Origin of the sequence: Nocardioides sp. zg-1228 (assembly GCF_017086465.1) — a bacterium.
GTDB lineage: Bacteria > Actinomycetota > Actinomycetes > Propionibacteriales > Nocardioidaceae > Nocardioides.
The window spans coordinates 2,490,533-2,546,691 of sequence record NZ_CP070961.1 but is presented as its reverse complement, the minus strand read 5'-3'; the positions used below and the strand labels follow the sequence as shown (position 1 = coordinate 2,546,691).

Here is a 56,159-nt window from a genome sequence, read left to right as displayed (position 1 = left end):
TTGGTACCGACGCGGAGACCAAGAAGAAGATCATCGCCGAGTACGCCCTGACCGAGGGCGACACCGGTTCCCCCGAGGTGCAGATCGCGCTGCTCAGCCACCGCATCTCCCACCTCACCGAGCACCTCAAGCAGCACAAGCACGACCACCACAGCCGTCGTGGCCTGCTGCTCCTGGTCGGCCAGCGTCGCCGGCTGCTCAACTACCTGCAGAAGACCGAGATCGAGCGCTACCGCTCGATCGTGGAGCGCCTCGGCCTCCGTCGCTGAGCGAAGGAGCGGCTCCCCTCACGGGGGGCCGCTCCTCTCACATCCGGGCCTCGCCGCGCTAGTGTCGACCCGGCACAACTGAAACACACCCAACAGGAGCGACCCGCCTCGTCGCCCGGTCCTCGGTAGTGGCCTTCAGATCCCCGCCCCAGGCTGGGCCGATCTGCGGGCCTCGATCGAAGACCGGCCCCCGCGGGACCTTCGATGGTCCACCACATGAGGGGTGGACGCCGCGGATCGCTCCGCGAAGAGAAAGCAGGATCCTGCTTCCATGAGTGAACCCATCATCTCCGCTGTCGAGACCGTCCTCGACAACGGCTCGTTCGGCAAGCGCACCATCAAGTTCGAGACGGGCCTCCTCGCCCGCCAGGCCGCCGGCTCCGTCACGGCCTACCTCGACGACGAGACCATGCTGCTCTCGGCGACCACGGCGTCGAAGCACCCCAAGGACCACTTCGACTTCTTCCCCCTGACGATCGACGTCGAGGAGCGGATGTACGCCGTGGGCCAGATCCCCGGCTCGTTCTTCCGGTCCGAGGGCCGCCCGGGCGAGGACGCGATCCTCACCTGCCGCCTGATCGACCGCCCGCTGCGCCCGACCTTCAAGAAGGGCCTGCGCAACGAGGTCCAGGTGGTCATCACCGTCCTCGCGCTCGACCCCAACGTGCCCTACGACGTGCTGGCCATCAACGCCGCGTCGATGTCGACCCAGCTCTCCGGCCTGCCGTTCTCCGGCCCCGTCGGCGGCGTGCGCGTCGCGCTCATCGACGGCCAGTGGGTCGCGTTCCCGACCCACCAGCAGCTCGAGTCGGCCGTCTTCGACATGGTCGTCGCCGGCCGCGTCACCGAGACCGGCGACGTCGCGATCATGATGGTCGAGGCCGAGGCCACCGAGGACACCATCGCGCTCGTCCAGGGCGGCGCCCAGGCGCCGACGGAGGAGGTCGTGGCCGGTGGCCTCGACGCCGCCAAGCCCTTCATCAAGCAGCTGTGCGAGGCGCAGTCGCAGCTCGCCGCGGAGGCCGCCAAGCCCGTGCAGGACTTCCCGGTCTTCCTCGACTACGAGGACGACGTCTACGCCGCCGTCGAGGCCGCGGTCAAGGACGACCTGAGCGCCGCCATGCAGATCGGCGACAAGCAGGAGCGCGAGGCCCGCAGCGACGAGCTCAAGGCCGGGCTGCTCGAGAAGCTCGCCGGCCAGTTCGAGGGCCGCGAGAAGGAGATCGGCGCGGCGTTCCGCGGCGTCAGCAAGTCGGTCGTGCGCGAGCGCGTCCTGCGCGACAAGGTCCGCATCGACGGTCGCGGCCTCGCCGACATCCGCCCGCTGCACGCCGAGGTCGACGTGATCCCGCGCGTCCACGGCTCCGCGCTGTTCGAGCGCGGCGAGACCCAGATCCTGGGTGTCACCACCCTCGACATGCTCAAGATGGAGCAGCAGCTCGACACGCTGTCGCCGGAGAAGCACCGCCGCTACATGCACAAGTACGTCTTCCCGCCGTTCTCGACCGGCGAGACCGGCCGCGTGGGCTCGCCCAAGCGGCGCGAGGTCGGCCACGGCGCCCTGGCGCGCCGCGCGCTCCTCCCGGTGCTGCCCTCGCGCGAGGAGTTCCCCTACGCGATCCGCCAGCTCTCCGAGGCCATGGGCTCCAACGGCTCGACCTCGATGGGCTCGGTCTGCGCCTCGACCCTGTCGCTGCTGCAGGCCGGTGTGCCGCTGAAGGCCTCCGTCGCCGGCATCGCGATGGGCCTGATCTCCGGCGAGGTCGACGGCGAGACGCAGTACGTCGCGCTGACCGACATCCTCGGCGCCGAGGACGCGTTCGGCGACATGGACTTCAAGGTCGCCGGCACCCGCGAGTTCGTCACCGCGCTGCAGCTCGACACCAAGCTCGACGGCATCCCCGCCGAGGTGCTCGCCGCCGCGCTGACCCAGGCCCGCGACGCGCGCCTGGCGATCCTCGACGTGATGAGCGAGGCCATCGACGCCCCCGAGGAGATGTCGATCCACGCGCCGCGCATCATCACCGTCCGCGTGCCGGTCGACAAGATCGGCGAGGTGATCGGGCCCAAGGGCAAGGTCATCAACCAGATCCAGGACGACACGGGCGCGACGCTCTCGATCGAGGACGACGGCACGGTCTACATCGGCGCGACCAACGGCGAGGCCGCCGAGGCCGCGAAGGCGGCGGTCAACGCCATCGCCAACCCGACGATGCCCGAGATCGGCGAGCGCTACCTCGGCACCGTGGTCAAGACGACCAACTTCGGTGCGTTCGTCTCGCTGATGCCCGGCAAGGACGGCCTGCTGCACATCAGCAAGCTGCGCTCCCTCGCCGGCGGCAAGCGCGTCGAGGCCGTCGAGGACGTCCTCTCGGTCGGCCAGAAGGTCCAGGTCTCGATCGCCGAGATCGACGACCGCGGCAAGCTGTCGCTGGTCCCCGTCGTCGAGGACGAGGGCGGCTCGGAGGAGGCGGCCGAGGCCGGCTCCAACACCGCCCCCGAGTCCGACGACGAGTGACCCTCGCCTGACGCTCCACCCCACGACCGGTCGGCCGCCTGGCCGGCCGGTCGTGGCGCTTCACCCCGATCCACCCCTCGAGACGCCCCGCTCCGGGTGCGTCCCGGCCCCGGAAGGACCCCAGTGCAGAAGAACGGCACCACCCGCACCCTCCACACGGTCAAGGACGCCGACGGCGCGGTCACCTCGCGCGTACGGCGCACGGTCCTGCCGAGCGGCATGCGCGTCGTCACCGAGCAGATGGCCGGCACCCGCTCGGCGAGCATCGGCGTCTGGGTCGGGGTCGGCTCGCGCGACGAGACGCCGGCGCTGCACGGCTGCTCGCACTTCCTGGAGCACCTGCTCTTCAAGGGCACCCCCGAGCGCACGGCGATGGACATCTCGGTCGCCCTGGACGCCGTCGGCGGCGAGTTCAACGCCTTCACCACCAAGGAGTACACCGTCTTCCACGCGCGGGTCCTCGACGAGGACCTCGCCACCGCGGTCGACGTGCTCGGCGACATGGTGACGGCCTCGACCCTCACCGAGGCCGACGTGGAGGCCGAGCGCGACGTCATCCTCGACGAGATCGCCATGCACGACGACGACCCCGACGACGTGGTGCACAACCTGTTCGCCCACCAGGCGTGGGGCGACACCCCGCTCGGGCGCCCCATCGCGGGCACCGAGGCCTCCATCACCGCGATGACCCGCGCCCAGATCCAGCGCTTCTACCGGCGCCACTACCGGCCCGACAACATGGTCGTGTCCGTCGCCGGCAACGTCGACCACGCCACCGTCGTGCGCCAGGTCCGGCAGGCCTTCGGGCGCGGCGGCTTCCTCGACGTCGAGGCCGAGCCGACGATCTCGGCCCAGTCCGAGCAGGCCCGCAAGGTGCACCCCGGCGAGTCGCGCACCGTCCGGCCGCAGGAGCAGGTCAACCTCGTCGTCGGTGTCAAGGGTCTGACCCGCACCGACCCGCGCCGCTACGCCCTCGGCGTGCTCAACACCGCCCTGGGCGGGGGCACCTCCTCGCGGATGTTCCAAGAGGTGCGTGAGGTGCGCGGCCTGGCCTACTCCGTCTACTCCTTCGCCACCCACCACGCCGACGCCGGCATCGTCGGCGTGTCGGTCGGCTGCCTGCCCGGCAAGTACGACGCCGTGCTCGAGACCGTACGCGCCGAGCTCGCCAAGGTCGCGGCCCACGGCCTGACCGAGGAGGAGGTCGAGCGCGGCAAGGGCCAGCTCAAGGGCGGCCTCGTGCTCGGCCTCGAGGACTCCGGGTCGCGCATGTCGCGCCTGGGCAAGGCCGAGCTCGTCCACGACGAGCTGCTCACGATCGACGAGGTCGTCGAGCGCATCGAGGCGGTCACCACCGACGACGTCGCGGCCCTGGCCGCGGAGCTCTTCGGCCAGCCGGAGCTGCTCGCCGTCGTGGGGCCCCAGGCCTGAGCGCGGCGCCGCGGCGGCGACGGTTCATCAAGGTATGCAGGCGAACCGTCACTTCCCATGGTCAGCTCGCCATGGGAAGTGCGGGTCCAGCGACATACCTTGATGAACCGTCAGCGCGAGGGATGAGCGAGGGACGGCCGCCCGGAGGTCAGCGGCGCGCGATGATTCCGATGACCGGGGGAGCCTTCTGCTCGACCACGCTCACCCGGAAGCCGCCGCGCAACAGGTTCTCCGAGGCCTTCTTCACGATGTTGGGCACCAGCTCGGGGCGCGCCGCCTCGTAGAAGAGGTAGACCGCGCCACCGGGCACGACCCGCTCGTGGAGCAGGGCGATCTCGTCGTCGCAGGCGCGCACCCAGAACAGGTTGACGTTGAAGGCGAAGACCTTGTTGAGCCGCTTGACCGGCACCCGCAGCGTCGCGAGGTCGATCTGGCGCACGACGAGCCGGCCGGCGTCGACGTACTTCTGGTTGCGGCGCTTGGTGCGGTCGACACCCGACTCGGAGCGGTCGATCGCGAACAGCTTGCCGGTCTCGAGCCGCGCGCAGATCGCCTCGGCGCCCGCGCCGGGGCCGCACCCGATCTCGAGGACCTGGTCAGCCGGCTGGACGTCCATGAGGTCGACCGCCCACTTGATGCGCGGCGGGATGGTCGCTGGTGGCATGGTCCACAGCCTGCCAGACGCAGGTACCCGAGTCAGCCACCGCCACTCGGCGGACGCCTCCTGCCGATACGGTGGGGCGTGTGAGCGCCTCTGCAGACGGACCAGCCGGTGACCGCACGAGGGTCGGCGTGCTCGGCGCGCGCGGCAAGGTCGGCACCGAGGTCTGCCGCGCCGTCGAGGCTGCTCCCGACACCGAGCTGGTGGCCTCCGTCGACGCCGGCGACGACATCGAGGAGCTGGTCCGCTCCGGCGCCGAGGTGGTCGTCGACTTCACCAACCCGGACGTGGTGATGGACAGCCTCCGATTCTGCATCGAGCACGGCATCCACGCGGTCGTCGGTACGACGGGCTTCGACCGCGCGCGCCTCGACCAGCTCGAGGAGTGGCTCGCCGCGGCGCCGGGGGTGGGGGTGCTGATCGCGCCCAACTTCTCCATCGGGGCGATCCTGATGATGCGCTTCGCCGCCCTGGCCGCGCCGTTCTTCGAGTCCGTCGAGGTGGTCGAGCTGCACCACCCCGACAAGGCGGACGCGCCGTCGGGCACCGCCCGGCGCACGGCCGAGCTCATCGCTGCGGCCCGTCGCGAGGCCGGCTGCGCCCCCATGCCCGACGCCACCTCGACCGGGCTCGAGGGCGCCCGCGGCGCCGACGTCGACGGCGTTCGCGTGCACGGCCTGCGGGTGCGCGGCCTCGTCGCGCACCAGGAGGTCGTCCTGGGCGCGGCGGGGGAGACCCTCACCATCCGCCACGACTCGCTCGACCGCGTCTCGTTCACCCCGGGGGTGCTCACGGGCGTGCGGGCCATCGCCGAGCACCCTGGCCTCACGGTCGGGCTGGAGGGCTTCCTGGACCTCGGGTGAGCCCAGCCGGGCGCGTGCTGCCGGGTGGGCGGGGCCGTCACAGGAGGCGGGCCAGTGCCGCCACGACCGACGCCCCCACCACGACGACGAGGAACGGCGCCCGCAGCAGCAGCGCGACCACCGCGAAGGCGAGGCCGAGGGCCCGGGCGTCCAGCGCGAGTGACGTGCCCGAGGAGAACGCCTGCACGGCGACCAGCGCGGCGAGCAGGGCGACGGGGATGAGGTCGGCGACCCGCTCCACCGTGGGATGGGCCAGGACGCGCTCGGGCAGCGACAGCCCCGCGAGCTTGAGGAGGTAGCAGCCGACTCCGGCCACCAGGACGGCGGTCCACATCAGGGGCGACCTCCCCCCGCGTCGTCGGACGGCCCGGCGGCGGCCCGGTCGGGGCGCCGGCCGATCACCCCGCCGAGCAGCGCGACGCCACCCGCGGCCAGCACGGGCACGCCTGCCGCGGAGACCGGCACGACGCTCAGCGCCACGGCCGCGGCGAGGACGGCGACCAGGACGTTGCGCCGCTCGCGCAGCCGCGGCCAGAGCAGGGCGAGGAAGGCGGCGCCGACGGCCGCGTCGAGCCCGAACGTGCGGGGGTCGCCGACGGCCTCCCCGGCGAGCGCCCCGGCGAGGGTGGCGAGGTTCCACAGGGCGAAGACCGCGGTCCCCGTGGTGAGGAAGCCGAGCCGGGCGCCCTCGGTGGTGCCCCGGTTGACCGCCATGGCCGTCGACTCGTCGATCAGCACGTGCGCCGCCGCGGCACGTCGCCACCCCCGCCACCGCAGGAGCGGGGCCATCCGCAGGCCGTAGAGGGTGTTGCGGGTGCCGAGCAGCAGGGCGGTGGCGGCACCCGACATCGGGGCGCCTCCTGCTGCGACGACGCCGACGAGGGCGAACTGGCTGGCGCCGGTGAACATCAACAGGGACAGCACGCACGTCTGGGCGATGCTGAGCCCGGAGGCGACGGACACGGCCCCGAACCCGACGCCGTACGCCCCGGTGGCGACGCCCACGGCGAGGCCGTCGCGGACGATGCCCGACCGCTCACCGGGGGTGAGGGCAGCGTCTGGCACGACCCGAGGCTAGGTCATCCGCAGGGTCGACGAGGGTGCCGTCTCAGTGGCGACGCGGCGCCCGCGCGGGACGCCGGCGCCGGTGGAAGTCGTGGACGAGGGCGAAGGCGGCGACCACCCCCGCGACGCCCCCCGCGACCAGGCTGACGCGGAGGTTGAGCGGGACGGCCGGCATGGTGCCGATCCACAGCCCGATGCCGACGCAGACGACGAGGGCCGAGACGACGATCAGCAACCGGTGGAGGGCGGGAAGGGGACCTAGCATCTGGACTCCCGGGGTGGACCGGCGAGGTGGCCGGACCTCCATCGTGACGTGCGTCACGAAAAAATCAAGGTCCGGTCAAGCCGAAATCGACGTGTCAGGCGATCGCGGTGTGGAGCCGGACCTGCTTGACCGTGGTCGTCCCGGTGCCGTCGAGGTCGAGCTCGCGGTGGGCGGTGTCGGGTGCCCAGCCGGCGTCGACCAGGAAGGTCCGCAGCGCGTCGTCGCCGGCGTTGACCCAGGCCACCGCGCGGGTGAAGCGGTCGGCGGCGAGGGTGTCGACGGCCGCCTGGAGCAGCCGCGAGCCGTGGCCCTTGGCCCGCTCGCCGGGGTCGAGGGTGACCTCGGCCAGCTCGCCGTCGGAGACGGGGTCGCAGTCGGGATCGGCGGCCGGCGAGGTGAGCGCGAAACCCACCACCCGGTTGCGCTCGAGCGCCACGAGCACCCGGTTGCGCGCGTCGGCGGGGCGCACGAGGGCCTGGCGCCACTGGGCGGCGACGGCGGCGACGTCGGTCGGCAGGACCTCGGCCGGCAGCAGTCCGGCGTAGAGGTCGGGCCAGGCCCGCACCTGCACGGACGCGATCGCCGCGGCGTCGTCGGCCCAGGCCACGCGGACGGACACGTCGGCACTGGGCCCGCCGCCGGCGGGCGGGTGGGTGTGGCTCATCGGCACCGGCTCATCGATAGGTCTCGGGGAGCTTCTGGCCGATCTTGACCTGCGCCTTGGGCAGTCGGAGGAACTTCATCTGGAGCGAGCGCATGGCGGCGTAGAGAGTGGCGCCCTTCGTCGGCTCGCCGGGGAAGCGGCGCGCGAGCTCGCGGCGCAGCCGGAAGCGGAGCATGACGATGTCGAAGATGATCACCAGCAAGGTGGTGAACAGCACGGTGTTGCCGAGCTGCACCATGCTGGGGTTGCCGGAGTAGCCGAGCACCATCGACGCGATCAGCAGCGGGATCATCAGCTCGATGAACGAGAACCTGGAGTCGACGAAGTCGCGGATGAAGCGGCGCACGGGGCCGCGGTCGCGGGCGGGCAGGTAGCGCTCGTCGCCGGTCTTCATCGCCTCGCGCATCTTGCGGGAGGTGTCGCCGCGCGCGGCGCGCTGTGCCGCGGCCTGCTCCTTGCGGGTGCGGGGCACCTTCGCGCGGGCACGGGCGGCGGCCTCGGCCTCCTTGCGCTTCGGCGTGGGCCGACCCTTGCCACCCGCCTTGTCGACGGTGGTGGGGGTCTCCGGCTCGGGCTCGGTACGTCGGAACACGCGTGCTGCCTTCAGATGGATCGGATGCTGGGACCAGCCTATCGTCGCGCCCTGCGGGGCCCGCGTCGCGGGATGCCCTACCTCGCACTTGGGTTTGGTTCTAGGGTGAGAGCAATCAGCCCGTCGCGATCCAGCCACCACCTCCGCATGACCAAGAGAGGGTCTCCACCCCGATGAGTCTCATGAAGCGCATCAGCCTGATCTTCCGCTCCAAGGCGAACACCGCCCTGGACAGGGCGGAGGACCCCCGCGAGACCCTCGACTACAGCTACCAGCGCCAGCTCGAGCTGCTCTCCAAGGTGCGGCGCGGCGTGGCCGACGTGGCCACCAGCCGCAAGCGCGTCGAGCTCCAGGTCAACCAGATCGAGCAGCAGGCCGCCAAGCTCCAGGGCCAGGCCGAGAAGGCAATCGCCGCCGGGCGCGAGGACCTCGCCCGCGAGGCGCTGACCCGCAAGTCGGGGCTCGCCTCCCAGATCACCGCGCTCAAGGAGCAGCAGGCCACGCTCCAGGGCGAGGAGGAGAAGCTGGTCCTGGCCCAGCAGCGGCTGCAGGCGAAGGTCGAGGCCTTCCGCACCCGCAAGGAGACCATCAAGGCCACCTACACCGCGGCCGAGGCGCAGACGCGCATCGGCGAGGCGATGTCGGGCATCGGCGAGGAGATGGGCGACGTCGGCCTCGCCATCCAGCGCGCCGAGGACAAGACCGCCCAGATGCAGGCCCGCGGCCAGGCCATCGACGAGCTGATCGCCTCCGGCGCGCTCGACGACGCCTCCCAGGTCAACGCCGGCGACGACATCGCGCGCGAGCTCGACGCGCTCAGCTCCGGCTCCGACGTGGAGGCCGAGCTGGCCCGTCTCAAGGCCGCCAGCAACCCCCAGGCCATCGAGGCCGGTGACGGGGGCGACATCCTCGCGGAGTCGCCCGAGTCGGTGCGCGCCGACAACGAGGGCAACGAGGGCGGACGCGCATGATCGTCCGCATCCTCGGCGAGGGGCAGTACGACCTCGACGACCACGCTCTCGATGCCCTCAACGGCCTCGACACCCAGCTCGAGCAGGCGATCGAGTCGGGCGACGAGCAGATGTTCCGCACGGCGCTGCACGGACTGCTGTCCGCGGTGCGCTCGAGCGGCACCCACCACTCCCTCGACGCCCTCGACGGGTCCGACCTGATCCTGCCGCCGTCCGATGCGACGATCGACGAGGTCCGTGAGCTCCTCGGCGACGACGGCCTGATCCCCGGCTGAGTTGCCCCGACCGGTGGCCACCTCCCGCTTCATCAAGGACTCCGGGCTGACCGCCCGGATGACCCTCACCATGTTCCTGCTCGGGGCGTTGTTCGTCGCACTCGTCGTGGCGGTCATCCAGTTCGTGGGCACGAGCTTCGCGCCGGTCGTCGCACTGATCGCGATCGGCGTGGCGTTCTGGCAGTGGTGGACCTCCGACAAGGTCGCGATGCGGGCCATGCGCGCCCGCGAGGTCACGCCCGAGGAGGCGCCCGAGCTGCACGGCATGATCGACCGGCTCTGCGCACTGGCCGACATGCCCAAGCCGCGGGTCGGCGTGTCCGATCTCGCCGTGCCCAACGCGTTCGCCACCGGGCGCTCGCCGGAGCGCTCCGTCGTGTGCGTGACGACCGGGATCCTGCGCACGCTCGACGCCGAGGAGCTCGAGGCGGTGCTCGCCCACGAGCTGAGCCACGTCGCCCACCGCGACGTGCTCGTGATGACGGTCGCCTCGTCGGCCGGCATCGCGGCGGGCCTGCTGATGCGCTTTGCACAGTTCGGCGGGATGAGCCGCTCGCGCAACAACAACAGCGCCCTGCCCGCGGTGCTCGTCGCCGTCCTCGTGAGCCTCGTGGTCTACGCCGTGAGCTTCCTGCTGCTGCGCCTGCTCTCGCGCTACCGCGAGCTCAGCGCCGACCGCGCGGGCGCCTACCTGACCCTCAAGCCGGGCTCGCTGGCCAGCGCCCTGCAGAAGATCAGCGGCGAGGCCGCGGCCATCCCGCAGCGTGACCTGCGGGCCGGGAGCGCCGTCGGGGCGGCGAGCGCGCTGTGCATCGTCCCGGCGCTCCACAGCGGCCTCGGCGGCCTGATGGCGACCCACCCCCCGCTCCAGCAGCGCCTCGAGCAGCTCGCCCGCATCCAGGCCGAGCTCGGCCGGCCCACCGGCTGAGGTGGCGTGATGGGACTCTGGGACGTCCTGCGCGCGCGGACGCAGCCCAAGCGCAACAACCTCGACGCGCTCTTCCACGTGCCGAGCGCGGCGATCACGCTGCAGACGGCGCTGGGGTTCGAGCCGACCGGCATCGGGTCGGTCTGCTACCGCTCGGCGGCAGGGGCGGCGTTCGCCCAGACGCAGGCCGACGTGCTGGGCCTCATCCGCGACGACGACGACGCGCCCGACGTGGAGGTCACCCAGGACGACTTCGGCTTCACCTGGCTCGTCGTCAGCGGCGACAAGGACGACATGGCGGGGCTGTGCACCGACCTGCACGCGGTCAACACCACCTTGGAGCTCAACGGCTTCGAGTCGGGACTGCTGTGCTCGATGGTGCCGTTCGCCAACGCGTCGGGCCAGCGGTTCGGGCTCACCTACCTCTACAAGCAGGGCACGTTCTACCCGTTCGCGCCGACGGGGGAGCAGACCCGCGACACGCTGCTCGAGCTGTCCGTGCGCGACCTGCTGCAGTCCGAGCTGCCGATGGAGGCCGACCTCCAGCGGTGGCTGGCGGTGTGGAAGGCGCCCGGGCTGTGAACGACGGCCGGGAGCGAGATCGCGCCATCGCTGTCTACGGCGTCCTCCACGACCCGCCGCGGCGCGAGCTCGACTCGCTCGTGCAGCTCGCCGCCCAGGTGGCCGGCGTCCCGTTCGCGGCGGTCAACCTGCTGGGCTCGGAGGTCCAGCACCAGGTCGCGACGACCGGGTTCGCGGGCGCCGACTCCCCGGTGGAGGACTCGATGTGCCGGCTGGTGGTGGAGGGCGGCACGCCGATCATGGTGGAGGACGCCGGCCGCGACGTGCGGTTCGCGCGGAACCCGTGGACGACCGGCGAGGTCGCCCACGTGAGGTACTACGGCTCCCACCCGCTGACCACGCCGTCCGGCGTCACCATCGGCACGCTCTGCGTCTTCGACGACCGCCCCCACGAGGTCAGCGAGGAGGCGGCCCACGGCCTGGCCCAGCTCGCCTACCGCGTGGTCGACGTCCTCGAGCTCGAGCTCGCCTCGCGGCGTCTCGCCGAGGCCGACGCCCGGCTCAGCACGTCCAACGAGCGCCTGGCCAACTTCGCCGGCCAGGTCAGCCACGACCTCAAGAACCCGCTGACCTCGATCTCCCTGTCGCTCGAGACGCTCGAGCTCGACGTCGAGGCGCCCGACCAGCTCGACACCCTGGCCCGGGCGCGCCGCGGCGTCGACCGGATGACCGCCCTGATCGCCAACCTGCTGGAGTTCGCCCAGCAGGGCCGGGCGCCGGGTGACGACGTCGTCGACCTGGCGGCCGAGCTGTCGTCGGCGCTCGACGACCTGACCGGGCGGTTGCCGCGCGAGTGCGTCTCGGCGGGCGTGCTGCCGCTCGTGCGCGGTGACGCGGCCCAGCTGCGTGCGGTGCTGATGAACCTGCTCGACAACGCCGTGAAGTTCACCGAGCCCGGCGCGGTGCCGGAGGTCGAGGTGGATTCGGTCCCGGTCGACGGGCACCACCGGGTCGAGGTGCGCGACCGCGGCCGCGGCGTCCCCGAGGACATGCGGGAGCGGGTCTTCGCGCCGCTCGCGCGGCTCGACAAGAGAGTCGAGGGCTCGGGCATCGGGTTGGCGACGTGCCGTCGGATCATCGAGGCCCACGGCGGCCGGTTGGGCGTCGAGGCCCGCGACGGCGGTGGCTCGGTGTTCTGGTTCGAGCTGCCCCGCGCCGGCGCCTGAGCGCAGGCGCGCGGCGTCAGGGGAGCCTGGCGTGCTTCATCTGTCGCGACGCGTAGACGTTGCCGATCACGACGCCGTCGAGCCACGTGGTGAGCCGCTGCGCCTCGTGCTCGAGCGCCGCGCGCCCGTCGGTCGCGACGTCCTCGACCAGCGAGAGCCGGACGACCCCCATCTCGTCCTGCACCCAGCAGCCGACGACGCGGCCGTCCCACCAGGCCGTGGTGCCGGCGTTGCCGTTGGTGTCGACGAGGAACGGCACGTGGGCGGGGTCGAGGTAGAAGTCGCGGCCCCGCCACCCCATCACGGTGGGGTCGAGGGTCGGCAGCAGCGCGGCCCAGGGCTCCACCGGACCGGTGTCCTCGACGTCGTCGGGGTGCACCCATCCGGTCGAGCCGTCGTCGAGGTCGACCTCGACGGCGCCGACGTCGGCCAACGCCCGCGTGACGGCGGTCTTGGTCGAGCCGAGCCACCACTGGATGTCGGCCGCGGTGCCGGGCCCGAAGGTGGTCAGCCACTGGCCGACCAGCGCGGCGTAGCCCGCCGCCTCGTCGAGCGGCGGCTCCACGACGCCCAGCCAGTCCTCCGCGGTCGTCCAGGTGGGCTTGTTGAGCCGCCAGTGGCCGGCGTTGCGCCCGCGGAACGCCCGGGCCTCCAGGCCGAGGACGGTGAGCACCCACGGGGCGACCGGCACCGGTCGGTCCCACGGCTTGTCCGTGCCGCCGCCGACCGTCCCCGCCAGCTCCGGCACCTCGGCGCGCAGCTGGGCGGTGCTCGCCGGACCGGCGGCGAGCCGGTCGAGGACGGCGGCACAGGCCAGGTCGAGCCAGCGCGCTCCGTCGTCGGCGATCCCGCCCGCGGCGATCGCCTTGGCGATGCGCCGACGCTCCGACGCCGCGACGCGGGCGGACGCGCTGCCCCACGCGGCGGGCAGCAGCTCGCGGGGGAAGACGAAGAGCGTGCGGCGCATCGCGAGCTGCTTGACCACCGAGCGGTGGTCGTAGAGCGCCGCGTCGACGTCGGCCGGGGTGACCCCCTCGGAGCGGGCGGCGACGGCGAGGTGGACGGTGGCCGCCTCCGTCGCGTGCAGGGCGGTCATCGTCCGGGTGACCGTCTCGACGTGGTCGAGCCGGCGGGCCGGCGCCAGCGCGTGGCGTACGGCGATCCGGCTGCGGCGCTCGGCATCGCTGATCCGCCGTCGTGTCGTCGTCATCGCTGGCCGGCCCCTCAGTCGCGGTGCGACGTGCCGGGCAGGTCGAGCATCCGCTGGAGCGCCACGAGCGCGTCGGCCTGGGTCTCGGGGTCGACGGCGACGCGGTTGACCGCCGTGCCCGCGACCAGGCTCTCCAGGGCCCACACCAGGTGGGGCAGGTCGATGCGGTTCATCGTCGAGCAGTAGCAGACGTTGCGGTCGAGGAAGACGATCGTCTTGTCCGGGTGGGCGTCGGCCAGCCGCTTGACGAGGTTGAGCTCGGTGCCGATCGCCCACACCGTGCCGGGCTCGGCGGCCTCGATGGTCTTGATGATGAACTCGGTCGAGCCCACCAGGTCGGCCTTGAGCACGACCTCGTGCCGGCACTCGGGGTGGACCAGCACGTTGATGCCGGGGTGCTGGGCCCGGAGCTCGTCGACGACGTCCTCGGAGAACCGGCCGTGCACCGAGCAGTGGCCCTTCCAGAGGATCATCCGGGCCCGTCGGAGCTCCTCGGGGGTGAGCCCGCCGCCGGGCTGGAGCGGGTCCCACACGACGCACTCGTCGAGGCCGATGCCCATCTGGAGCACCGCGGTGTTGCGCCCGAGGTGCTGGTCGGGGAGGAACAGCACCGTGGCCCCACCGGGGGCCGCGGCCTTCTGGGCGAACGCCCACTCGAGGGCGACGTCGGCGTTGGAGGAGGTGCACACGACGCCGCCGTTGCGCCCGCAGAACGCCTTGATGTCGGCGCTGGAGTTCATGTAGGTCACCGGGACGACGGCGTCCTGGACGCCCGCGGCGGCCAGGGCGTCCCACGCGTCCTCGACCTGGCGCAGGCGGGCCATGTCGGCCATCGAGCACCCGGCGGCCAGGTCGGGCAGGACCACCTGCTGGCTCGGCGAGGTGAGGATGTCGGCCGACTCGGCCATGAAGTGGACGCCGCAGAAGACGATGAACTCGGCGGCCGGGCGGGCCGCCGCGTCGCGTGCGAGCTTGAACGAGTCGCCCGTGACGTCGGCGAACTGGATGACCTCGTCGCGCTGGTAGTGGTGCCCGAGCACGAACACCCGCTCGCCCAGCGCCTCCTTGGCCGCCCGGGCCCGCGCCACCAGGTCGGGGTCGGACGCCGCCGGCAGGTCGCCGGGGCACTCCACGCCGCGCTCGGCATCGAGGTCGCGGCCCTTGCCGAGGGGCAGGAGCGGCAGGTCGACGAGGCTCATGCGGCGTCCCCGCAGCGAGACCCGCCGACGCAGGACGGACGGGACGAACGTCGTGCGGCGCGGGGCATGGCCTCATCCTAGGAGGGGAAGCAGGCGGGTCGCCCGGGATGCCATGCTTCGAGCATGACGCGACGAGGTGAGGTCCTGGCCCTGGTCCAGGCGGGTGGCCAGGGCTCCCGGATGGACGTGCTGACCCGGGAGCGAGCCAAGCCCGCGCTGCCCTTCGGCGGCGTGCACCGGCTGATCGACTTCGCCCTCTCCAGCCTCGTGCACGCCGACCTGACCGACGTGTGGGTGTCCCTGGAGTACCAGGTCACCTCCATCGACGACTATCTCTCCGGCGGTCGTCCCTGGAGCCTGGACCGCAACCGCGGGGGCTTTCGCCGCATCGTCCCGCAGACCGGCACCGGGCCGGCGACCGAGAGCGGCTTCGCGCACGGCAACGGCGACCTGCTGCTGCGGATGTCGGCCGACATCGAGGCCTTCGGCGCGCCGACCCTGGTGGTGTGCAGCGCCGACCACGTCTTCAACATGGACCTCGGCCCCGTCGTCGAGGACCACGTCGCCTCGGGGCGCGTGGCGACCGTGCTGACGAGCGAGGTCACCAAGAAGGACGCCTCCGACAACGTCGTGGTGCTCTCGCGCGGCGACGGCACGATCACCGGGATCGAGAGCAAGCCGTCGCGGCCGTCGGCGGGCACGGTGGCCACCGAGATCTTCCTCTACGACACCGAGGCCCTGCTGGGGACGCTGCGCGACCTGCGGCGCGAGCTGTCCGGCGAGCAGGACGACGGCGACAGCGGCATCGGCGACTTCGGCGAGCACCTGCTCCCGCGCCTGGTCGAGACCGGACGCGCCGCCGCGGTCCCGCTGACCGGCTACTGGCGCGACGTCGGCCAGCCCAGCCTCTACCTGCAGTCGCACCGCGACCTGCTCGCCGGCCGGGTCGACGTGTTCGACCACCCCGGCCGGCCGGTCATCTCGCACTGGCCCGACCGCCCCGCGGCGCGCGTGCGCGCGGCGGGGGAGTGCCACGACTCCCTGTTGTCGCCGGGCGCCGACGTGGCCGGCCTCGTCGTCGGCAGCGTGCTCGGCCCCGGCGTCGTGGTGGAGAAGGGCGCCGAGGTCCACGACAGCGTCGTGATGGAGGACTGCGTCATCCGCGCCGGCTCGGTCGTCCGCACGGCCGTCCTCGACGAGCGGTGCGAGGTGCGCGCCGGGGCCCGCGTCGGCGCCGAGCCGTCGCGCCGGGTCGCCCATGACGACGACCTCGTGCTCGCCGGGCGCGACTCGGAGGTCTCGGGCACGGTCGCGGCCGGCGCCCGCCTCGAGCCGGGCTCCGCCGGCTGACGTCAGCCCCTCGCGGCCTGCGCGGCCTGCGCGGCTCGCGGCTAGAGCAGCGAGCCGTGGTGCAGGTAGGGCGCCGGGGGCTTCATCCCCCGCAGGCAGAGGTATCCGTTGGTGTAGATCGCCAGCCGGGCCGCCAGGCCGACGTCGAGCGCCCAGGCGTTGGCCGCGGTGACGTGGTGCACCGACACCTGGGCGCCCGGGGTCGAGGACGCCAGTGCCTCCCACATGAGCCCTGACGCCGTACGCCGGTTGGTCGCCGCGACCAGCACCGGCACGCCCTCGTCGTCGACGTAGGCGTAGCCGGAGCCCGTCGAGTGGTCGGTCACGACGAGGCGGAACTGCTCGAGCAGCAGGTCGTGGTCACCGAGGTGCGCGGCGCCGCGCGTGCGCCGGTCGAGCGAGTCCATCAGGTCGCGGTCGCCGGCCGTGCCCTCGCGCACCCGGCCGACCACCGGGATGGCGCTGCGGTCGACGACCCCGGTGAGGATCATCTGCGGGTGGAGGTCGAAGCCCGCGAGCCGGTAGCGGCGCACGGCGCCGGGGTCGGCGCTCGCGGCGAACATGCCGCGCAGGCACCCCCGGCCGTGGTGCAGCGCGGCCGCCATCAGCTGGGTGCCGATGCCGCGGCCCTGGTGCTCGGGGCGCACCGCGAACGAGGCGAGGATCCACATCAGCTCACGCACCCGCGACACCGCACCGCCGACGAGCTCGCCATCGACCTCCGCGACCCAGCAGCCGCCCGGGTCGGTGGCCAGCGCCTGCCGGGTCCGCCGGACCCAGTGGCCGTTGCGTGCGGCCGGGCGGCGTACGGGATCGGGCCATGCGCGCTGGTGGGTGCGGGTGTCGACCTCGTGGTAGGACGTCGCGGTGATCTCGGCGAAGGCCGCGACATCGTCCTCGCGCATCGGCCGGACGACCGTCGCGGTCACGACACGTGGACGGCGTAGCGCCGGAGGAGGTCGTCCCAGTGGGTGTACTTCGCGCGCACGTCCTCGCTGCCGTCGGCCCAGCCGCCGTGCTCGAGGTGCACCACGGTGCCACCCTCGGCCTCGGTGAACAGCACGTCGAGGGTGGTCGGCTGCTCCTCGGCGTGGCCGAGCCAGAACTGCTGGGTGTAGCGACCGATCGGGTCCCACATGTCGACCCTGCCCCAGACGTACTGCTCGTCGCCGTGCACGGAGGCCACCGGTCCGTCGGGGTCGATGGCGATGCCGGTGAAGGTGGCCGGGTCGGGGCTCAGCATCGGGTCCCACCACTCGCCCATCTGGGCCGTGAAGCCGACGAAGGCCTCGGTCGGGGTCACCGGCACGGTGATCTCGGCGACGATCGGGTCCAGGCTCATGCGCCAAGCATGCCGGATGGCCCCACTGACAGGATGCAGCCATGCGCGTGCTGATCGCCCCCGACAAGTTCGCCGGCACCCTCACCGCGGTCCAGGCCGCCGAGGCCGTCGCCGCCGGGTGGCGCCGGCAGGCGCCGGGCGACGACCTCGACCTCGCCCCGATGGCGGACGGCGGCCCCGGCTTCGTCGACGTGCTGCATGCCGCGATGGGCGGCGAGCTCGCGGCGGTGACGGTCTCGGGCCCGCACGGCGCGCCCGTCCCCGCGGCGGTGCTGCGGGTCGGCACGACGGCCTACGTCGAGGCTGCGCAGGCGGCGGGCCTGCACCTGGTCTCCGGCCCGGTCGAGACCGCCTCCAGCGTCGGGGTGGGCGAGCTGGTGCTGGCCGCGGTGGAGGGTGGGGCGCGCACGGTGGTGGTCGGTCTGGGCGGCACCGGCACCAACGACGGCGGCGCGGGCGTCCTGGCGACGCTCGGCGCCGTGTCCGACGGCCCGCTCGACGGGGGTGCCGCTCCGCTGGGGTCGGTGACCACGGTCGACCTCGCACCGGCGCGGCGGCGGCTGGACGGCGTGACCCTGGTGGCGGCGAGCGACGTCGACAACCCCCTCACCGGCCTGTTCGGGGCCACCAAGACCTTCGGGCCGCAGAAGGGGGTCGCCGAGGACCGGATCGCCGAGGTGGACGGGTGGCTGGAGGCGTTCGCCGTCGCCACCGACCGGCGTACGTCGCTCGACAAGGGCGCCGGGGCCGCCGGCGGCATCGGCTACGCCCTGCTCGCCCTCGGTGCCACCCGGCAGCCCGGCATCGGCCTGGTCGCCGAGGCGGTCTCGCTCGCCGACCGGGCGCGCGCGGCCGACCTCGTCGTGACCGGCGAGGGCGCGTTCGACTTCTCCAGCCGCGCGGGCAAGGTGCCCTACGGCGTGGCCGAGATCGCCTCCGAGGCGCTGCGTCCCTGCATCGCGCTGGCCGGGCAGGTGCTGGTCGGCTCGCGCGAGATGCGCGCCCTCGGCATCGAGTCCGCCTACTCGCTCGTGGACCTGGTGGGGGAGGAGCGCGCCTTCAGCGCCCCGGCCGAGGCCCTCGCCGACCTCGCCGCCCGGGTCGCGCGCACCTGGTCGCGCTGAGCCAGGTGGACGGACGGACGCGCGGCTGCGCCGGCCGGCCGGGAATATCCGCCGGTGTGCGACCATTGAGCCGAGCAGTACCCGAGACTTCTGGAGTGATGAGATGACCGAGCAGAGCGCGACCACCGAGCGCAGGACCGACCAGATCAACCTCTCCGCTGTCGCCGCAGGCAAGGTGAAGAGTCTCCTGGAGCAGGAGGGCCGCGACGACCTGGCCCTGCGGATCTCCGTGCAGCCCGGTGGCTGCTCGGGCCTGCGCTACCAGCTCTTCTTCGACGAGCGCACGCTCGACGGCGACGTCACCACCGACTTCGACGGCGTGACCGTGGTCGTCGACCGGATGAGCGTGCCCTACCTCAACGGTGCGGAGATCGACTTCGTCGACACCATCGAGAAGCAGGGCTTCACGATCGACAACCCCAACGCCACCGGCTCGTGCGCCTGCGGCGACTCGTTCCACTGAGTCCGGCTCGCTGAGCCGGCACGCGAAAGGCCCCCGCCTCTGGCGGGGGCCTTCGTCGTGCCCGGGTCAGTCCCGGGTCAGTCCCGGGTCAGTCCCGGGTCAGTCCCGGGTCAGTCCAAGGTCAGTCCAGGTGGAGGTGGAGGGCGCCGGCGAGGCGCGCGGCGGCCTCGGACACGCGGATCTCGCGCTTGCCGACCTCGGCGGGGTAGTCGTCGAAGTGGAGGCTCGGCGCGGGCCTGCCGGCGGCGCGCGCGGCTCGTTCGAGGCGACTCTGCAGCCCGAGGTTGCGGCTGGCCGCACGGCCGTCGGCGGCCATCTCTGCGGGGGTGCCCAGCTCGTCGCTGAAGGGGGTCGCGGGGCGTCGTGACGTCATCATGGCCACGACGCTATTGGCTACTGATGCGTATCCCGAGCCGTACCGGGAGGTAGTGTCTCGCGGCGTGTCCCTCCTCGTTGCCGGATCCATCGCAACCGACCACCTGATGTCCTTCCCGGGCAAGTTCGCCGACAGCCTGGTCGTCGACCAGCTCGACAAGCTCTCGGTGTCCTTCCTCGTCGAGGACCTCGACGTGCGCCGCGGCGGGTGTGCCGCCAACATCTGCTTCGGTCTCGGCAACCTGGGCCTGCGCCCGGTGCTGGTCGGCGCCGTGGGCGAGGACTTCGCCGACTACCGCGCCTGGCTCGAGCGGCACAACGTCGACTGCGACTCGGTGCACGTCTCCGAGACACGCCACACGGCCCGCTTCGTGTGCACCAACGACTCCTCGATGGCGCAGATCGCGAGCTTCTACGCCGGCGCGATGAGCGAGTCGCGCGAGATCGAGCTCAAGCCGATCGTCGACCGCGTCGGCGACCCCGACTACGTCATCATCGGCCCGGACGACCCGCAGGGGATGCTGCGCCACACCGAGGAGTGCCGCCAGCGCGGCTACCGGTTCCTGGCCGACCCCTCCCAGCAGCTCGCCTTCGGCGACGGTGCGCTGATCCGCCAGCTCATCGACGGCGCCGACATCCTCTTCTCCAACGAGTACGAGGCCAGCCTGATCACCCAGAAGACCGGGTGGAGCCGCGACGACGTCCTCTCACGCGTGGGCACGTGGGTGGTCACCCTCGGCCCGGCGGGCGTGCGCATCGACCGCAAGGGCGAGGAGTCGGTGGTCGTGGGCGCGGTCCCCGAGATCGAGAAGGTCGAGCCGACCGGGGTCGGCGACGCCTTCCGGGCCGGCTTCCTGGCGGCCCTGACGTGGGGCCTGGGCCACGAGCGCGCCGCCCAGCTGGGCTGCCTGCTCGCCGTGCACGTGGTGGAGCAGGTCGGCACCCAGGAGTACGAGATCTCCCGCCACGCGTTCCTCGAGCGGTGCGCGGCGACCTACGGCGACGAGGCCGTCGCCGACTTCGAGCCGCACCTGCGCACGATCCGCCCCTGACCGGCAGGCCCCGTCCCGCTCAGCCCAGGCGCCGTACGACGTAGCGGGCCGTCCCGTCGTCGGCGGAGTCGACGCCGACGTAGGCCTGGCCCTTCATCCGGCACCACGCCGGCACGTCGACGGCCGCGGCCGGGTCGCGTGCGACCACCGCGAGCAGCTCGCCGACCGCCACGTCGCCGAGGTGGCGGGCGAGCTCGATGACCGGCATCGGGCAGGGCAGGTCGCGGCAGTCCAGCTCCAGGGCGACGTCGGACCTGCTCACATGCCCACCCGCGACCGGATCTCGGCGACCACGCCGGGCAGGGCGTCGCAGAAGGCGTCCACCTCGGCGCGAGAGGTGTCGCGCTGGAGGGACAGGCGGACGTTGCCGTGCGTGAGCACCCCCATCGCCTCCAGCACGTGGCTGGGGGTCAGGGTGGAGGCCGTGCAGGCCGACCCGCTGGCGATGCCGAAGCCGCGCCGGTCGAGCTCGCCCACCAGGGCCTCGCCGTCGACGTAGAGGCACGAGAACGTGACCAGGTGGGGCAGGCGCCGCTCGGGGTCGCCGACCACCTCCACGTCGGGCACCTCGGCGGCCACCCGGCGGCGTACGACGTCCACGAGCGCGTGCTGGCGGGCGCCGACCTCCTCGCGCTCGGCCACGACCGCCTGCAGGGCGGCGGCGGCCGCGAGCACGGCAGGGACGTTCTCGAAGCCGGTGGACCGCTCGTCGACGCGGTCGTCGCCGGGGAACGGGGGGCGCCACCGCGCCCGCTTGCGGACCAGCAGCACGCCGACGCCGGCCGGTCCGCCCCACTTGTGCGCGGAGCCGGCGGCCGCCGCCCAACCCTCGGGGAGGGCGCAGCGCCCCATCGACGCGCACGCGTCGGTGAAGAGGGCGACGTCGTCGGGCAGGGCGAGCTCGTCGATGGGCTGCACGGTGCCCACCTCGTGGTTGGCGGTCTGCAGGGCGACGGTGCCGACGCCGGGGGAGCGGGCCGCCTCGAGGAGGTGGTCGGGGCGGACCCGGCCGTGCATGTCGGTGCCCACCTCGACCGCGCGGGCACCCCAGGCCACCGCGTGGCGGACCGCGGAGTGCTCGACCGCCGAGTGCGCGACCCCGTCGCCGCGACGTGAGCCGCGCACGAGGCCGAGCAGGCCCAGGTGGACCGCGTGGGTGCCGCTGGGGGTGAACGTCACCTCGTCGGCCCGCACGCCGAGCGCGTCGGCCGTCGCCTCGCGGGCGTTGTCGAGCAGCAGCCGCGCCTCCCGTCCCGGCCGGTGCAGCCGGCGCGGGTCGGCGTAGCCGCGCTCCAGCGCGGCGAGGAGGACCTCGCGGGCCGCCGGGTGCAGCGGCGCCGAGGACGCGCTGTCCAGGTCGCCGGGCCCGGCGGGAGGGGCAGTCACTGGGGCAACTTATGCCACGACCACCCGGCGGGGGCCGCGGAGCGACTCTGACCTGCGCAGATGGACCGACACCCGACCCTGCCCCGCACGGCGCGGCGAGTTGGGGATACGCTCTATGGGTCGAGAAGCACCGAGAGAGAGGCTCGTCAGTGGGTCTGCAAGTCCCCAACCTTTCGGGCGCGCCCGTGAGGCGCACCCTGAAGGTCGCGCTGCTGGGCGTGACGATGATGGCGCTGGCCGCGTGCTCCGAGGCCGACCAGCACCAGATCCGCAACCTCGCCATGCCCGACAGGGCCAGCGAGCAGGGCCCCTACACCTACGAGCTGTGGAAGTGGGCGTGGGTCGCCGCACTGGTGACCGGTGTCATCGTGTGGGGCCTGATCGTCTACGCGGTGGTGAAGTTCCGCCGCCGCAGCCCCGACGAGGTCCCGCGGCAGACGCGCTACAACCTGCCGCTCGAGGTGTTCTACACGATCGCCCCCGTGCTGATGTGCGTGGTGTTCTTCTTCCACACGGTGCGGGTCCAGGACGTGATGACCGAGGTCGAGCCCGACCCCGACGTGACCGTCGAGGTCATGGGCCAGCAGTGGAGCTGGACCTTCAACTACGGCCTGGGCGAGCAGAACGTCGACGCCACCGGCTACGACGGCGACTACGCCTACGACGAGTACGTCTACACCATCGGTGACGGCAACGAGATCCCCGTGCTGGTCCTGCCGGTCAACCAGCGGATCCAGTTCAACCTCCACTCGCCCGACGTGATCCACAACTTCGGTGTGCCCTCGTTCCTGACCCGGATGGACGTCATCCCGGGCCGGATCAACCACCTCCAGGTCACCCCGACCGTGGAGGGCACCTACCCCGGCAAGTGCTACGAGCTGTGCGGCGTCTACCACTCGCGGATGCTCTTCGAGGTCGAGGTGGTCAGCCAGGAGGAGTACGAGGCCTACCTCGCCGACCTGGCCGAGACCGGCCAGACCCTCGCGGAGCCGCTCCTGGGCGGATCTGAAGCCACCACGCAGACCGGACTGGGCGAGAGCCAGTCCCAGGAAGGAAGCCAGGAGTGACTGCCACCACCGCTCCCGCACCCCAGGCCGCGACTCCGCCGCCTGAGCGCAAGCCGCTGGGCCAGCAGGTCGTGCGGATCCTGACGACGACCGACCACAAGCTGATCGGCAAGCTCTACCTGGGCACCTCGTTCGCGTGGTTCCTGATCGCCGGCCTGATGGCCATGCTGATCCGCGCCGAGCTCGCCTACCCGGGCGGCCAGGTCGTCAGCGAGCAGCTCTACAACCAGCTGTTCACCATGCACGGCACGATCATGCTGCTGCTGTTCGCGACGCCGCTGTTCTTCGGCTTCGCCAACGTGATCATGCCGCTGCAGATCGGCGCCCCCGACGTCGCGTTCCCGCGACTCAACATGTTCAGCTACTGGCTGTTCCTCTTCGGCGGCCTCATCGCCGCCTCCGGCTTCCTGACCCCGTCCGGTGCCGCCGACTTCGGCTGGTTCGCCTACACGCCGCTCTCCGACGCCGTGCGCAGTCCAGGCGTGGGTGGCGACCTGTGGATCATGGGCCTCTGGATGGCCGGCCTGGGCTCGATCCTGGGTGCGGTCAACTTCATCACCACGATCATCTGCATGCGCGCGCCCGGTATGACGATGTTCCGGATGCCGATCTTCGTGTGGAACACGCTGATCACCAGCATGCTCGTGATCATGGTGTTCCCGATCCTCGCGGGTGCGCTGCTCTCGCTCGAGGCCGACCGCATCCTCGGTGCCCACGTGTTCGACCCCTCCCACGGCGGTCCGATCCTGTGGCAGCACCTGTTCTGGTTCTTCGGGCACCCAGAGGTCTACATCATCGCGCTGCCGTTCTTCGGCATCGTCTCCGAGATCCTGCCGGTCTTCAGCCGCAAGCCGATCTTCGGCTACGTCGGCCTGGTGGCCGCCACCCTCGGCATCGCGATGCTCTCGGTCGCGGTGTGGGCCCACCACATGTTCGTCACCGGCGCCGTCGACCTGCCGTTCTTCTCCGGCATGACCTTCCTCATCGCCGTGCCGACAGGCGTGAAGTTCTTCAACTGGATCGGCACGATGTGGGGCGGATCCTTGTCGTTCGACACGCCCATGCTGTGGTCGATCGGCTTCCTCGTCACCTTCCTCTTCGGTGGCCTCACCGGAGTCATCCTGGCCAGCCCGCCGCTCGACTTCACCGTCTCCGACTCCTACTTCGTGGTGGCGCACTTCCACTACGTGGTGTTCGGCACGGTGGTGTTCGCGATGTTCGCCGGCTTCTACTTCTGGTGGCCCAAGTTCACCGGGCGGATGCTTGACGAGCGTCTCGGCAAGCTCCACTTCTGGGTGCTGTTCGTCGGCTTCCACACCACCTTCCTGGTCCAGCACTGGCTGGGTGTCGAGGGCATGCCGCGCCGCTACGCCGACTACCTGCCCGAGGACGGCTTCACCACGCTCAACCAGATCTCGACGGCGGGCTCGTTCCTGCTCGCCGCCTCGACGCTGCCGTTCCTCTACAACGTCTACGTCTCGGCCAGGGGCCCGAAGGTGCCGGTCGACGACCCGTGGGGCTGGGGGCGCTCCCTCGAGTGGGCCACCAGCTGCCCGCCGCCGCGCCACAACTTCACCACGCTGCCGCGCATCCGCTCCGAGTCGCCGGCCTTCGACCTGCACCACCCGGAGGTCGCGCTGCTCGAGCTGGAGGACAACGACGCCGAGCGTGACGGCGCCGTCGCCGACGCCCCGAGGTGGCGGGGCGCGAGGAGATGCTGCGTGAGCGCGCCGGCGAGCCGGCCGAGCCGACCGACGAGGAGAGGGACCGATGAAGGCCGAGGCATGGATCTTCGGGATCACCACCGTGTTCGTGGGGGTCGTGGCACCGGGCTACTGGTTCCTGTCCGAGGACTGGACCGGCACCTCCGCGCTCGTCATGACCGCGCTCCTCACCGGCATGATCACCCTCTACCTCGGCTTCCACGCCTCGCGCATGGACCCGAGGCCGGAGGACCGCAAGGAGGCCGACATCGCCGACGGCGCCGGTGAGCTGGGCTTCTTCCCGCCCTACTCCTGGTGGCCCCTGTGGTGCGCCATGGCGCTGGGCGTGATCGTCTACGGCATCGCCCTGTCGGCCTGGTGGCTGGCCATCATCGGCTTCGCCGCCGGTGCCATCGTGGTGTGCGGCTTCGTCTTCGAGTACTACCGGGGCGAACACGCCCACTGAGCCGCCCTTTTCAGCAGAGCCCGTCCGCGACGTACGCTGGACGGGTTCTGCTGTTCCTCCGTCCGACCGGGCGGGCTCTCCTGGGGGGTGACGTCGCATGCGCTCACGCGTGCTCCGTTCCACGCGCCCGGCACGCCGTCCGACGGCGGCCGCTGCGGCGCTGGTCATGATGGCGGGACTCGCTGCCTGCAGCACGGCGGGACCGACCTCCTCCTCCGACGGCTCCGGCGACGCTCCAGCCGCGTCGGGGTCCGCGGACGCCACGGAGTCCGCCGCGCCGGAGCCGGTCCGGATCACGACCGGCTTCGCCGACCCGACCGCGGTGCCGATCGACGCGCCGCTCACGGTGTCGACCGTCGGCGGCCACCTCGACGACGTACGGGTGACCTCGCCCGCCGGTCCGGTGCAGGGGAGTCTCTCCGACGACGGCACCTGGACCGCGTCCACCCGGCTGGAGCCCGGCACCGACTACCGCCTGATCGCCTCCGCGACCCGCTCCGACGGCAGCACGGTCGAGCGCGCGCGCAGGTTCCACACGGTCGAGCTCACCCTCGACGAGCAGACCTTCCCCTCGGTGGCGCCCCTGGACGGCGAGACGGTGGGCGTCGGGATGCCGGTCGTCGTGACGTTCGACCTGCCCGTCACCGACCGGGCGCGGTTCGAGAGGCACATGGCGGTCACCAGCACGCCCGCCCAGAAGGGCTCGTGGTACTGGCTGAGCGACCGGGAGGCCCACTACCGGCCCGCGCACTACTGGAGGCCCGGCACCGACGTGTCGGTCGACCTCGACATCAACAGCCTGCCGGCGGGCAACGGGATCTACGGCCAGGAGTCACGGCGCCTCGACTTCCACATCGGCGACTCGGTGGTGAGCCGCGTCGACGTGCGCAGCCACACGATGCGCACGTTCGTCAACGGCAAGCTCGCCCGCACCATCCCGATCAGCGCCGGCAAGCCGGGGTGGGAGACCCGCTCGGGCACCAAGGTCGTGATCGAGAAGTTCCGCCAGAAGCGGATGAACGCCGCGACGATCGGCGTCTCCGAGGGCGACCCGGAGTACTACGACCTGTCCAACGTCGAGTACGCCCTGCGGGTGACCTATTCCGGTGAGTTCCTGCACGCCGCGCCGTGGTCGGTCGGCTCGCAGGGCAGCGCCAACGTCTCGCACGGGTGTGTCGGGATGAGCGTCGCGGACGCCCAGTGGCTCTACGACCGCACCAGCCGTGGCGACGTCGTCGAGGTGACCGGGTCCGCCCGTCAGATGACGCTCGACAACGGCTACGGCGACTGGAACCTCTCCGCCGCCGACTGGAAGCAGGGCTCGGCCCTCAGCTGACCCCCGACCTTTGGGGGAGTGGAGCCCGCGACGCATCGGGGAGGATCCAGGTCACCTGGTGACTCGGATCCACCACGGTCAGCCGACGGGCGTCGTGGACACGCCCACTGACGAGACGAGGGCCCGCCGGGAACGATCCCGGCGGGCCCTCGTGCGTCGCGTGCGCTCAGTGGTCGCGCAGCGGGACGTCCTCGGTGTCGCGGAGCTGGTGGTCGTCGAACTGGTGTCCGTCGGCCGGGTGGTCGAGCCCTGCCTGGAGCTCGGCCTCGTGCTCGGCGTGGTGGTGCGCCTCCTCGAGCTCGGCCCGCGTGGGCTTCTGCACGTTGTGGCTGAACGCCCACGACGACAGCTTGGCCCGCAGCTTCTCCGAGCGCGAGTTGGGCGCGGCCACACCGGCGGCGTCGGTGTCGCCCGCGACCGTGTGGACCTGGTCGCGCTCACGCGCCGTGAGCGTGTAGGCGGCTGCCTCGCCGATCGGCAGGTGGCGCTCCGAGTAGGCGCCCTCGGGGGAGCGGGTGATGATGCCCGTCTCGTAGCCGTGGAGCAGCATCTCGTTGTCGTGCCGCTGCAGCGAGATGCACCAGCGCCGGGTGATCCAGAACGCCAGCAGGGGCCCGAGGAAGACGGCCGCCCGCATGAAGTAGGTGATCTGGTTGATGCTCAGGTCGAGCTTGATGGCGATGATGTCGTTGCCACCGGCCGCCCAGGCGAGTCCGTAGAACGTCATCAGCGACACCATGACGGCGGTGCGCGTCGGCGCGTTGCGCGGGCGCTGGAGCAGGTGGTGGTCGCGCTTGTCGCCGGTGATCCAGCCCTCGATGAACGGCAGCAGGATCAAGATGACGAGCATCAGCGGAGGCACGATGAGGATCGGCAGCATCACGTTCCACGAGAACGTGTAGCCGAAGAACACCGACTCCCACCCGGTCGGGACGATGCGGAGCAGTCCGTCGGGCCAGCCCATGTACCAGTCGGGCTGGGAGCCTGCGGTGACCTTGGTCGGGTCGTAGGGGCCGAGCTTCCACACCGGGTTGATCGACATCAGGCCACCCATGAGGGCGACGACGCCGAAGACCATGAAGAAGAAGCCACCGGCCTTGGCGGCGTAGACGGGGAGCATCGGGAAGCCGACGACGTTCTGCTCGGTGCGGCCGGGCCCGGGCCACTGCGTGTGCTTGTGGTAGACGAGCAGCAGCATGTGGGCGGCGATGAGCGCCAGCAGGATCCCGGGGATCAGCAGCACGTGCACGATGTAGAGGCGCGGGATGATCGCCTCACCCGGGAACTCGCCACCGAACAGCAGGAACGACATGTAGGTGCCGACGACGGGGGTCGCCTTCAGGAAGCCGTCCGCGGCGCGGACGCCGGTGCCGGAGAGCAGGTCGTCGGGCAGCGAGTAGCCCGTGAAGCCCTCGAGCGTGCCCAGGAGCAGCAGCAGGCAGCCGATGACCCAGTTGAGCTCGCGCGGCTTGCGGTAGGCGCCGGTGAAGGCGACGCGCAGCAGGTGGACCATCATCGAGGCGATGAAGATCGCCGCGGCCCAGTGGTGCATCTGGCGCAGGAGCAGGCCGCCACGCACGTCGAACGAGATGGCCAGCGTCGAGGCCATCGACTCCGACATCCCGACGCCGCGCAGCTGGTCGTAGGAGCCCTCGTAGGTGACGTGACCCATCGAGGGGTTGAACCACAGGGTCAGGAAGACGCCCGTCAGGAGCAGCACGACGAAGCTCCACAGGGCGATCTCGCCGAGCATGAACGACCAGTGGTCGGGGAAGACCTTGCGCAGGTTCTTCTTCATCGCCGTGGCCAGACCGAGGCGGTCGTCGGCCCACGAGGCGAGGGACCCGGCGGGGCCGGGCTTGGTGGCGGTCGCGGCGGCGGTGCCGTTGGTGGTCGCGACCTTGCTGGTGTCGATCCTGGAGTCCGTGCTCACTTTTGCTTCTCACGCTCCCAGTAGCTGGCCCCGACGGGCTCGGTGAAGTCGCTCTGAGCGACCAGGTAGCCCTCGTCATCCACCGCGAGCGGCAGCTGGGGAAGAGGACGGGCAGCCGGACCGAAGACGACCTTGGCGTGGTCGGCGAGGTCGAAGGTCGACTGGTGGCACGGGCACAGCACGTGGTGGGTGGTGCGCTCGTACAGGGAGATCGGGCAGCCGACGTGGGTGCAGATCTTGGAGTAGCAGATGATTCCGCTGACGGTCCACTTCTCGCGGCCCTTGAGCGGGATGATCTCGTCGGGGTTCATCCGCACGACGATGATCGCGGCCTTGGCCTTCTGGACCTGCTCGTCGAGGTTGGACAGCTCGGGGTAGCCGTTCTCCTCCGACGGGAACAGCGCCTCGGCGGTGGCGTTGACGAGGTCACCGATCTCGACCTCGCTGGCGAGGATGGGGGTGCCGACGACGTCGCGCACCAGGCGCATGCCCGGCTTCCAGATGGTGTGCGCGAGCGCGTCGATGTCGAGGGCCTTGCCCGGGGCCAGGTCGCGCAGCAGCACGACGGCGGGCAGCCCGAGCAGGCCGACGGCGCCGATCATCGTGTTGCGGACCAGCGGCCTCCGACCGATGCCGGCCTCGGCGAGGCCCGCGTTGAGTGCCTCGACGGTGGCCTCGCGGTCCTCCGGCGGGGAGGCGGCCGCGTGGCGCATCTCGACCATCTCGTGGTCGGCCATCAGCTTGCGGGCGAGGTGGATGATGCCGATGCCGATCAGCAGCAGGCTCACGCCGAGGGTCACGCCGAGGCTGACCGTCGAGGCGCCGAGACCGCCGATGGTGTCCCAGTTGTCGCCGATCTGGAAGGTGAAGTAGGCGACGACGAAGAGGACGGCGCTGATCATCGCGCCCACGAACATGGCCGCGATCTGGCGCTCGGCGCGCTTCTCGGCCTTGGGGTCGACGTCGGTGGGGCGCCACGTGTGCGCGGGAAGGCCCGGGTCGGGGATCGGCTCGGCCTCGCGGTGCGTGGGCACGTGGGCCTCGTCGTGGGGCACCGGGGTGCCGTCAGGCCCGTTGACCGGGTGCTCCGGCGTCGAGGAGTTGTCGTTGCTCACGCGTTCACCTTGCTCTTCTTGCTGCGGGTCGTGTGCGAGGCGATCCAGACCGCCGCGCCCACGAGTCCGCCGATGCCGATCACCCAGGCGAAGAGGCCCTCGGAGACAGGTCCGAGTCCGCCCAGGGAGAAGCCGGCGTACTCAGGCGTGTCCTCGAGGCTCCCGAGGTAGGCGATGACGTCGCGCTTCTGGTCGGGGGAGAGGTTGCCGTTGCTGAAGTTGGGCATCTGCTGGGGGCCGGTGATCATGGCCTCCCAGACGTACTTGGGCTCCACGCCGCGGAGCGTGGGTGCGTAGCCGCCGCGTGGCATCGCCCCGCCGGCGCCCTGGAAGTTGTGGCAGGCGGTGCAGTTGGTGAGGAAGATCTGGCCGCCGCGGGAGATCGCCTCCTGGCGCTGCTCGTCGGACAGGTCGTCGATCGAGTAGTCGGCCGCGTTGGGGATCGCGGGGCCGGGGCCGAGCGAGGCGACGTAGGCCGCCAGCGCGGAGATCTCCTCGTCGTTGAAGACGGGCGGCTTGCGCTCGGCCTGCTGGCCCTGCTGGACCAGGGGCATGCGTCCGGTGCCGACCTGGAAGTCGACGGCGGCGGCGCCGACGCCGACCAGTGACGGGCCGAGCTGGTAGCCCGGGCGGACGGTGGGCACGCCCTCGCCGTTCTTGCCGTGGCAGAACGAGCAGCTGGCGAGGAAGAGCTCCTTGCCCTGCGCGACCTTCTCGGTCTCGCTCGGCTGGCTGTCAGCCTGGGCGGGGGAGAAGGCGGTGTAGAGGGAGCCGCTGATCAGGAGACCCAGCAGCAGCACGGCGAGACCCGCAAGCGGTCCCCGACGGTGCCGGGAGAGACGACCAGCGGTTCGGTTGAGCAAACGCACGATTAGTCCTTGCCGGTTGCGGTATCGGTGCTTACTGAATGACGTAGATCATGAAGAACAGGCCGATCCAGACCACGTCGACGAAGTGCCAGTAGTAGGACACGACGATCGCGGTCACGGCTTGCTCATGGGTGAAGCGCCGCGCGAGGTAGGTGCGGCCGAGGACGAACAGGAAGGCGATGAGTCCGCCGGCCACGTGGATGCCGTGGAAGCCGGTGGTCAGGTAGAACATGGAGCCGTAGGCCGAGCTCTGGATCGTGACGCCGTGCTCGATCAGCTCGGCATACTCGAGCGCCTGTCCGCCGATGAAGATGGCGCCCATGACGTAGGTGAGGATGAACCACTCGCGCAGGCCCCACTTGGCGAAGTTGTAGAGCTTGCCCGTGCGCCCGACCTGGCCGCGCTCGGCGGCGAAGACGCCCCACTGGCAGGCGAACGACGACGCGACGAGGATCGCGGTGTTGGCCGTGGAGAACGGCACGTTGAGTTTGTCGGTCTCCTGCGCCCAGAGCTCCGGGCTCACCGCCCGGATGGTGAAGTAGGACGCGAACAGCGCCGCGAAGAACATGAGCTCGCTCGCGAGCCAGATGATCGTGCCCACGCTGACCATGCTGGGTCGGTCGTGGTGCCCGTGAAGACGGGAGGCCGGAATCGTCGCAGTTGCTGTCGCCACGAAGATCATTATGGCCGTTGGCGAGGACGAGGGGCACCCCGACCCCCTGTGTTGGACCGACATAGAGTTCACAGCGTGTTCCCCACCCTCTCCACCCTCTCCGCGGACACCACGGAGGTCCTGCCCCGATTCACGCTCGGGCGGGTGCTCACCGACTGGGGGATCGACCCGATCCCCTTCGTGGTGCTGGTCTGGGCGACCGGTCTCTACCTCGTCGGCGTCGCCGTGCTGCGGCGTCGCGGTGACCGGTGGCCGCTCGGGCGCACGCTGGCCTTCGTCGTGCTCGGGATGGGGTCGTTCGGCGTGGCCACGATGTCGGGCCTGGGGATCTACGACACGACCCTGCTGAGCGTGCACATGGTCCAGCACATGGTCCTGTCGATGGTCGTGCCGCTGGCCCTGGCGCTCGGCGCGCCCGTGACCCTCGCCCTGCGCACCCTGCCGCCGGCCCCCCGCCGGTGGCTGCTCGCCGTGCTGCACTCGCGGGTGGCCAAGGTGCTGGCGTTCCCCCCGCTGGCGTTCGCCCTCTACGTCGTCTCGCCGTGGGCGCTCTACTTCAGCCCGTGGTACGACGCCAGCCTCAGCTCGTCCTACGTGCACCAGATGATGCACATCCACCTCGTGCTGGTCGGGACGCTCTTCTTCTGGCCTCTCATGGGGGTCGACCCGGTGCCGGGCCGGGTCAGCCACCCCTTCCGGGTGCTCCTCACCCTCATGACGCTGCCCTTCCACGCGTTCCTCGGCGTGACGATCATGGGGCAGTCGAGGCTGATCGGGGCCGAGCACTACCTCGCGCTCCGCGAGGGCCCGATGGGCGCGTGGCTGCCATCGGTGCTCGACGACCAGCACCTGGCCGGCGGCATCCTGTGGGCCAGCGGCGACCTCATCGGGGTGCTGTTCTTCGGCGTGCTGTTCACCCAGTGGGTGCGCTCGTCGATGAAGGAGGCGGCCCGGGAGGACCGGCGCCTGGACCTGGCGGAGCGACGCTCGCCCGACCGGCTGACGCTGTGACGCATGCCTCCACGCGGGGGCGGGAGGGCGACGGTTACGATGCCTCCCGTGACTGATGCCGCCGCAGACCGCTCGCTCAAGGTCCTCGTCTACAGCGACGACGTGAACACCCGCCAGCAGGTCATCCTGGCGCTGGGCCGCCGCCCGCACCCGGACATGCCCGAGCTCGAGTACGTCGAGGTCGCCACCGAGCCGGTGGTCCTGCAGAACATGGACCGCGGCGACATCGCGCTCGCGATCCTCGATGGCGAGGCGGTCCCCGCCGGCGGCATGGGCATCGCCAAGCAGCTCAAGGACGAGATCTACCAGTGCCCGCCCGTCGTGGTGCTGACCGGTCGCCCGCAGGACGCCTGGCTCGCCACCTGGTCGCGCGCCGAGGCCGCCGTGCCGCACCCGATCGACCCCATCCAGCTCGCCGAGGCGGTCGTCGCGCTGCTGAAGCCGTCGGTCCCGGCCACCTCCTGACACCACTGGGGCGGCCCACCGCTGCGCCACTAGCCTGATCCCCATGTCGCACACCTGGCCCGACGTCCTCTCCACGCTCGTCGCCGGTGTCGACCTGACGACCGAGCAGGCGCGATGGGCCATGGACGAGGTCTTCGCCGGCGCGGCGACCCCCGTGCAGCTCGCCGGGCTCGTGGTCGCGCTGCGCGCGAAGGGCGAGACGGTCGAGGAGGTCTCCGGCATCGCCGACGCGATGCTCGCCGCGGCCAACCCGATCTCGGTGCCCGGGCGGCTGCTCGACATCGTCGGCACGGGGGGCGACCGGTCGATGTCGGTCAACATCTCCACGATGGCCGCGATCGTCGCGGCCGGCGCCGGGGCCCGCGTGGTCAAGCACGGCAACCGCTCGGCGTCGTCGAAGTCCGGGTCGGCCGACGTCCTAGAGGAGCTCGGCATCCGCCTCGACCTCACCCCGGCGCGCGTCGCCGAGGTCGCGGGGGAGGCCGGCATCACCTTCTGCTTCTCCGCGGCCTTCCACCCCGCCATGCGGCACGCGGCGGTGCCGCGGCGCGAGCTCGGCATCGCCACCACCTTCAACATCCTCGGCCCGTTGACCAACCCGGCCCGCCCCCAGGCCCAGGCCATCGGGTGCGCGGACGCCCGGATGGCGCCGGTCATGGCCGGCGTCCTGGCCGGGCGCGGGGTGGACGCCTGGGTGTTCCGCGGGGACGACGGCCTCGACGAGCTGACGACCACCACCACCTCGACCCTGTGGCACGTGCACGACGGCCGGGTCGCGGAGAGCACCGTCGACCCCGCCACGCTCGGCATGGCCCGGGCCACCACGGAGGACCTCCGCGGGGGCGACGCCGCCCACAACGCCGACGTCGTACGCCGCGTCCTGGCCGGCGAGCAGGGGCCGGTGCGCGACGCCGTGGTGCTCAATGCGGGCGCCGCGCTCGCGGTCCACGACGCACCGGGTGCCGACGTCGAGACCGCGCTGGCGGCCGGCGTCGCGAAGGCCGCCGAGGCGATCGACTCCGGTGCCGCCCGGTCGGCGCTCGAGCGGTGGGTCGCGGCGTCGTCGCGCTGACCCGCGCTCAGACCTCGAGCACGTAGGACGGTCCCTCGCGCCTGAACCCGAGCCGGTCGTAGTAGGCGTCGACCATGCCGGGGGGCGTCACGACGCGCCGGATGCCGCGCTCGGCGAGGAGCCCGCTCTTGCGCCAGACGAACTCGCCGGGGGAGAAGTCGCGGTAGCGCGGGGTGACGTAGTCGAGCAGCACGTCGGCCGTGTCACCGCTCCTGAGGAGCAGCACCACGCCGACCGTCTCGTCGCCCCTCTGCACGAGGAAGGCGTCCTGGTCGTCGCCCGGGTCGTGGACGAACGACGGGTTGAACTTCGCGATGTCGGCGCCGTGCACGGTGAGCGTGTGGCGCAGGTAGGCGTCCGACGGGTCGACCTCGAGCACCTCGAACGCCGACTCGTCGTGCCGGTCGCGCAGCATCCGGGCGATGAACCATGCGTTGATGACGACGAGAACGCTGTTCATGCCGACCATCGGCCACACCCCGAGCGCCGCGTTGAACACGATCAGGATCACGCACGCGATCGCGTTGAGCACACGCAGGCGCAGGACGCTCGCCTGCAGGAGCGAGTAGACGAGCAGGGCGCTGCCGCCCCAGCCGAGGAGGTCGAGCCAGTGGTCGGCGAGCCAGGTCACGGCGGGAGACTATCCCGCCGTGACCCGGCCGCCGGCGGGATCACTTGATGACGTAGAGCACGATCTTCTTCGACTTCGAGCCGAACACCTGTCCGTTGCCCAGGTAGACCACCTGCAGACGGTGCTTGCCCTTGGCGAGCTTGCGCAGCTTGAGCGTCTTCTTGCCCTTGTGCACCGGGGCCATCGTGAACTGGGCGATCTTCTTGCCCTTGTCGAGGACCTGCACCACGCCGCTCGGCGTGCTGAGGCCGGTCACGGTGATCGTGACGGTCAGCTTCGCCCGCTTGCCGACCTTGACGCGCGACGCCTTGAGCGCGCCGGCCGCGGTGGACCCGAGCCGGGCCACGGCGACGGCTGCCGCGGTGGCTGCTCCTTCGCTGAATCCCGCCGCAGAGGCGAACACGGTGACCGACACGTCCTTGCCGGCGTCGTCCGAGGTGACGCGGTAGCTGCCGCTCGTCGCGCCCGGGATGGCGACCCCACTCCGGAGCCACTGGTAGCGGAAGGTCGTCGCTGCGGGAGACCACGACCCGGTGGTCGCCCGTAGGCTTCCTCCGGGGCTCGCGGAGCCGGTGATGGTGGGCGCACCCGCGCTCTGCAGCGCGCCTCCCGCCGTCACGCTGATCTCGTTGCTCACGGACTGACCGTTGACGTAGCCGGCCTTGGCTCCCGTCACGCGCAGGGACACGACTCGGTTGTAGTCGTCGGTCGTGAGCGTGTACGCCGGTCCGACCGCGTTGCGGATCGCGGATCCGTTGCGCAGCCACTGGTAGGTGACCTGGACGTCGGCCTGGTTCCACAGTGGGGCCACGCTGGTCAGCGTCTTGCCCACCGACGACCCCTCGGGTGCCGTGATCTGGGCCGGCGTGATCGCGCGCAGGCCGGCGTCCACCGTGAAGGTCCAGGTCGGGCTCGAGCCGATGCTGTTGCCGGCGACGTCGAGCGCCCTGACCGACCAGGTGTAGGTGCCGTCGGCCAGGTTGGCCGGGGACGTCCAGGCAGTCGCGGCCGTCGTCACCGCGGCGGTATTGGTCGCCCCACTGCTCGCCGGCTCGATGTCGATCGTGTACTTGGCGGCACGGGCGGCAGCGTGGCCGTAGCTCGCCCACCGGAAGGCGGTTCCGACGGGCTGCATCGCGGCCTGGTCGGTGGGACTGCTGAGCTGCAGCGGGAGCGGGTCGACGTAGAACCGACCCAGGTCGGACCAGCGCCCCGCCTTGCCGCCCACGTCCGTGCGCCTCACGCGCCAGCGGTAGGGCTCCGACGACGCGGCGAGGGGAGTCGCCGGGACGAAGGCCGCCTGCTTGGTGGCGGTGGTGAAGACCAGGTTGCCCGAGGACGGGACCGTGTCGTCGTTTTTGTAGACCTGCAGCTCCCACGAGGCGTCGTAGTCCTCGGCGCTCCACCTGAACAGCGTGCTTCCCGCCGCCTGACGGCTGTTGAAGGCGGGGAGGGCTGCCCCGTCGACGACTCCCTCCTCCGGCGCCGCGGCGGTGTCGGGGTCGAGGTTGGTCGCCGGGGTCGCCTTGACGATCTTGCGCGTCTCGGACCACGAGAGGCGGTTGTTGCTGCCGTCGATGGCCTGGACGCGCCACCACAGGTCACCCTCGGGGTAGGTCTTGGTGAAGGCGGTGTAGGTGGTCTGATCGACGGTCACGTCGTCGATGGTGTTGTTGTCGGTGATGGTCGCCGACTGCGCGACCTGCAGGCGGTAGCGCTGCGCGGTCTGGTAGGGCGGGATCGATCCGCCGTAGACGGGCGACGCGGCCTGGTTGGTCAGGTGGAAGTCCGTCCACCGGAACGTCACCTGGTTGCCGAGCGTGGCATCGGGCGAGGGAGACTCGAGCTCGATCCTCGGGGAGACCTTCCGGAAGGCGCCCGCCCCGGAGTCGATCTGACCGGATGGCCCGGGGCCACAGTTGTGCGTCGGCCTCACCTGCGCGCAGGGACGGACGTACCAGTAGTACGCGGACCCCGCCTCGTTGTCGGGAAGGGCGCTCGGGGAGTGGTCCTCTGAAGGGGTGAACCGCGAGGAGATCGTCTGCACCCCGTCGTACAGAAGGACCGTGAAGTCGGGGTCCTCGGCGACGTAGACCTGGTAGCCACCGGCCCCGGGGACGGACTCCCAGTCCAGGACCGGAGTGGCCGACATGCCCATGCAGACGCTCTGCTCGTCGGGCCCGCCGCCGACCACGACGAGGCGCTTGGTGCACGAGTGCCCCGAGTCCACCGAACGCCCGTCGAGGGCGACCTGGTGCCCCGCGGCACGGGTGGGTGCCTCGATCGTGAAGGTGGACCTCTGGCCTGTGCCCAGGCGGGCGTTGGTCCTCGCGTCGAACGCCTCGACCCACCAGGTCCTGGTGCCCGGCCGGAGGAAGTATGTGGAGAGGTCCGTCACTGCGGGGTAGGCGAGCTTCGTGGACAGGATGGGGGTGGCGCTCTCCGGAAGGACGTATCCCTCGGTCTCGGAGACGCGGAGCTTGTAGTAGACGGGGGCGTCGACGGTCGACGCGATCGGCTCCCACGCGAGGGCGGGGAACCGCGAGGTGATCTGGCCCGACGCGAGCGGGAGGGGTGCCAGCGGCGTGGTGCCGGCGGCGACCGGAGCCTCGAGGACCCGGACGGTGCCCATCGTGAAGGTCGGTGAGACTCGCTTGTCGCCGTCGATCGCCGCGACCTGCCAGGTGAAGACGTCGGGGTTGCGCGCGGGGTCCTCGGCGTCGCTGTCGGAGGGGAGCGCAGCCGTCGGGGTCCAGGAGAGGGCGGACGTCGTTGCCGTCACCGTCCCGGCAGGACCCGTCAACGTGATGAGGTAGGCGTTGGCGTCCGGGCTCGGCTGCCAGCGGAAGGTCGGCACGGCGACCGTGCTGCCGTTGGCAGGCGAGATGGCCTGGACCCGGCCGCTGTCGTACACGAAACGGCCGGCGTCGGAGTAGACGCCGTTGACCTGGCGAGGGCCGTCGAACGCTCGGACACGCCAGTAGGTGGTCGTGCCCTGGTAAGGCATGCACCGGTCGCTCGCGAATCCCGGGACGTAGGTCGTGGACTGTGTCGTGCACGACGCAAAGGTCCCCGGCGTGAAGTTCTCGTCGTTGCCGACCTCGAGCACGTATCGCGTCGCGTGTCGGACGGGTGTCCACTGGTAGTAGACGTCGTCGCCGACGGGCGTCGAGGAGACGGGGGGGTAGACCAGGGACGGCTTGAAGGGCCAGCGCCGGTCGAACACGCTCGGGGCGGCGGGCCACGGGGTCGGCTCGCCGGCGGCGTTGTAGGCCCGCACCTTCCAGTAGTAGGTGTTGTTGTCGTAGGTCGTCATGGGGGAGTAGCGGGTCGAGAGGACCTTGCGCTTCTCGATCTGGGTGTTGAAGTCGGGGTCGAGCGCGACCCAGATCTCGTACTCCTTGGCACCCTTGACCGGGTCCCAGTCGAAGACGACGTCCTGCACCTCCACGCGTGGACGGATCCCGCTGGCCCGGTCGGGAGCGCAGACGAGCCCGGGGCTGCAGGTGGACGACGTCACCGGCGGCAGCTGGGTGACGTCGTAGCTCGTGTAGGCGGTCCACTCGCTCTGCAGGCCGTTGTCGAACTTCGCCCGCACGCGCACGAAGAAGTCCTCGGTCCCCTGGCGCTCCCCGACGCCCTGGGGATCCGGCCACACGTAGGTGGTCGTCTTGACGTCCTTGACGGATCCGCCGACACCATCGCCCTCGGCGTCCATCTCCACCTCGTAGGAGACGGCGCCCGGAACGGCGTCCCACGAGATGATCGGGGGAGAGACGGGCGGCAGCACCCGCTCGCCGGGGGACACGACCACGTTGGACGGCTTGACGAGATCGCCGATGTCGACCGACGACACGGTCCAGCCGCTCGCGCCGCTGCTGTCGACGGCCTGGACCCGCCAGTGGAGCGCGCCAGCCCGCAGGACCCGGGCCGGGGTGTAGGAGGTGGCGGTCGTCTCCTGGTTGAACAGGAGGGAGGCGAACGAGGAGCTCTCCGAGCCCTGCACCCGATATCTGGTCGCGCCCGGCTGCGCATCCCACGACAGAGTCGGGATGGGCGCTCCTTGGGCGGTCAGGCTGGTCGGTGCCGGTGGCGCTGCGTGCGTCAGCTGCGCGGGAGCGACCAGGACCCCCAGACACAGACCGGCGATCGCCGCAGCGCGCGCGAATGATCCGACAAGCTTTCGTGACATCCCCGGAGGTCCCCTCGTGGCGTGGCTCAGACGCCGCCACGCTAGGTCGCGCGGAGGCCATCGGGTCCCGGAATCGGTTCCGGTGGTCACAAATGACTAGGGGCTCCGCCCGATCGGCCGACACGCGCGCGGACGCTACGGTGAGGCCATGATCACCGCCATCGTCTTCGTGAAGGCCGACGTCGCGCGCATCCCGGAGGTCGCCGAGGCGATCGCCTCCCTCGACGGGGTGAGCGAGGTCTACTCGGTGACCGGGCAGATCGACCTCATCGCCCTGGTGCGCGTGCGCGAGCACGAGGACGTGGCCTCGGTCGTGGCCGACCGCCTCAACAAGGTCGACGGCGTCACCGAGACCGAGACGCACATCGCCTTCCGGACCTACTCCCGGCACGACCTCGAGGCGGCCTTCAGCATCGGCCTTGACTGACGCCTCGCCCGTGCCCCGTCAGCGCACCGGCCGGTGCACGGGCGAGGGCAGCCGCTGCTCGTCGAAGGGCACGAGCGAGAGCCGGGACTGGTCGGCAGCGTCGTAGAGCGCGAGGTGCCGGGCGGCTCCGCCCAGGGGGCAGACCCACTCGCCGTCGACGTCGACGAGGCGCACGCCCGGGGACTCCAGCCAGCGCAGCACCTTCTCCGACTCCTCGGCGGTCGCGGCGGGCACCGGGCCCGGCGCGCTCGCGACGGTCTCGGCGCTCGACCTGAGCTCGCGGACGTACTGGTGCGCGTCGGCACCCGGGGGGATCCGGCCCGCTGCTGCCAGCCGGCCGAACCGGACGACGTGCACCGACCAGCGGCCGTCGTCCTCGCGGCGCGCCGCCACGATCTCGGGGCACCGGGTCAGCGCCGACAGTCGCTGGGTGCGGGCGGCGGCACGGACGAAGGTGGCGAGGCGGTCGCGGTGCACCCCCGCCTCCTCGAAGCGCTCATGGTCGGCGAGCGCGGTCATCCGCTGGTTGATCGCCTCGACGACCTCCTGGGGGTCGCGCAGCAGCGTGTCGCGCAGCTGGCGCACCACCGCGGCGTAGGTCGAGGCGTCGGTCGAGCCGTCGCAAGGCGACAGGCAGCGGCCCATCTCGGCGAGCACGCAGGCCGAGCGGGACGGCGTGAGCGGCAGCCGCCCGCTGCACTGCCGCACCGGGAAGGTCTCGTGGAGCGCGGCCAGGCACTTCTCGGCCGTCTTCCTCGACGCGAAGGGGCCGAGGTAGTCGGCGTCGTCGTCGAGCACCGTGCGGACGAGGGAGAGCCGCGGCCAGGCCTCACGCGTGAGCTTGACGAAGTGGACCTTCTCGGGGAAGCGCGAGCGACGGTTGTACTTCGGCTTGTGCTCGGCGATCAGCCGCAGCTCGCGCACCTCGGCCTCGAGCGGCGTGGCGCACTCGATCCCGGTCACCGACTCGGCCAGCCCGACCATCTCGCCCATCCGCGTGCGGGTCTCCGAGGAGGTGAAGTAGGTGCGGACGCGGGTGCGCAGGTCCCTCGATGTGCCGACGTAGAGCACGCGCGAGCGCTCGTCGCGGAACAGGTAGACGCCGGGGGAGTGGGGCAGGCCCTCGGCGAGGTGGCGCTTGCGCCGCTGCGCGGTGCTGACCCGGGAGGAGAAGGTCTGGAGCTCCTCGAGGGTGTGGACGCCCAGGCCGCCGAGACGCTCCATCAGCCCGTGCAGCACGTCGACCGTGGCGCGGGCGTCGGCGAGCGCGCGGTGGTTGGGCGTGGTGCTGGAGTCGAAGAGCCTGGCCAGCGACGACAGCTTGCAGTTGGGCGCGTCGTCGCGGGTGATCACCCGCCGGGCGAGCTTGGCCGTGTCGAGCACCTCGAACTTCGGCCACGGGCGGCCCTGCTGGCGGGCGAAGTGCTGCAAGAAGCCGACGTCGAAGGGCGCGTTGTGGGCCACGAGGACGCAGCCGGCGGCGAAGTCGAGGAACGCCGGGAGCGCCGACTCGATCGGCGGCGCGTCGTGGACCATCGAGTTGCTGATGCCGGTGAGCACCGCGATGAACGCGGGGATCTCGGCGTGCGGGTTGACGAGGGTCTGGAACTCCCCGAGCACCTCGCCGCCCCTGACCTTCACCGCGCCGATCTCGGTGATCATCGAGCCGCCGGCCGCCGAACCGCCCGTGGTCTCGAGGTCGACCACGCAGAACGTCAGGTCTCGCAGCGGCCGCCCCAGCTCGTCGAAGCTGCGCTGGGCCTCCCAACGGGACCGTTCCCGGGTCGGGCGGTGGGCGGTGGTGCTCATGTGGCACGACGCTAGACGTGGGATCCGACAACGGTGGGGACGGCACGCGGACTACGCTGACCGCGCCCGACAGACCGGCCGCGCTCGACCGGTCCCGACCCATCCCGAGCCTTCCCGACCCATGAGGAGCACCCGTGCCCGAGCAGACCGCCGACCTCCGCGTGCCCGGCGACGGCGAGCGGTGGCGCTGCGCCGGGTGCGGCAACCTCACCCGCTTCGACGTGACGCGCACCCGCCGTACGACCGAGTACTGGCACTTCGACCTCGCCGGTGAGCACCAGGTCGAGGAGGAGACGGTGCGTGCCGAGTCGGTCGAGACGGTGTCCTGCCGCTGGTGCGGGCGCAGCGACGCCATCGAGGTCGTCGACCGCGCCTCCGCCGACACCGCCGGCGACCCCGCCGCCGGGTGACGAGACCCCCGTGACCGGACCCGCAGCACTGCCCGAGCGGCTGCGCCTGCGTGTGGTCGCGATGGTGTCGGCCGTCCTGCCGTCGGTCACGCCGGTGCCCCCGGCGCTGCGCAAGGTCGCGGGCTTCGCGCCCGCCCGGCGTGCCCGGCTGGGTGCCGCCGCGATCTGGTCGGCGCTGGAGGACGGCGCGTTCCGCGAGCACGCGGCCGTCCAGGTCGCCGCGTTGCCGGCCGCACCCGACGACCCGATCGACGTCGCCGCGCGAGCGTGGTTGGCCAGGGAAGAAGGGTGGGAGGCCGTCGTCGCCGACGTCGCGGACTCCCTGGATCGCGACGAGGTCCGCGACGAGCAGGTCCAGGCCGAGCACGCGCGCCTGACCGCGCAGGTGGCCGCGCTCCAGGCAGAGCTGACCTCGGTGCGGGCCGAGCACCGCGAGGAGCTCGCGCGCGCCAAGGCCGACCACACGGTGCTGCGCCGGCGCCTCGGCGAGGCCCGGGGCGTGCTGCGCGCCGCGGAGGAGGCCCGCGACGCGGCCTACGCGGCCCGCGACGAGGCCATCGCGGCCGCCGAGGGGGCGACCCGCGCCGCCGAGGCCGACGTACGACGACTGCGCGCCCAGCTCGACGAGGCGGAGTCGGGTCTGGCGGCCAGCCGCCGTGACGCCCGATCCGACCGGGACGCCGCGACGGTCCGGGCCCGGCTGCTCCTCGACGCGGTCGTCGACGCTGCCACCGGCCTGCGCCGCGAGCTGGCCCTCCCGGCCGTTACGGGCAGTCCCGGAGACGCGGTCGAGTCGGCGCTCGCAGGCGTCGCCGGCCCGCCGGCCTCGAGTGCGCCTGCCACGCCGGCGCTCCTCGAGCAGACGCTGGGGATGCCGCGCGCGCGGCTGGTCATCGATGGCTACAACGTCACCAAGGAGAGGTGGCCGACAGCGAGCCTCGAGGCCCAGCGCAGCCGGCTGGTCGCGGCGTTGGGTGCGCTCGTGGCGCGGACCGGGGCGGAGACCACAGTGGTGTTCGACGCCGCTGAGTCCACGGTGCGCACGGCCATGCCGGCCCCGCGTGGCGTGAGGGTCGTCTTCAGCCCGCCGGGCGTCATCGCCGATGACGTGATCCGCCAGCTCGTCGCGGCCGAACCGCGGGGCCGCGTGGTCGTGGTGGTGACCGGCGACCGGGCGGTGGCGCGCGACGTGACCCGTGAGGGCGCCCGCACCATGCCCGTCTCGGCACTGCTCGCCCTCATCGGCTCCTAGCCCGACACGCCGGTGCGCCTCGGCGCCCCGCGGCGTTGTCGGTGGCCCCTGTCACCGTTCGGGACATGACGACACGGATCGATTGCGACACCTGCGTGGTGCGCGGGCTGCACTGCCACGACTGCGTGGTGACGGTGCTCCTCGGCCCGCCGCCCGAGCTGACCATCGACGACGACGAGAGGGCCGCGCTCGACGTGCTCGCCTCGGGAGGGCTGGTGCCGCCGCTGCGGCTGGTGGAGCCGGTGGCCGGCCCGGTCATCGAGTCGGCGTGAGGCTCGCCAGGACACGCTCGTCCCCGATTGCCCCGAAGATTGGCGACGGCTCCATGAGCGGCCTATGGTGTGGGCTGACGTCCGTGGCAGTGGGTCACCAGGCCCGCGCGGACGTCGCGCCGAGTCGTGGACCACACCCCCGCATCACCCGTGGTCCACGAGCCGGGGAACCACACTTCCCCTGGGGTGAATCCCCTGTGAGGCGTGTCGCGCGAGCGGCACGAGGAGCAGGGGTAGGCCAGTCGTGCCGAACCCGTCAGCTCACCTGGTAGGCGTACGACATCCCGAGGAGTTCCCCCGCTCGTGGCTCACACCCGCAAGCGAGTTGGTGCGACCGTTCTAGGTCTCTCCGCGATCGCTGCCATCGCCTTCGTGCCCGCGACCCCCGCGCAGGCCGACCCCGACATCGATGACGTGAAGGTCCGCGTCGACGACCTCTACCACGAGGCCGAGGCCGCCCAGGAGCGCCTGCACGACGCCCGCCTCGACCTGGCCGACCTCCGCCGCGACCTGCGCGGCCTCAAGGCCGACCAGGAGCGCCAGGACGAGCGGCTCGACGCCGTCCGCGACCAGGTCTCCGACGCGGTCGTGCGACAGCTCGAGGGCGAGGGCATCTCGACCATGGGCCAGATCGTCGTCTCCGAGGACCCGGGAGCCTTCCTCGACTCGCTCTCGACCATGTCGTCCTTCAACGACCTCCAGTCCTCGCTGCTGTCCGACTACGACACCGAGCTCCAGGCCCTGGAGATCCGCCGCGAGGCCACCAGCGACCGCACCGACGAGATCGCGGAGCTGACCGAGCAGCTGAGCGCCGAGAAGGACACCGTCGACGACAAGCTCGCCGAGGCCAAGGAGCTCCTCGCGGACCTCGAGGCCGAGGAGCGCGAGCGGATGCTCGCCTCGCGCAGCGCCACGGTGCGCACACCCAGCTCGGTGCCCGCCTCGGGTCGTGCCGCCGCGGCCGTGCAGTACGCCATGGCGCAGGTCGGCGACGCCTACGTCTACGGCGCCATGGGCGAGAACGCGTTCGACTGCAGCGGCCTGACCATGCGTGCCTGGGCGCAGGCGGGCGTGTCGCTCCCGCACTCCTCCAGCGCGCAGTTCGGCTCGGGCCCGCGGATCGCGGCGAGCGACCTGCAGCCCGGCGACCTGGTCTTCTACTACAGCCCGATCAGCCACGTCGGCATGTACATCGGCAACGGGATGATCGTCCACGCCGCCAACCCGGGCACCGGGGTCGTCGTCTCCGGCCTCCACTCGATGCCCTACGTCGGCGCGGTCCGCCCTGGCTGACACGCACCTCGCGAAGGCCGGTCGTCCACTCCTGTGGGCGGCCGGCCTTTCGCTGTGCCTGGTCGCCGCGATCGCGTTCGTCCTCGTGCGCGACGTGCGCCACGAGGTGACCCCGCCGCGGCCGGTGGGGGGGCCACGCGCGAGCCCGGCCGGCGCAGCCGCTGCCCTGGCGTCCTTCGTCGACGGCGTGGAGCAGCGCGACGCCGCCGCGCTCACGCGGCTCGCGCCCCCCGGAGTGCCTGCGGCCGAGGCCCTGCTGTCCGCCGTCGCGACCAACGCGCGGTCGCTCGTCCTCACCGAGGTCGGCGCGCGCTACGTCCGCCAGCGCGGCTCGGTGGCCGCGGACGGGTCGTGGACGGGGGTGGCCGAGCTGACGTGGCGGGTCCGGGGCTACGACGAGGCGCCGGCGCGCGCCGAGGTGCTGGTGCGCTTCGCGCCCGACGGCGCACGGCTCGGCATCGCCGGGTTCGGCGGCGAGGCGGGAGGTGGCGTCCGGCTGCCCCTCTGGCTGCGCGCGAAGCTGTCGGTGACGAGCTCGCCCGGGGTCCTCGTGATGGCCGAGGGGTCCCGCGGCGAGGCCGAGGTCGTGCGTGAGCGGGCGGAGCGCGGCATCGAGGTCGTGCGCCGGGTGCTGCCCGAGTGGTCGGCTCCCGTGGTGGTCGAGGTGCCCGCCTCCGGCGCCGACCTCGACGAGGCGCTCGGCGCGGAGCCGGGCACGTACGCCGGCATCGCCGCGGTGACCGCGGCTGTGGGCGACTCGTGGGACGAGCGGGGGCCGGTGCACGTGTTCGTCAACCCCGACGTGACCGCCGGGGTGGGCCGTGGCGGCGCCCAGGCCGTGATGAGCCACGAGCTCGTCCACGTCGCCACGGATGCCGTCCGTCGTCCGGTCGAGCCGTGGCTGCTCGAGGGCTTCGCCGACTACGTCACCCTGCGCGACACGCAGCTGCCGGACCGCGTGGCTCTCGGGAGGGCGATCGCTGTCGCGCGACGTGAGGGCGTTCGCGAGGCGCTGCCGACTGCAGCGGACTTCGACGCGCGGGGGCGGGATCTCCAGGCCCGCTACGAGGAGGCGTGGCTGGCCTGCCGGATCGTGGCGGAGCGCCTGGGGGAGCGGGGCCTGGTCGAGCTCTACGACGAGGTGAGCGGTGGCTCAACGCCGGCTCGCGCCCTGGCGGAGCAGGGGCTCTCGCGTGACGACCTCACCACTCTCTGGCAGGACCGGCTCGCTCGCGTCGCAGGCTGAGGCGCTCGAAATGGGCTGAAGGCGACCGGAGGACCGGTCGCCTACAGGGGGACGCGTGGTCAGCTGCGCTGGCCTTCGTGACGAACGTTGGGATCAGGGGCCTTCGAACGTCTCTGCAGGGATCAGGAAGAGGTCACCGACCGACGCGCCGAACGCGGTCACCGCGAGGATGATGGCGATGGCGATACAGCCGACCATGAGGCCGTACTCGACGGCCGTGGCACCTCGCTCATCACGGGTCACGTCTTGCGTCCTCATGAGTTCAGCCTCCTCAGGGCATCGGGCGTTCGGATCTCGGTGAGGAAAGCCGGCGCGCCGCAACTGCGACACGCCGGCCCTCGGTGACCTCGGACGGTCAGGCGCCGCCGCCGCCAGGGGTGCTGTTCTTGTCGATCTCGTCGCCGACGTTCTCGAACAGTCCAGAAAGGCTGTCGCCGAGCTGAGACACCACGAAGATGATGGCCACGGCGATCAGCGCGACCATCAGGCCGTACTCGACGGCGGTGGCGCCCTTCTCCTCGTCGCGGCGAGCGTTGAGCATGATGGTGAGGAACTGGATCATGGTGATACCCCTTGAAGTGTGTGGATGATGAGTCCGGATGTCCGAGCCCCGGTGGACCCGTCATGAAGAATCTTCGTCGTTTCCCGCACCCGTCGAATCGGGTGATCGGCCGCACGTGAGTAGTCCCTTGTGACTAGTGCCCGATGTCGGGTTGGACCACAGGCTCGCACCTGTCGGAGCGCGGTCAGAACCGCGAGGGTGTGTGGCCGTCCAGGAGCCCCATCCGTATGGCGGTGACCAGGGCCTGGGCGCGGTTGGCGGCGCCGAGCTTCTGGTAGATGTGGGTGATGTGCGTCTTGGCCGTCGACTCGCTGAGGTAGAGGCGGCCGGCGATCTCGCCCGTGCCCAGGCCCTCGGCGAGCAGGACCAGGACCTCCTCCTCGCGCCCCGACAACCGCGGCGTGGACGGACCCGTCGCGCGCCGCATCATCGCCGCGCTCAGCCCGGCGCACAGGAAGGTACGTGGCGCCACGGCGGCGTGCTTGGCCGCGCTGACGACGTCAGAGGCCTTGCTGTCCTTGCCGACGAACGCGGAGGCGCCGGCCTCCATCGCGGCGAAGATGTGGTCGTCGCCGGCGTGCATGGTCAGCACGACCAGGCCGGTGGAGTCGCTCGTCCTGCGGACGGCCCGCACGACGTCGAGGCCGTGGCCGTCGGGCATCTGGAGGTCCGTCACGACGACGTCGGGCCGGAGGTCGGCCCACGCCGCCACCCCGTCGGCGACGCTCCCGGCCTGACCGACGACGCTCATGTCGTCGTCGCGCTCGAACGCACGCGCGAGGCCCTGGCGGATCAGCTCGTGGTCGTCAACGAGCAACACGGTGATGCCCATGGGCGGATCCTCCTTCGTGAGGTGCGCTCTCGCGCGAGCGCAGGGTGACGAGCGTTCCGCCGCCGGGGCGTGGCACCACGTCCAGCGTCGCGCCGACCCTCTCGGCACGCTCGCGCATGCCCTGGAGCCCCCAGTGCCGCTCACGCGGCCCGGCGTTGCCGACGCCGTCGTCGGCGACGTCGAGGCGGAGGGCGGCACCGTCGGTGTCGAACGCCACCCACAGGTTGTCGGCGCCTGCGTGTCTGCGCACGTTGCCGATGGCCTCCTGCGCGACGCGCAGCACCTCGGTGGCATGCCGCGGGGACAACGGGGGCCCCGACTCGGCCAGGGACAGGTGGACGCGCATCCCGGTCGTGTGGCCGACCTCGCGCGCGTAGTCGGACAGCGAGGCGACCAAGCGGCCGTCGGCGACCTCGTGGCGCAGGTCGAAGATCGAGAGCCGGATCTCGGACACGAGGCGGGTGATCTCCGCACGCAGCGCGGTGACGAGCTCGCGGGTCTCGGGGTGGTCGCTGATCGCCTCGATCTCGTCGACGAGGAACCCGAGCCCGACGATCTCCTGCGCGACGCCGTCGTGCATCTCGCGGGCGATCCGGTTGCGCTCCTCCGACCTGGCGAACGTGCGCACGTCGTCGAACAGCACGGCGGTGTCGAGGCGTACGGCGAACTCGTCGGCCACCTCGAGAGCGCGCTCGTCGAGCTCGTGCGTCCACCGCGGCACGCCCACCAGCACGCAGTAGCCCAGCGTCTGCTGGGCGCCACGCAGCGGCACGACCGCGGTCCCGGGGGTGCGCTCGGCGCGCGGGAGGTGGATCTCGGGGACCAGCCGGCGCAGGTCGTCCTCGCCGTGGAGCGAGCGGAGCGTGCCATCGGGGTCGGCGACCAGCACCGTGGTGCGCGCGCACCCGGTCGTGTGCCGCATGGCCGCGTCGAGCTCGGTCGCCAGCGAGGCGGTGTCCAAGCCGAGGTCGCCGGAGCTGGCGAGCTCGTGGACCCGCTCCATCAGCTGGTAGGCCGCCGCGTGCGGCGCCTGCCGGGCCATCAGGGTCCGCGTGGATCGGGACTGCCAGCTGGCGAGCACGCCCACGCCGAGCCCGATCAGCAACCACGGCGCGGCGTCGGCCGCGCGCGTGAGCGCGTCGTCGGCCGGGTCGGCGGCGATGGCGGCGCCGAGCGTGAGGCCGGAGGCGAGCGTGACGTTGAGCGTGGTGACCAGGCCGTGGCGCACGCCGGCGACGATCAAGGGCACGGCCAGGTAGGCCCCCAGCTCGGAGGTGGAGCGCGTGGCGACGATGAGCGACGTGACGGCGACCGCCTCCGCGACCGCGTGCCAGTGCGTGGGACGGCTGCGCGTCATCCACTCGAGCACGGAGGTGACGGCCGCGACGAGCGCGAGCACGACCACCAGGGGCGCCGTCGCCACCAGCGTTCCGGCGTGGAGCGCGGTCCCCGCGGTGAGGGCGGTGGCGAAGACCCGGACGGCTGTCGTCGTGCGCCACGACTGCAGCGCCGGGCGGACGACCCCCGTGTCCAGCGGCGCCATCGGTGTCATGGCGAGGTCACGTCTTGCTGAACGTGTCGGCGATCTGGATCCCGGCCGGTCCGAGGATGACGATGAAGAGGCAGGGGAGGATGAAGAGGACCAGCGGGATCATCATCCGCACCGGCACCTGCTGGGCCTTCTCCTCGGCCCGCTGGCGCCGCTTGGTGCGCATCTCGGAGCTCTGGATGCGCAGCACGCGACCGATCGGGATGCCGAGGCTGTCAGCCTGGACCATCGCGAGACAGAACGACTTGAGGTCGTCGAGGGAGCTGCGTTCCGCCATGGCGCGCATGGCGTCGGCCCGGCCGACACCGATCTGCATCTCCTGCAGGAGCCTGGCGAACTCTTCTGCCAGCGGGCCCTTGGTGTTGCGGGCCACCCGCTCGACGGCAGCGTCGAAGCCGAGTCCGGCCTCAACTGAAACGGTGAGCAGGTCGATGGCGTCCGGTAGCGAGTTGCGCATGAGGGTCTCGCGCTTGGTGCCAGCGTTGTACAGCAGCAGGTTGGGCAGGCCGTACCCGAAGGTGGCAGCGAGGGCTGTGCCGGCGACCACCCGGTAGAAGGGCCACTCCATCCCGGAGAGGTAGAGCAAACCGAGGGCGCCCAGCACAGCCAGGCCAAGCACCTTGAGTCCGATGAGCCGGTTGACGTCCCAGCCCTCCGGGTTGCCCGCGACGTTGAGGCGGTAGTGGAGCTTCTTCGCCGTGTCGGCGCGCACCATCTTTCGCCCGGTGCCGACGAGCTGGTCGCCGAGCGGGCCGAGCACGCGCTCGGCGAACGGGCGCTCGAGCTCCTGCTTGACGATGTCCGGAGCTCGGTCGAGCGCCTGGATGGCAGCCACCGAGCGTGCCACCCCGCGGCGCTCGGTCGTCACCACGCCGATGATCGAGAGGCACAGGGCCAAGGCGACGAAGACGAGGACGGCGCCGATCATGAGGTACATCGCGTCACACCTTCACAGTCGCGAGCTTGGACATGGCCCAGGACCCGATACCGAGCAGTACGACGGCTGCAGCGAGCAGGGCATACCCCAGTCCCGTCGTGTAGAGCACTGAGATGTAGTCCCGGTTCGAGAAGAGCATGTAGACGAAGATCAAGGGCGGCAAGCCCACGAGGATGTAGCCCGAGAGCCTTCCCTCTGCGCTGAGGGCCTTGACCTGACGGCGCAGGTACTCCCGTTCGCGTAGCGTGTCGGAGACCGTGTGCAGGATCTCGGCGAGATTGCCGCCGACCTCGCGCTGGATCCGGATGGCCATGACCACCCAACCGAAGTCGTCGCTGTCCATCCGAGTGCCGACGCTGGTCAGCGCATCGGTGATGTCGACGCCCAGGCGTTGCTCGACCAGCGCCCGACGCAGCTCGCCGGCCATCGGCTCGTGTCCCTCGCGCACGACGGTATCGACCGCCTGAGGGAGCGACAAGCCGGCCTGGAGGCCGCCGGCCATCAGGCCGAGCGTCTGGGCCAGCTGTCCGTTGAAAGCATTGAGCCGACGACGGTGGCGCCACTTCAGGTAGATCCACGGCACCACAGTGCCGGTGATCAGTCCCAGGATGCCCAGGACGGCGCCGCCCATGAGGAACCCGACGGCGGAGCCGCCCACGGCCATGCCGGCGTGCAGCAGCACCCATTCCGAAGCGGTGAGGGCCGAGCCGGCTCCGGTCAGTCGCTGGGCGATACGGGTCTCCAGGTCAGCGTTGACGACCTTGTCGGCCACGGCGAGGGCGGACTGCCGCAGGGAGGCCGCTTCGGTGTGTGCCCGCCTCTTTCGACGGCTCGCCCCCGACTGGGGGTCGGTCCCGGCGAAGTAGCTGTCGAGCCGGGCCTCCGCGGTAGAAGGGCCTCGCGGACCGGTCAGGGCGACCGAGAGGACACCGCCCAGGCCGAGGAAGAGGGCGAGGGCACCGAGCAGCATCACCGGGGTGCTGACCAGCGCCTTGCTCGACTTGACGACGTCCGGGGCGCCGATGGCTGGGGCGGCACCCAGGTCGACGTAGGCGGAGTCGGAGTAGCTCAGGTCACTTGCCGACACTGTGACGTCGACGGACGCCTCGCCGCTGACGCCTTGGGGGATCTCGAACTCGACGAGGAGCTGGCCGGCGAGGGCGTCTCCCTGCTCCACCAGGACCGAGCTGAGCGCGTCGGGGTCGGCGGGGATGACCCGGCCCCCGGTCTTGTCGGCGAGGGTGCTGATCTCGGCCGCCCGGCCGGAGCCCTGAAGGGCGACCACGTCGACGACGACGCCGGCGTTGGTGGCGTCGTTGGACGCGACCGCGAGCGTGGTCGAGCTGTTGGTGTCGGCGCCGTCGGAGAGCACGAGGAGCGAGCGGGCGCCGTCCGTGCCGACAAGCTCGCTTGCCGCGTCGATGGCATCGTAGACGCTGGTCCCCCGGGTGAGCTTGGCTCCCTGGACGGCAGCGAGCACCGCGGCACGATCGGTGGACGGCGCGATCTGCTCCTTGACCTTGCCGGCGAAGGTCACCAGGCCCACGGCGATCTCGGCGGGTGTGGCCTCGAGGTAGGCGTTGACGGCGGCCACGGCGGCGTCGTACTTGTCACCCTTGCTCATGCTCATGCTTGTGTCGACGACCAGCACGGTGGATCGCTCGATCTCGCCAGAGGCTGCCGTGTCGACGCTGGCCTCCACCGGGTTGCCGTCGACGGTCACCGAAAGGGACTTCTCGTCGGCGACGGTGCCCTCGGGCAGGCCGTCCGCCGACACGAGCATCGACACCGACCCCGACCGGGCCTGGAAGTGGTCGATGTTGATCTCGTTGGTGGCGTGCGCCGGCGTCGCCACCGCGAGGGCCACGAGCGCCCCAGAGATTGTGGTCGCCATGGGGCGGAGCAGCGAGGCACTCATGCGCCCGCCCGGGTGGTCATGAAGATCGCGGGGTCGACGCGGACACCGTGGTCCTGCAGCCTCTCCAGGAATCGGGGACGGAGCCCGGTCGACACCAGGTGGCCCTTGAACTTGCCCTGGTCGTCCACCCCAGCGTTGTAGTCGAACATGAAGACGTCCTGGGTGGTGATGATGTCACCCTCCATGCCCACGATCTCGGTGATCGCCGTGATCCGACGGGTGCCGTCCTTGAGCCGGGTCTGCTGGATGATGAGGTCGACAGCGCTGGACACCTGTTCACGGATGGCGCGCACCGGGAGGTCCATGCCGGCCATCAGCACCATCGTCTCGAGGCGCGCCAGGGCGTCGCGGGGAGTGTTGGCGTGCAGGGTGGAGATCGAGCCGTCGTGGCCGGTGTTCATCGCCTGGAGCATGTCGAGCGCGGCGGCGTCGCGGATCTCACCGACGACGATGCGGTCGGGCCGCATGCGCAGGGAGTTCTTGACCAGGTCGCGGATCAGGACCGCACCCTTGCCCTCGATGTTGGGCGGTCGTGACTCGAGGCGGAGCACGTGGTCCTGCCCGAGCCGGAGCTCGGCGGCGTCCTCGATGGTGACGATCCGCTCGTCCTCGGGGATGAAGGACGACAGCACGTTGAGGGTGGTCGTCTTGCCCGCGCCGGTGCCTCCGGAGACGAGGATGTTGAGCCGTCCCCGCACGCAGGCCTCCAGCAGGCTCGCGGAGGGGCGACTCAGGCTGCCGAAGCGGATCAGGTCCTCGACCGTGAAGGGGTCCTCGGAGAACTTACGGATGGTGAGCTTCGAGCCGTCCAGCGCGAGCGGGGGGATGATGGCGTTGACACGGCTGCCGTCGGGCAGTCGCGCGTCCACCATGGGACTGGTCTCGTCGACCCGCCGGCCGATCTTGCTCACGATCTTGTCGATCGTGCGGCGCAGGTGGGCCTCGTCGGAGAACGAGGTGTCGACCTTGACGAGCTTGCCGCCGCGCTCGACGTAGATCGAGTCGTAGGCGTTGACCATGACCTCGGAGAGGCTGGAGTCGCGGAGGAGGGGCTCGATCGGTCCGTAGCCGAGGATGTCGTCGGCGATCTCCTGGGAGATCCGAGTGCGGTCAGCCGACGACATCGGACGGTCGTTGTCGTCGATGGCGCGCGCCAGGGCGATCCGCACCTGCTGCTCCAGGTCGCTCTGGGTCATGTGCGTGTCGTAGAGCTTGGGGCCCAGCGCCTCGACGAGCTGGGCGTGGACCGCGCGCTTGACGTCGACGAACGGATCGGTCGGCGCCGCCTTCTTGCGTACCCCGGTGGTCGAGGTCGCGGGGAGGTTGTCCTCACCCGACGTCGCAGCCCCGTTGGAGCCGTTCGCGGAGGTGGCGTCGGTGCGGGAGCGGGCCGCAGCCAGGCGGTCGGTGAGGCTCACGTCAGGCCTTCCTCAGTCGGAGACGGCCGGCGGGCTTCCGGGCGTCGGCGGTGGTCTGGGCGGGCACCTTCGGGGCGAGGGAGGCCGCCAGGGACGCGGCGAGTGCCTTGAAGGCCTTGCTGTTGATGTGGTTGGGGTGGGCACGCACGATCGCCTCGCCCCGGTTGACGCACGCGAGCACGTCACGGCTCGACTCGAGGGAGTGGTCGGCCTTGAGCTTCACGGTCGACTCGAACTCGTCGACGCTCAGACCGACCTTCGCGTCGGCCCGGTTGAGCACGAGCGTCCACGAGCTGCGCTCGAAGTTGAGCAGGTCGAGCGTGCCGGTGGCGAGCTTGAGCCCTTTCAGCGAGGGGATGTCGAGCGTGGCGACCAGCACGATCGTCGCGGAGCGGTCGAGGGCGGTGAGCGCCAGGTCGTCGAACGATCCCGACGTGTCGACGACGACGAAGTCGTACATCCCCTGCAGGGTGTCCAGGAGCTTGCCGACGTCCTCGCTCGTCGCCTTGTCGACGGCGTCGAGGTGCACGGGCGCGGCGATGATCGACAGCCCCGGGGAGTGGGGCGTCACCAACGACTCGACGGCCGAAGCGTCGATGTCGCCGTTGAACGCGATCAGGTCGCCCACTGTGCGGCTGGGGGTGGACTGCAGCATGATCGCGACGTCGCCGTTGTTGACGTCGAGGTCGACGATGCAGACCTGGTGTCCGAGGTCGGCGAGGGCGGCCGCGGTGTTGGTGGCGACGAGGCTCTTGCCGACGCCACCCTTGGTCGAGAAGACGGTGATCACCTTGCCCCGCGGGGCGTTCTCCGCCTCGGTGGCCGCGGCGGCGGCCGCCTGGGCGGACTGCACGGCGTTCTGCGTCGCGGCCTGCACCTCGCCCTCGAGGGTCTGGGCGATCGCCGAGGCGACGTTGCGCGCGCGCTGCACGGCCGTCGTGATGCCGGCGAGGTCCTTGGCCGCCACCACCTCGCGCATGCCCGAGCGCAGCGCGAGCGACAGCGCGTTGCTGTCCACCTCGTGGCGCAGGAAGATCACGCCGAGGTCCGGACGGTGGACCCGGGCCCACTGGGCCAGCGTTGCTGCGTCCTCGGAGGTGATGGAGGGACCGACGACGACCGCGAACTCCGTGGGGGACACCTTGATGTGATCGCCGAGCTCCTCCATCGTGCCGAAGGCCTGCGACCCGTGCAGCATCGCCTGGAGCAGGGCGAGGTGCCCTCGGTCGGACTCGACGATCGCGGTCACGAGGCTGTCCGGAAGATCTCGGGCATCAGGTCGGCGGCGCTCACGCCCGGACCGTCGTCGATCTTGGAGTCCCCGGAGAGAAGGGCGAACGAGATCTCGGCATTGCGGGCGGCGAAGATCACCTTCTCGGCCTGCTTCTGGTCGACGGCGAGCGTGAGGATGGCCCGCGGCACCTGCTCGACGACCTGCTCGCCCTCGTCGGTGGTCGTGGTGGTGGAGGAGATGCTCGACGTGCCGACACCGATGACCTGCACCTTGGGCAGCAGCAGGCGGGTGTAGGGCGGCAGCGTCTGCTCGGTCCCGTCGGGCAGCTTGCGGACCGGATCGGCGGACAGGAAGATCGCGACGTCCGACCCCGGGTTGACGAAGCCGGCCACCCTCGCCGGGTCGCTGAGCTCGACCGAGATCGCGACCTTGTCGTCCGGAATGAGGAGGCCCTCGGTGTCGCTCATCGTGCCGAACTTGGGGGCGATCACCTGCTCGCCAGCGTAGACGGTGCCGAGCGCGACCAGGTCGGAGATGGATCCCGTCGAGGAGAGCGCACCGTCGACGACGTCCTCGCGACGGACCTGACGCTCCTCGAACTTGCCCGCCTCCATGGCGGCCGCCACGGACTCGCCTGCCTCGATGGTGTCGGTGGCGGCCAGCACCTCGACCAGCTCCTGTCCGGCGGTGGCACGCTTGTCGATGCCCTGGACGTAGAGCACGATCAGCGCGGTGCCGACCAGCGCGATGACGAGCGCGACTGCGAGTAGGACAGAGCGGCGAGCCATGGAGTCTTCCTTCGGGTGGGGGTGTCCGTACGGGGTCAGGCGACCGAGGTCGGGGACGACGGCGTACGGGCAGGATGCTGTCGACCTGCGCGAGACCTGAGGCTGTGTGCGGACACGCGGGTTGCACCCCTCTCGCAGGTCGTCGGGGGGTCCCGGATGATCCCCAGCGACAGGAATCTAGGGGTCTGCGATCGGTGGGCGCGGGCTAAACCTGGCAAACCACCCGATCATTGCCTCGGCATGGCCCGAAGTGACTAGTCCGACCTAGTCACGGCTGATCCTGCGGACGGCCTCAGCCGAGGTAGAGCGCCTCGATCTCGTCGCGGGTCTCGCGCATCACCACGCGCCGCTTGAGCTTGAGGCTGGGCGTGAGCTGGCCGCCCTCCTCGGTCCACTCATCGGTGAGGATGGTGAACTTGCGGATCGACTCCGCCTTCGACACCGACTTGTTGGCCTCGTCGACGGCCTCCTGCACCGCCGCGACCAGGTCCGGGTCGTCCACGAGGGCGCTGAGGTCGGGCACCTTGCCGTGCTGCTCCGCCCAGGCCGGGAAGGTCTCGCGGTCGATGGTGACGAGCGCACCGATGAAGGGCTGGCCGTCGCCCACGACCAGGCACTGGTCGATGAGCGCGTGCGACCGCAGCCGGTCCTCGAGCACGGCGGGGGCGACGTTCTTGCCGCCGGCCGTGACGATGATCTCCTTCTTGCGGCCGGTGATGCGCACGAAGCCCTCGTCGTCGACCTCGCCGACGTCGCCGGTGTGGAACCAGCCGTCGCGGTCGATCGCCTCGGCCGTGGCCTCCTCGTCGCCCCAGTAGCCGACGAAGACCTGCCCGCCGCGGAAGAGCAGCTCGCCGTCGTCGGCCACGCGCACGCTGGTGCCGGGGAACGGACGTCCCACGGTGCCGATCTTCGTGGCCTCGGGCAGGTTGACCGACAGGGCGGCCGTCGTCTCGGTCAGGCCGTAGCCCTCGAGCACCGGGACGCCGATGCCGCGGTAGAAGTGGCCGAGCCGGTCACCCAGCGGTGCGCCTCCGGAGATGGCGTGGCGGCAGCTGCCCCCCAGCGCCTGCCGCAGCTTGGCGTAGACGAGCCGGTCGAAGAGCGCGTGCTGGATGCGCAGGCGGGCGGGCACCCGCTTGCCGTCGGAGGCGCGCGACCACGCGATCGCGACGTCCGCCGCGCGGTCGAAGATCTTCCCCCGGCCGTCGGCGGTCGCCCGCTGCGAGGCGCTGTTGAAGACCTTCTCGAACACCCTGGGCACGGCCAGGATGAAGGTGGGCCTGAACTCGCCGAGGTCGGCCACCAGGTTCTTGATGTCGCAGCTGTGGCCCATCTTGGCCCGGCTCTTCACGCAGCCCACCTGGATGATGCGCGCGAAGACGTGGGCCAGCGGCAGGAACAGCAGGGTCGAGGCGCCCTCGGTGTCGAAGAGCTCCGCGAGCTCGTCGACGGCCACACCGAGCTCGAACATGAAGTTGCCGTGGGTGAGCATGCAGCCCTTGGGCTTGCCGGTCGTGCCACTGGTGTAGATGAGGGTGGCCAGGTCGAGCGGCGTCGCCGACGTGCGCCGTTGCTCCAGCACCTCGTCGGAGATGTCGGAGCCGAGCCGGCGCAGCACGTCGACGGCGTTGTCCTGCAGCGACCACACGTGCTGCAGCTCGGCCAGGTCGTTGGACCCGCGTGCCTCGCGCACCCGGGCGAGGTGGTCGGAGCCCTCCGCGACGACGGCCCGGGTGCCGGAGTCCTGGAGGATCCACCCGATCTGCTCGGCCGAGGACGTCTCGTAGATGGGCACCGTCACGGCGCCGGCGAACCAGATGGCGTAGTCGAGGAGGGTCCACTCGTAGCGGGTCTTGGACAGCAGGGCGACCCGGTCGCCGACCTCCACGCCTGCGGCGACGAGCCCCTTGGCCACCGCGCGGACG

55 protein-coding genes, 1 pseudogene and 1 riboswitch (2 of these 57 running past the window's edge) are annotated in these 56,159 nt (G+C 71.5%); of the genes and pseudogenes, 26 read left to right on the top strand and 30 right to left on the bottom strand.

Going from position 1 to position 56,159, the window contains the following annotated elements:
• From rpsO to JX575_RS12290, 3 genes are all read left to right on the top strand, one after another.
• Positions 1 to 269 carry the 3' portion of a 30S ribosomal protein S15 gene (gene rpsO / locus JX575_RS12300; protein ID WP_186340976.1) on the top strand. The gene continues 7 nt to the left of window position 1, outside the view, so 269 of the gene's 276 nt are visible here — the last part of the coding sequence; its start codon lies beyond the left edge, outside the window; it ends in the stop codon at positions 267 to 269.
• Between the two features lie 271 nt (positions 270 to 540).
• On the top strand, positions 541 to 2,787 hold the full coding sequence (locus tag JX575_RS12295; protein ID WP_186340977.1) for a polyribonucleotide nucleotidyltransferase: 2,247 nt from the start codon (positions 541 to 543) through the stop codon (positions 2,785 to 2,787).
• A 123-nt stretch (positions 2,788 to 2,910) separates the two neighbouring features.
• On the top strand, positions 2,911 to 4,218 hold the full coding sequence (locus tag JX575_RS12290) for a pitrilysin family protein (RefSeq protein WP_241005136.1): 1,308 nt from the start codon (positions 2,911 to 2,913) through the stop codon (positions 4,216 to 4,218).
• 148 nt (positions 4,219 to 4,366) lie between these two features.
• On the opposite strand, the gene JX575_RS12285 is transcribed toward JX575_RS12290, so the two are convergent.
• Positions 4,367 to 4,882 (bottom strand): class I SAM-dependent methyltransferase, encoded by a 516-nt coding sequence (locus tag JX575_RS12285; RefSeq protein ID WP_186340978.1) that lies wholly within the window; start codon positions 4,880 to 4,882, stop codon positions 4,367 to 4,369.
• Positions 4,883 to 4,962: 80 nt separating this feature from the next.
• On the opposite strand from JX575_RS12285, the gene dapB reads away from it, so the two are divergent.
• Positions 4,963 to 5,742: a 4-hydroxy-tetrahydrodipicolinate reductase gene (gene dapB / locus JX575_RS12280; RefSeq protein ID WP_186340979.1), complete on the top strand. Its 780-nt coding sequence runs from the start codon at positions 4,963 to 4,965 to the stop codon at positions 5,740 to 5,742.
• A gap of 37 nt (positions 5,743 to 5,779) precedes the next feature.
• Here the strand turns inward: dapB and JX575_RS12275 are convergent, their stop codons facing one another.
• The 5 genes from JX575_RS12275 to JX575_RS12255 all read right to left on the bottom strand — a co-directional run bounded on the left by JX575_RS12275 (position 5,780) and on the right by JX575_RS12255 (position 8,328).
• The gene (locus JX575_RS12275; protein WP_186340980.1) at positions 5,780 to 6,076 is read right to left on the bottom strand and encodes an AzlD domain-containing protein; all 297 of its coding nucleotides are present in this window, start codon (positions 6,074 to 6,076) and stop codon (positions 5,780 to 5,782) included.
• Positions 6,076 to 6,807 (bottom strand): AzlC family ABC transporter permease, encoded by a 732-nt coding sequence (locus JX575_RS12270; RefSeq protein ID WP_186340981.1) that lies wholly within the window; start codon positions 6,805 to 6,807, stop codon positions 6,076 to 6,078. Before JX575_RS12270 ends, JX575_RS12275 begins: the two co-directional genes overlap by 1 nt.
• 43 nt (positions 6,808 to 6,850) lie before the next feature.
• Positions 6,851 to 7,072: a hypothetical protein gene (locus JX575_RS12265; RefSeq protein WP_186340982.1), complete on the bottom strand. Its 222-nt coding sequence runs from the start codon at positions 7,070 to 7,072 to the stop codon at positions 6,851 to 6,853.
• 94 nt (positions 7,073 to 7,166) lie between these two features.
• Positions 7,167 to 7,736 (bottom strand): GNAT family N-acetyltransferase, encoded by a 570-nt coding sequence (locus JX575_RS12260; protein ID WP_186340983.1) that lies wholly within the window; start codon positions 7,734 to 7,736, stop codon positions 7,167 to 7,169.
• Positions 7,737 to 7,746: 10 nt separating this feature from the next.
• On the bottom strand, positions 7,747 to 8,328 hold the full coding sequence (locus tag JX575_RS12255) for a DUF3043 domain-containing protein (protein ID WP_186340984.1): 582 nt from the start codon (positions 8,326 to 8,328) through the stop codon (positions 7,747 to 7,749).
• Between the two features lie 173 nt (positions 8,329 to 8,501).
• Between JX575_RS12255 and JX575_RS12250 the strand changes: the two genes are divergently transcribed.
• Genes JX575_RS12250 through JX575_RS12230 form a run of 5 tightly spaced genes read left to right on the top strand, consistent with a single transcriptional unit; the run spans position 8,502 to position 12,250 of the window.
• Complete coding sequence (locus JX575_RS12250; protein WP_206054385.1) at positions 8,502 to 9,299, top strand: PspA/IM30 family protein; 798 nt, start codon at positions 8,502 to 8,504, stop codon at positions 9,297 to 9,299.
• Entirely contained in the window at positions 9,296 to 9,574 is a 279-nt protein-coding gene (locus tag JX575_RS12245; RefSeq protein WP_186340985.1) for a hypothetical protein, read from the top strand. Before JX575_RS12250 ends, JX575_RS12245 begins: the two co-directional genes overlap by 4 nt.
• Positions 9,575 to 9,587: 13 nt before the next feature.
• On the top strand, positions 9,588 to 10,502 hold the full coding sequence (gene htpX / locus JX575_RS12240; protein WP_186340986.1) for a zinc metalloprotease HtpX: 915 nt from the start codon (positions 9,588 to 9,590) through the stop codon (positions 10,500 to 10,502).
• Positions 10,503 to 10,511: 9 nt separating this feature from the next.
• Positions 10,512 to 11,084: a hypothetical protein gene (locus tag JX575_RS12235; RefSeq protein ID WP_186340987.1), complete on the top strand. Its 573-nt coding sequence runs from the start codon at positions 10,512 to 10,514 to the stop codon at positions 11,082 to 11,084.
• Positions 11,081 to 12,250: a GAF domain-containing sensor histidine kinase gene (locus JX575_RS12230; RefSeq protein WP_186340988.1), complete on the top strand. Its 1,170-nt coding sequence runs from the start codon at positions 11,081 to 11,083 to the stop codon at positions 12,248 to 12,250. The genes JX575_RS12235 and JX575_RS12230 overlap by 4 nt, the downstream gene beginning before the upstream one ends.
• A 16-nt stretch (positions 12,251 to 12,266) precedes the next feature.
• Here JX575_RS12230 and JX575_RS12225 read toward each other — a convergent pair whose 3' ends face one another.
• Together JX575_RS12225 and nadA are read right to left on the bottom strand one after the other, a co-directional pair.
• The gene (locus JX575_RS12225) at positions 12,267 to 13,460 is read right to left on the bottom strand and encodes a winged helix DNA-binding domain-containing protein (protein ID WP_186340989.1); all 1,194 of its coding nucleotides are present in this window, start codon (positions 13,458 to 13,460) and stop codon (positions 12,267 to 12,269) included.
• 14 nt (positions 13,461 to 13,474) lie between these two features.
• On the bottom strand, positions 13,475 to 14,659 hold the full coding sequence (nadA, locus tag JX575_RS12220) for a quinolinate synthase NadA (protein ID WP_186340990.1): 1,185 nt from the start codon (positions 14,657 to 14,659) through the stop codon (positions 13,475 to 13,477).
• A 123-nt stretch (positions 14,660 to 14,782) separates the two neighbouring features.
• Between nadA and JX575_RS12215 the strand changes: the two genes are divergently transcribed.
• The gene (locus tag JX575_RS12215) at positions 14,783 to 16,009 is read left to right on the top strand and encodes a sugar phosphate nucleotidyltransferase (RefSeq protein WP_186340991.1); all 1,227 of its coding nucleotides are present in this window, start codon (positions 14,783 to 14,785) and stop codon (positions 16,007 to 16,009) included.
• 41 nt (positions 16,010 to 16,050) lie between these two features.
• Here JX575_RS12215 and JX575_RS12210 read toward each other — a convergent pair whose 3' ends face one another.
• On the bottom strand, positions 16,051 to 16,914 hold the full coding sequence (locus tag JX575_RS12210) for a GNAT family N-acetyltransferase (protein ID WP_186340992.1): 864 nt from the start codon (positions 16,912 to 16,914) through the stop codon (positions 16,051 to 16,053).
• A gap of 20 nt (positions 16,915 to 16,934) precedes the next feature.
• Positions 16,935 to 17,351 (bottom strand): hypothetical protein, encoded by a 417-nt coding sequence (locus JX575_RS12205; protein WP_186340993.1) that lies wholly within the window; start codon positions 17,349 to 17,351, stop codon positions 16,935 to 16,937.
• A 41-nt stretch (positions 17,352 to 17,392) separates the two neighbouring features.
• Here JX575_RS12205 and JX575_RS12200 point away from each other — a divergent pair, with 41 nt between their 5' ends.
• Together JX575_RS12200 and erpA are read left to right on the top strand one after the other, a co-directional pair.
• Positions 17,393 to 18,475: a glycerate kinase gene (locus tag JX575_RS12200; RefSeq protein WP_186340994.1), complete on the top strand. Its 1,083-nt coding sequence runs from the start codon at positions 17,393 to 17,395 to the stop codon at positions 18,473 to 18,475.
• A 103-nt stretch (positions 18,476 to 18,578) separates the two neighbouring features.
• On the top strand, positions 18,579 to 18,938 hold the full coding sequence (gene erpA, locus JX575_RS12195) for an iron-sulfur cluster insertion protein ErpA (RefSeq protein WP_186340995.1): 360 nt from the start codon (positions 18,579 to 18,581) through the stop codon (positions 18,936 to 18,938).
• A 121-nt stretch (positions 18,939 to 19,059) separates the two neighbouring features.
• Here erpA and JX575_RS12190 read toward each other — a convergent pair whose 3' ends face one another.
• Complete coding sequence (locus JX575_RS12190; RefSeq protein WP_186340996.1) at positions 19,060 to 19,314, bottom strand: hypothetical protein; 255 nt, start codon at positions 19,312 to 19,314, stop codon at positions 19,060 to 19,062.
• Positions 19,315 to 19,378: 64 nt separating this feature from the next.
• Here JX575_RS12190 and JX575_RS12185 point away from each other — a divergent pair, with 64 nt between their 5' ends.
• Positions 19,379 to 20,365, top strand: coding sequence for a carbohydrate kinase family protein (locus tag JX575_RS12185; RefSeq protein ID WP_186340997.1), 987 nt, complete (start codon positions 19,379 to 19,381; stop codon positions 20,363 to 20,365).
• A 19-nt stretch (positions 20,366 to 20,384) separates the two neighbouring features.
• Here JX575_RS12185 and JX575_RS12180 read toward each other — a convergent pair whose 3' ends face one another.
• Positions 20,385 to 20,627, bottom strand: a complete 243-nt coding sequence (locus JX575_RS12180; protein ID WP_241005135.1) for a sulfurtransferase TusA family protein — start codon at positions 20,625 to 20,627, stop codon at positions 20,385 to 20,387.
• Positions 20,624 to 21,751 carry an aminotransferase class V-fold PLP-dependent enzyme gene (locus tag JX575_RS12175; protein ID WP_186340998.1) on the bottom strand — a complete coding sequence of 376 codons (1,128 nt, stop codon included), beginning with the start codon at positions 21,749 to 21,751 and terminating at the stop codon, positions 20,624 to 20,626. Before JX575_RS12175 ends, JX575_RS12180 begins: the two co-directional genes overlap by 4 nt.
• Positions 21,752 to 21,936: 185 nt before the next feature.
• Here JX575_RS12175 and coxB point away from each other — a divergent pair, with 185 nt between their 5' ends.
• The 4 genes and pseudogenes from coxB (at position 21,937) to JX575_RS12155 (ending at position 26,323) form a co-directional block, all read left to right on the top strand.
• Positions 21,937 to 22,818, top strand: a complete 882-nt coding sequence (gene coxB, locus JX575_RS12170; RefSeq protein WP_241005134.1) for a cytochrome c oxidase subunit II — start codon at positions 21,937 to 21,939, stop codon at positions 22,816 to 22,818.
• A pseudogene (gene ctaD, locus JX575_RS12165) lies at positions 22,815 to 24,470 on the top strand (cytochrome c oxidase subunit I); the annotation flags it as partial. The gene coxB and the pseudogene ctaD, both read left to right, overlap by 4 nt.
• Positions 24,471 to 24,588: 118 nt before the next feature.
• Positions 24,589 to 24,987 (top strand): cytochrome c oxidase subunit 4, encoded by a 399-nt coding sequence (locus JX575_RS12160; RefSeq protein ID WP_186341000.1) that lies wholly within the window; start codon positions 24,589 to 24,591, stop codon positions 24,985 to 24,987.
• Positions 24,988 to 25,096: 109 nt separating this feature from the next.
• On the top strand, positions 25,097 to 26,323 hold the full coding sequence (locus JX575_RS12155; RefSeq protein WP_241005133.1) for an Ig-like domain-containing protein: 1,227 nt from the start codon (positions 25,097 to 25,099) through the stop codon (positions 26,321 to 26,323).
• 166 nt (positions 26,324 to 26,489) lie between these two features.
• Here the strand turns inward: JX575_RS12155 and JX575_RS12150 are convergent, their stop codons facing one another.
• From JX575_RS12150 to JX575_RS12135, 4 genes are all read right to left on the bottom strand, one after another.
• The gene (locus tag JX575_RS12150) at positions 26,490 to 28,133 is read right to left on the bottom strand and encodes a ubiquinol-cytochrome c reductase cytochrome b subunit (RefSeq protein WP_241005449.1); all 1,644 of its coding nucleotides are present in this window, start codon (positions 28,131 to 28,133) and stop codon (positions 26,490 to 26,492) included.
• A gap of 119 nt (positions 28,134 to 28,252) precedes the next feature.
• Complete coding sequence (locus JX575_RS12145; protein ID WP_241005132.1) at positions 28,253 to 29,371, bottom strand: Rieske 2Fe-2S domain-containing protein; 1,119 nt, start codon at positions 29,369 to 29,371, stop codon at positions 28,253 to 28,255.
• Positions 29,368 to 30,171: a c-type cytochrome gene (locus tag JX575_RS12140; protein ID WP_346776141.1), complete on the bottom strand. Its 804-nt coding sequence runs from the start codon at positions 30,169 to 30,171 to the stop codon at positions 29,368 to 29,370. Before JX575_RS12140 ends, JX575_RS12145 begins: the two co-directional genes overlap by 4 nt.
• 100 nt (positions 30,172 to 30,271) lie before the next feature.
• Positions 30,272 to 30,922: a heme-copper oxidase subunit III gene (locus tag JX575_RS12135; protein WP_186341003.1), complete on the bottom strand. Its 651-nt coding sequence runs from the start codon at positions 30,920 to 30,922 to the stop codon at positions 30,272 to 30,274.
• Positions 30,923 to 30,988: 66 nt separating this feature from the next.
• Between JX575_RS12135 and JX575_RS12130 the strand changes: the two genes are divergently transcribed.
• From JX575_RS12130 to trpD, 3 genes are read left to right on the top strand one after another with little or no spacing between them, the layout of a single operon-like run.
• Positions 30,989 to 31,924 (top strand): cytochrome c oxidase assembly protein, encoded by a 936-nt coding sequence (locus JX575_RS12130; protein WP_186341004.1) that lies wholly within the window; start codon positions 30,989 to 30,991, stop codon positions 31,922 to 31,924.
• A 48-nt stretch (positions 31,925 to 31,972) separates the two neighbouring features.
• Positions 31,973 to 32,389, top strand: coding sequence for a hypothetical protein (locus JX575_RS12125; RefSeq protein WP_241005130.1), 417 nt, complete (start codon positions 31,973 to 31,975; stop codon positions 32,387 to 32,389).
• 43 nt (positions 32,390 to 32,432) lie between these two features.
• Positions 32,433 to 33,461 (top strand): anthranilate phosphoribosyltransferase, encoded by a 1,029-nt coding sequence (trpD, locus tag JX575_RS12120; protein ID WP_186341006.1) that lies wholly within the window; start codon positions 32,433 to 32,435, stop codon positions 33,459 to 33,461.
• Positions 33,462 to 33,468: 7 nt separating this feature from the next.
• Here trpD and JX575_RS12115 read toward each other — a convergent pair whose 3' ends face one another.
• Positions 33,469 to 34,092, bottom strand: coding sequence for a GNAT family N-acetyltransferase (locus JX575_RS12115; protein WP_186341007.1), 624 nt, complete (start codon positions 34,090 to 34,092; stop codon positions 33,469 to 33,471).
• A gap of 40 nt (positions 34,093 to 34,132) precedes the next feature.
• Positions 34,133 to 38,098 (bottom strand): Ig-like domain repeat protein, encoded by a 3,966-nt coding sequence (locus JX575_RS12110; protein ID WP_186341008.1) that lies wholly within the window; start codon positions 38,096 to 38,098, stop codon positions 34,133 to 34,135.
• Positions 38,099 to 38,432: 334 nt separating this feature from the next.
• Between JX575_RS12110 and JX575_RS12105 the strand changes: the two genes are divergently transcribed.
• Positions 38,433 to 38,711 carry an Lrp/AsnC ligand binding domain-containing protein gene (locus JX575_RS12105; protein ID WP_186341009.1) on the top strand — a complete coding sequence of 93 codons (279 nt, stop codon included), beginning with the start codon at positions 38,433 to 38,435 and terminating at the stop codon, positions 38,709 to 38,711.
• Between the two features lie 18 nt (positions 38,712 to 38,729).
• Here the strand turns inward: JX575_RS12105 and JX575_RS12100 are convergent, their stop codons facing one another.
• Complete coding sequence (locus tag JX575_RS12100; protein ID WP_186341010.1) at positions 38,730 to 40,520, bottom strand: DEDD exonuclease domain-containing protein; 1,791 nt, start codon at positions 40,518 to 40,520, stop codon at positions 38,730 to 38,732.
• 134 nt (positions 40,521 to 40,654) lie between these two features.
• Between JX575_RS12100 and JX575_RS12095 the strand changes: the two genes are divergently transcribed.
• The 5 genes from JX575_RS12095 (at position 40,655) to JX575_RS12075 (ending at position 44,993) form a co-directional block, all read left to right on the top strand.
• Positions 40,655 to 40,930 carry a hypothetical protein gene (locus tag JX575_RS12095; RefSeq protein ID WP_222129525.1) on the top strand — a complete coding sequence of 92 codons (276 nt, stop codon included), beginning with the start codon at positions 40,655 to 40,657 and terminating at the stop codon, positions 40,928 to 40,930.
• Positions 40,931 to 40,940: 10 nt separating this feature from the next.
• Entirely contained in the window at positions 40,941 to 42,182 is a 1,242-nt protein-coding gene (locus JX575_RS12090) for an NYN domain-containing protein (RefSeq protein ID WP_241005129.1), read from the top strand.
• 65 nt (positions 42,183 to 42,247) lie between these two features.
• Positions 42,248 to 42,454 (top strand): hypothetical protein, encoded by a 207-nt coding sequence (locus JX575_RS12085; RefSeq protein ID WP_186341011.1) that lies wholly within the window; start codon positions 42,248 to 42,250, stop codon positions 42,452 to 42,454.
• Positions 42,455 to 42,571: 117 nt separating this feature from the next.
• A riboswitch (cyclic di-AMP (ydaO/yuaA leader) is annotated at positions 42,572 to 42,731 on the top strand.
• A gap of 26 nt (positions 42,732 to 42,757) precedes the next feature.
• Entirely contained in the window at positions 42,758 to 43,747 is a 990-nt protein-coding gene (locus tag JX575_RS12080; RefSeq protein ID WP_186341012.1) for a C40 family peptidase, read from the top strand.
• 85 nt (positions 43,748 to 43,832) lie between these two features.
• A complete protein-coding gene (locus tag JX575_RS12075; RefSeq protein ID WP_186341013.1) occupies positions 43,833 to 44,993 on the top strand; it encodes a hypothetical protein in 1,161 nt (386 codons plus the stop codon).
• Positions 44,994 to 45,086: 93 nt separating this feature from the next.
• Here the strand turns inward: JX575_RS12075 and JX575_RS12070 are convergent, their stop codons facing one another.
• The 10 genes from JX575_RS12070 to JX575_RS12025 all read right to left on the bottom strand — a co-directional run.
• Positions 45,087 to 45,236, bottom strand: coding sequence for a Flp family type IVb pilin (locus JX575_RS12070; protein WP_241005128.1), 150 nt, complete (start codon positions 45,234 to 45,236; stop codon positions 45,087 to 45,089).
• A 112-nt stretch (positions 45,237 to 45,348) separates the two neighbouring features.
• Entirely contained in the window at positions 45,349 to 45,555 is a 207-nt protein-coding gene (locus JX575_RS12065; RefSeq protein WP_206054383.1) for a Flp family type IVb pilin, read from the bottom strand.
• A 184-nt stretch (positions 45,556 to 45,739) separates the two neighbouring features.
• Positions 45,740 to 46,387 carry a response regulator transcription factor gene (locus tag JX575_RS12060; RefSeq protein WP_186341015.1) on the bottom strand — a complete coding sequence of 216 codons (648 nt, stop codon included), beginning with the start codon at positions 46,385 to 46,387 and terminating at the stop codon, positions 45,740 to 45,742.
• Positions 46,362 to 47,939, bottom strand: coding sequence for a histidine kinase (locus tag JX575_RS12055; protein ID WP_186341016.1), 1,578 nt, complete (start codon positions 47,937 to 47,939; stop codon positions 46,362 to 46,364). Before JX575_RS12055 ends, JX575_RS12060 begins: the two co-directional genes overlap by 26 nt.
• Positions 47,940 to 47,946: 7 nt before the next feature.
• Positions 47,947 to 48,873, bottom strand: a complete 927-nt coding sequence (locus JX575_RS12050) for a type II secretion system F family protein (RefSeq protein WP_186341017.1) — start codon at positions 48,871 to 48,873, stop codon at positions 47,947 to 47,949.
• Positions 48,874 to 48,877: 4 nt separating this feature from the next.
• Positions 48,878 to 50,767, bottom strand: coding sequence for a type II secretion system F family protein (locus JX575_RS12045; RefSeq protein WP_186341018.1), 1,890 nt, complete (start codon positions 50,765 to 50,767; stop codon positions 48,878 to 48,880).
• A 20-nt stretch (positions 50,768 to 50,787) separates the two neighbouring features.
• On the bottom strand, positions 50,788 to 52,209 hold the full coding sequence (locus JX575_RS12040) for a CpaF family protein (RefSeq protein ID WP_241005127.1): 1,422 nt from the start codon (positions 52,207 to 52,209) through the stop codon (positions 50,788 to 50,790).
• 1 nt (position 52,210) lies between these two features.
• A complete protein-coding gene (locus tag JX575_RS12035; RefSeq protein ID WP_186341019.1) occupies positions 52,211 to 53,458 on the bottom strand; it encodes an AAA family ATPase in 1,248 nt (415 codons plus the stop codon).
• Complete coding sequence (gene cpaB / locus JX575_RS12030) at positions 53,455 to 54,231, bottom strand: Flp pilus assembly protein CpaB (RefSeq protein WP_186341020.1); 777 nt, start codon at positions 54,229 to 54,231, stop codon at positions 53,455 to 53,457. The genes JX575_RS12035 and cpaB overlap by 4 nt, the downstream gene beginning before the upstream one ends.
• Before the next feature lie 292 nt (positions 54,232 to 54,523).
• On the bottom strand, positions 54,524 to 56,159 hold the 3' portion of the coding sequence (locus JX575_RS12025) for an AMP-dependent synthetase/ligase (RefSeq protein ID WP_186341021.1). Its footprint extends 164 nt past the window's final position; the window shows 1,636 of its 1,800 coding nt (coding positions 165–1,800); the start codon falls outside the window, past its right edge; it ends in the stop codon at positions 54,524 to 54,526.

Excerpts from the sequence above, each read along its gene's own strand:
- JX575_RS12050 (WP_186341017.1), bottom strand. The coding sequence starts at position 48,873 with ATGTACCTCATGATCGGCGCCGTCCTCGTCTTCGTCGCCTTGGCCCTG.
- erpA (WP_186340995.1), top strand. The coding sequence starts at position 18,579 with ATGACCGAGCAGAGCGCGACCACCGAGCGCAGGACCGACCAGATCAAC.
- JX575_RS12235 (WP_186340987.1), top strand. The coding sequence starts at position 10,512 with ATGGGACTCTGGGACGTCCTGCGCGCGCGGACGCAGCCCAAGCGCAAC.
- JX575_RS12190 (WP_186340996.1), bottom strand. The coding sequence starts at position 19,314 with ATGATGACGTCACGACGCCCCGCGACCCCCTTCAGCGACGAGCTGGGC.
- JX575_RS12250 (WP_206054385.1), top strand. The coding sequence starts at position 8,502 with ATGAGTCTCATGAAGCGCATCAGCCTGATCTTCCGCTCCAAGGCGAAC.
- cpaB (WP_186341020.1), bottom strand. The coding sequence starts at position 54,231 with ATGGCTCGCCGCTCTGTCCTACTCGCAGTCGCGCTCGTCATCGCGCTG.
- JX575_RS12245 (WP_186340985.1), top strand. The coding sequence starts at position 9,296 with ATGATCGTCCGCATCCTCGGCGAGGGGCAGTACGACCTCGACGACCAC.
- JX575_RS12210 (WP_186340992.1), bottom strand. The coding sequence starts at position 16,914 with ATGCGCGAGGACGATGTCGCGGCCTTCGCCGAGATCACCGCGACGTCC.
- JX575_RS12045 (WP_186341018.1), bottom strand. The coding sequence starts at position 50,767 with ATGGCGACCACAATCTCTGGGGCGCTCGTGGCCCTCGCGGTGGCGACG.
- trpD (WP_186341006.1), top strand. The coding sequence starts at position 32,433 with ATGTCGCACACCTGGCCCGACGTCCTCTCCACGCTCGTCGCCGGTGTC.
- JX575_RS12295 (WP_186340977.1), top strand. The coding sequence starts at position 541 with ATGAGTGAACCCATCATCTCCGCTGTCGAGACCGTCCTCGACAACGGC.
- JX575_RS12100 (WP_186341010.1), bottom strand. The coding sequence starts at position 40,520 with ATGAGCACCACCGCCCACCGCCCGACCCGGGAACGGTCCCGTTGGGAG.
- JX575_RS12085 (WP_186341011.1), top strand. The coding sequence starts at position 42,248 with ATGACGACACGGATCGATTGCGACACCTGCGTGGTGCGCGGGCTGCAC.
- JX575_RS12105 (WP_186341009.1), top strand. The coding sequence starts at position 38,433 with ATGATCACCGCCATCGTCTTCGTGAAGGCCGACGTCGCGCGCATCCCG.
- JX575_RS12200 (WP_186340994.1), top strand. The coding sequence starts at position 17,393 with ATGCGCGTGCTGATCGCCCCCGACAAGTTCGCCGGCACCCTCACCGCG.
- JX575_RS12135 (WP_186341003.1), bottom strand. The coding sequence starts at position 30,922 with ATGATCTTCGTGGCGACAGCAACTGCGACGATTCCGGCCTCCCGTCTT.
- JX575_RS12285 (WP_186340978.1), bottom strand. The coding sequence starts at position 4,882 with ATGCCACCAGCGACCATCCCGCCGCGCATCAAGTGGGCGGTCGACCTC.
- JX575_RS12055 (WP_186341016.1), bottom strand. The coding sequence starts at position 47,939 with ATGACACCGATGGCGCCGCTGGACACGGGGGTCGTCCGCCCGGCGCTG.
- JX575_RS12260 (WP_186340983.1), bottom strand. The coding sequence starts at position 7,736 with ATGAGCCACACCCACCCGCCCGCCGGCGGCGGGCCCAGTGCCGACGTG.
- JX575_RS12225 (WP_186340989.1), bottom strand. The coding sequence starts at position 13,460 with ATGACGACGACACGACGGCGGATCAGCGATGCCGAGCGCCGCAGCCGG.
- JX575_RS12065 (WP_206054383.1), bottom strand. The coding sequence starts at position 45,555 with ATGATCCAGTTCCTCACCATCATGCTCAACGCTCGCCGCGACGAGGAG.
- nadA (WP_186340990.1), bottom strand. The coding sequence starts at position 14,659 with ATGAGCCTCGTCGACCTGCCGCTCCTGCCCCTCGGCAAGGGCCGCGAC.
- JX575_RS12265 (WP_186340982.1), bottom strand. The coding sequence starts at position 7,072 with ATGCTAGGTCCCCTTCCCGCCCTCCACCGGTTGCTGATCGTCGTCTCG.
- JX575_RS12060 (WP_186341015.1), bottom strand. The coding sequence starts at position 46,387 with ATGGGCATCACCGTGTTGCTCGTTGACGACCACGAGCTGATCCGCCAG.
- JX575_RS12275 (WP_186340980.1), bottom strand. The coding sequence starts at position 6,076 with ATGTGGACCGCCGTCCTGGTGGCCGGAGTCGGCTGCTACCTCCTCAAG.
- JX575_RS12160 (WP_186341000.1), top strand. The coding sequence starts at position 24,589 with ATGAAGGCCGAGGCATGGATCTTCGGGATCACCACCGTGTTCGTGGGG.
- JX575_RS12215 (WP_186340991.1), top strand. The coding sequence starts at position 14,783 with ATGACGCGACGAGGTGAGGTCCTGGCCCTGGTCCAGGCGGGTGGCCAG.
- JX575_RS12205 (WP_186340993.1), bottom strand. The coding sequence starts at position 17,351 with ATGAGCCTGGACCCGATCGTCGCCGAGATCACCGTGCCGGTGACCCCG.